Genomic DNA, 57,671 nt, shown 5'->3' with positions numbered 1-57,671 from the left:
AAGTTCACTAAGAACAAAACCGTAGCGTTCTTTGTTTTCAAATAAGTCTTTGCCCTTACGAACAAGATTATATTCACTAAAGCCTTCTCCTAATAATTCCGGATAAACTTCATGGCCAAGAATTAAATTTGGAATTGAAACAAAGCCCTTATACTTAACGATATTTTCTGCGATAAACATATTGAACAGGTTTAGATCATACGCAATCACACTAGGAACACTATATAAGGCCAATGAAAGGTTAACAGTTCCACTTGTTGCAAATGAAAAGTCTGCTTCCTTAAGGGCCGTATCTAATTCACGATCCTCATAAATCCTATCAAACTCACCTTCAAAGCGAGAAAATAGCTCCTCATCAACAGAGCTGGCCTTAACAATGGAAAGCTTGAAATTATAATTTTCTTTAAGCTTTCGGCAGGCCCTAATAAACTGAGGTAACATGAATTCAATCTCAAAGCGTCGACTTCCAGGCAGAAGAAGAATATTAAATTCTCCATTCTTAAAATCAACTTCATGTCTTTGAAATCCCTCAAGAAGAGGCTTCGTTTTTTTAAGTAGAGGGTGTTCAATCGTAATGGCCTTGCTTACACCACGATCCATGAACCACTTTTTTTCAAATGGAAGAATACAAAAGAGTGTATCAACAGAAGCCTGAAGGTATTTTGTACGCCACTCTTTCCAAACCCAAGCTTGTGGTGCCACATAGTAAAGAACCTTGACCCCAAGCTTTTCAAGCTTCATGGCCAATTTAAGATTAAATGTTTGGAAATCAATTAAGATAGCAACTTTCGTTCCACGCTTCTTTACTTCATCGATAATGCGATTATAAGCACCATAGTAAAAAGGAACTTTTTTAACTGCCTCAGTTATTCCCCAAGTAGAAAAATCTTTTAGATCATAAAGTAATTCAACTCCTTGCTCTTTCATAAGCTCTCCCCCTACTCCGTAGAATTGAGTATCAGGAGCTCCCTTTGTAAGAGTCTCAAGGAATGTCATTGCATGTTCTTCACCAGATTTTTCACCAGCAATTATTAAGCAGCTTTTCAATTAAGTTCTACCTCAATATTTTTTTCAAGCGATTCATTAACGGCCGCAATTAATTCCATTGCTGCAATTCCATCATCAATTGTTACAAACTCTTTTGTGTCATTTAAGATGGCATTATAGAAACGCTCTTGTTCGATTAGTAAGTGATCACGTTTTTCGTAATCAAATTCATTAATAACTTGCTCCTCACCAGCTTTAATATCTGTTGAGTAAGAAGCTTTATTATTTAATAGATCAACTCTAAGAATTCCCTTCGCCGAGTTAATTTGCACACTTCTTTCAGTTTTTACATCGTTTCTTGAGTTTTCAATTGTCACAAGACGATCGCCATAACTTAGTAACGCCTTCACATGATCAAATTTATCTGTAAGAACCTTCATCCCATAAGCTCTGATACTCTTAGGTTTTCCAAAAAGCATAAGGGCCAGATCCAGGTCATGAATCATAAGATCTTCCACAACACCAACATCAGCGGCCCTTCCCTTAAACGGTGAATTCCTAACAATTGTAGCAACACTAGAATTTACAGTAATGTCTTTAAACTCTTCCAGACGCTCCCAAACTTGGTGGCATCTCTCACTATGTCCAACTTGTAACTTAACACCCTTTTCAGTAGCAATTGACTTTAGATCCCTTGCTTCTTCTACTGTAACAGTAACTGGTTTTTCACAAAAAACATGCTTACCTTCTTCAAGTAAGAATTTGGCAATTTCGAAGTGAAAACTTGTTGGTGTTGCAATCACAGCGGCATCAATCTCTCCAATGACTTCTTTAATATCAGAGACAATCTTGATGTCAGGGTATTTTTCTTTTGCTTTTTCTTGGTTAGCGGCAAATGGTTCAACAATTGCAATTAATTCACAATTATCTAGGTTATATGCTTTTTGAGCATGCCATTGACCTAAGTGTCCATAACCAATTGAAGCAACTTTTACTTTAGACATAATTAATTCCTATTAGCTTAAAAACGGCGCAATTCCCATTTTAGTCGTTACAATATGCTCTTTAATGCGCGCGATAATTTCATTATTTGCATATGGCTTCATTAGCTCTTCAGTTTCAACGAATGTACGTGGCGAGTAAGTTGAAGCTTCCATATCACGGAAGAAATCAACAATTTCAGAAATAGCATTTCTTTCAACACCAGCACGACGTAGACCGATAATATTGATTCCACGAAGTTTTGCACGGTTACCATAAGCAGTACAATAAAGTGGAATATCCTTATCGATAGCTGAAGCACCACCGATATAAGCACCTTCTGCAACTTTTACAAATTGAGAAATATTAGTTCCACCACCGATGATAACTTTATTACCAACTTTTACGTGACCAGCAAGGTTTGTCGAGTTTGCCATGATAACACGATCACCAACAACAACATCATGTCCTAAGTGAACCTTTGCCATTAGAAGGCAGTTATTTCCAAGAGTCGTTTTTTGACGATCCTTCATTGTTCCTCTGTGAATTGATACATATTCACGAAGAACGTTGTTATCACCAATCTCAACTTCTGTTGGATCTTCACTATAAGTTAAGTCTTGTGGTTCTTCACCAATTGAGCAGAATTGATAGATTTTATTATTGTCACCAATTCTTGTAATACCATTAATGATTACGTGGTTACGAATGTCACAGTTTTTTCCAATTTTAACTTTTGGACCGATGATACAGTATGCACCAACAGTTGTTCCTTCTCCAATTTCAGCAGACTCGTGAATAATTGCAGTTGGGTGAAATCTCTCGCTCATGGAGGCTCCTTCTTAATTTTCTTTTACTTTAAAAGATGCAAGAACCTGACACTGGCTTACTAGGTCGCCTTCATGAAAGATTTTGCAATCGTTTTGTAAGAAACCAGTACGCATTTTTGTACATACAGTTTCAATATCTAATTTCATACCAGGGTGAACTGGTTTTCTAAACTTTGCGCCCTCAATTGATAATAGCGCAACTTCGAATTCACCTTCTTCTAAATTTTTGTAATAAAGCTTTAATTGAAATGAAGTGAATTGTGCCATCATTTCGACCTGTACAACGCCAGGAAGAATAGGATTTCCAGGAAAGTGTCCTGCGAAGATTGGGTGATCTTCACGAGTTGTATAATTTCCTTTCACAACTGCACCTACGAGATCTTTTAACTCGTTCACTTCACCTACAGCTTCTACACTTGTAATCTCATCCACGAATAAAAATGGTTCGCGATGAGGGAGAATTTGCATTACTTGTTCTTTGTTTAATTGCATACGTTACCTTCCGTGTTAAATATTCTTTCGTAAAAAAGCAATTCCTCGTAAAAATTCACGCATAGGTCTTGCCGGGTATCCACCAACGATTTCCTTCGGTTTCACGTTTCCAATAGCGACACTACCTCCAGCAAGTTGTGCGGCCATCCCGACTTCTAAATTGTCAGCGACAGCGGCCTTTCCTCCAAGAACAGCGTAATCTCCAATCTTTGTGCTTCCACCAAGTCCAGCTTGTCCACAGAGAATAACTCCATTACCAATTTGAACATTGTGTGCAACTTGCACTAGGTTATCAATTTTAGCGCCATTGCCAATACGTGTCGGTGAAAATGTTCCTTGGTCAATACTAGTATTTGAACCAATTTCAACATCATCACCAATAATAACTCCACCGAAGTGCCAAATCTTATGATGAACACCTTGATGAAAATTATAACCGAATCCATCACTACCTATAGTCGTACCTGAGTGGATTCGACAATTCTTTCCAATGACAGTTTGAGGATAAATTGTCACGTTAGGATAAATTGTACAATTTTCGGCAATTTTAACATTTGGTAAAATCACACAACCAGGCATGATTGTGCAATCAGCAGCAATTTCGACACCTTCTCCAATAAAAGCGTTCTCAGCTATTTTTACAGAAGGATGGATAGTGGCCATGCCACTTTTTCGGCCATCTAGATCATAGCTAAGTGAACCAAGTTTATTGTCGAAAAATATTTTAGATGCTTTTGTAATTGAGATAGGAATATTCGTTGAAGAAATTAATACCTTCGAGTTATCTTCAAGTTCTTTTTTTTGAGAATCCTCTAATGAGTCAAAGAGTTTTGCATCGACAATTAATGCAAGATTGTCGCTAGCTTTGGCTTCTTGATACTTGACCAAGAATTTCTTCGCACCAATAAAGAGTATTTTCCCTTCAATAATCTCTTCCATCGAAGAAATTCCCGTTACTTCGTAATCAGAATTTCCAGATAGAAAACTCATATCGCTATCGTTTTCGATAATATTTTTAATCAGAATGGACATTTTATCCCCTCCTTTAAAACGACAAAAGGGAATACCTACGTATTCCCTTCATGAGTCTTTTTTTATTAGCAAATTACTTATGTTTTTTATCGTAAGCTTTAATTACATCTTCAGTAATGTCAGTTACTTTTTTGATGTAAAGAATTGGAGTTGTTGAAGTTTCATAAGTCCAATCTAGACCTTTGCTTTTTGATACTTCTTCGACAACACCTTTAATTTTATTTAAAATTGGTCCCTTTGCAGTTTGTTCCATTTTTGCAAGCTCACCTTGGTACTGTTGCATCTTTTGTTGGAAACCGAAGAACTTCTTTTGTAGTTCTTGACCTTTTTGTTGCTTAGTTTTTTCATTCATAACAAGAGCTTGTTTTTCAAACTTCTCTTTTTCTTTTACTAGAGCTTCTTCTTCTTTCTTAAGCTCAGCCTGCTTCTTATCAATTTCTTTTTGCAGTTTATCTTTGATCTTTTTAGATTCTTTAACTGTTAAAAGAACTTTTTGAACATCAACACGACCAATATTCATTGCCGATGCAGTTAATGAAGAGAAAAGTAATCCAATCACTAATAAATTTTTCATATCGTCTCCTTACGAATTAGAATAATTGTCCAATATCAAAGTGGAATTTAGTCCCGCTATTCATGTCTGGGTCAGGGTTGATAGGAACCCCCCACTCAAATCTTAGAACACCAATTGGTGAGAACCAACGGAAACCAAAACCATAATCCATATATATCTTATCGATATCTTCTAGTCTCTTTGCTGTACCAGCATCGAAGAAAGTAACAAATTTAAGACCTGCTTCTTTTGCAAGAGGGTGCTCAAGCTCAAGAGTTGTAAAAGCAGTAAATGGAGCACCGATATTAAATGACTCTGTTTTATCTGGAGTTCCTGGATCATTATCGTGATCATATGTTACAGACTCTTTAGGCCCAATATCTTCAATATCGTAACCACGTAGGTTTCTAGCACCACCAAGAGAGAACTTCTCATTTCTAGGAACTGGAATCCCTTGCCTTTCTTCAATTTTACCTGTGTAGAAACGGCTTCTAAATACTAGCTCTTTCCATACTGGGTAGAAGTAGCGTAAATCAATTTCGTTCTTCCACCATTTCTTATCTCCACCTAAACCAGCATACTCAGTTGCAAGGTTCCAGTAGTATCCGTCTGTAGGCTCAAAGCGGTTATTTCTCTTATCTTTTACAACAGCAAGACGAACTGAAGATGTAACACCATCTTCATTCTCATCAACTGTTGGATCTTTAATATCTGTTAACTCAGTTTCTTCAAGTTTATAAGTTGTATAAAGTCTTGTGTAATCGAAGATTGGATAACCAATACGAGCAGCAAAACCATGCTTCTTATAATCATATGAGTCTAGCTGAGTATCAACAGTTCTAAACACCTCTCCACCAAGAGTCCATTTTGAATCCATAAAGTATGGTTCCGTAAATGAAAGAGAGAAGTTTTGTTGTTCTTTTGCGATATTAGTTGAGAACGATAATTGTTGTCCTAAACCTCTAAAGTTATTCTGAGAAATCGAAGCCTGAAAGAATCCACCTGTTGCCGTTGAATAACCAGCACCAAGAGAGATCTGTCCTGTACTCTTTTCTTTAACACTGATCTCCACATCGAGAACGTCATCTTGCCCAGGAGAAGAAACCGTATTGAAGATAACACTTCCTGGCTCAAAGAAACCTAGACGATTAACATTCTCTTTTGACTCACGAAGACCTGAACCAGAATATTTTCCACCTTCATGAATCTTAAGTTCACGGCGGATTACCTTATCACGAGTTTTTGTATTTCCAGTTACCGAGATACGTCCAAACTTAGCTAGCTTCCCTTTTTCAAATGAGTATTGGATATCAACTCTATTCTCACCAGGAACTAATTGGATATTTCTAATAACGTTGGCAAAGGCATAACCAAGGTCTTGGTATGACTCTGTAAGTGTTTGAATATCACGTCTTAAAAGCTCTTCTGAATAAACTTCACCGGCCTTAAGCTTAGTCTTCTCTCTTAGCTCATCTTCTGTAAAAAGAAGCTCACCTTGAAAGTACACATCACGTACATCAAATTTTGGACCTTCTTTAATTTTAACAGTAATGAAAACCCATTTCTTATCTTCAGAAACAGTAACTTCAGGAACGGCCACGTTAACTTGTAAGTAACCTTTCGTTGAATAGAAGTATTTAATTCTTTCGATATCTGTTTTGAAATTAAGTTCTTTGAAATTTCCTGAACCAGAAAGGAATGAGAATAGACTCTCCTCTCTAGTTTCCATAATTGATTTCACTTCTTCTTCAGCAAAAGCAGTTAATCCTAGGAATGTAACTTTTTTAACTCGAACCTTATCGTATTCACTAATATTATAAACAAGGTGAACATTCTCTTTATCAACTTGTCTAATTTCATATGAAACATTAGCTAGGTAGAAGCCCTTTTCTTCGTAAGTCTTCTCCATCTGGCGAACATCGGCCTGAATCGAGTTAATATCAAGAATAGAATATTCTCTCGTTTTAAGACCCTCGCTTAAATCGTCCTTATCAACCTCATCATTACCTCTAAAAACAATCTTAGCGATAATAGGTTTTTCCACGACTTTAAAGATTAGCTTATTTCCATCTTGATGTGCTTCTACAGATTCGAAGTACTTTAGATTATAGATCGTCTTGATATCATCAAAGAGTGTTTCATTCGTAAGAGTAAGGCCCGCACGAGAACGTAGCTTATCGAGTACAGCTTCCTTCTCTACTTTCTTTAAACCTTGAACTTCAACACTTGAAATCTTAAATAGACGTACACGTGGTCCAATTTCACTTGCTTGAATACTTAAAGTAATTGAAAAAACAATTATATATATAAAACTCTTCCAAGAGTTAATCATCTAGTCTCCATGATCCAGCGATCTTGTCATGTGTGTGTGCAGACAAAAAATACTTGAGTAAAAAAATATCAATAATCTTACAAAGTTACAAAAAGAAAAACGAACATCCTGCACAAAAAAGTGACGAATTAATGCAGAATCCCATCGATCATCGTATGAACACGACTAAACTTTCGAGACATTTCCTCATCATGAGTGACCACAAGAAGAGTTGTTCCAAGCTCTCTCGAGAGCTCAAAAATAAGGTCGGCCACAATTTTAGAATTCTTCGAGTCGAGATTCCCTGTAGGCTCATCGCACAATAAAAGCTTAGGACGCAATGATAGAGCGCGAATCAGATTGATACGCTGCTGTTGCCCGCCAGAGATTTCATATGGGTAACGCTTCAGGCACTCAGCGACCCCTAAGGTCTTGGCCAGTGAAAGAATATACTTCTTCACCTTTGACACGTCATGTCCCCCTAAGCGTGCCGGTAGAAGTATATTTTCTAAACAAGTAAGGGATGAAAGTAAAAAGTGAAATTGGAAAACAAATCCTATTTTGGAATTGCGATAATTTGCTAGCTTCGCATCATTCATTTGGCCAATATTTAAGTTATCGACAGTAATTTGACCGGAAGTAATATTCTCTAGGCCACCAATCAAATATAAAAGAGTCGACTTCCCACAACCAGATGAACCTTTGATAACACATTGTTCACCCTGAGATAGTTCGAGATCAACACCCTTTAGGATATGTGAGTTTCCAAAGTCTTTGTAAACATTCGATACATTTAAAACTGCCATTTACGAAAACTCCTCTCTTAGACCTTGGGCCATTGATTTTGAATCAAGTCTTTTAAGTACTATAAAAGTTAAAAATATAATAAAGATAAATGAAATAAATCCAACAATAAAAATATCTCTTAATGACAAGAATAGCTCAATGCGATTTAGGTGGTAGACATCTGTTGGCAGCGAGAAGATATCAAGCGTCCCTAAAAGATAGTCAAAGATTTCAACACAAATAAGCGAGCCCATAAAGGCAAGAAACCAGATCCCAATATTTTGAACTAACCATAGGGTTCTAAACTTCTTAGGAGAAAGTCCAATTGCGTAGAGTAAAAATATTTCTTGCGAGCGTCTTTCCTTAGAGAAAATAATAAAAGCGAGACAATTAAAGATGGCCAAAACAACCACAATTGAGAAGACAATTGAGATCATATACTTTTCAAATTCAACTGCTTTTAGGAATGTTGCAAAGTCACTCCAATACGGAGCGATGCTGTATTCATAATAGAAGACACTCTTCATATCAGCTACCACTTCATTAATCTTAGCAAGACTTCGGTACTCAGGCTTTAGCCTTAGACTCATTAAATTGATTCGATCCTTAACCCCAAGTAGAGTTTGAATCTTTTTTAAGTTCACGTAGACGAAACGACTTCGATATTCGTGAATTTTAAAAGTCTTAATATCTTTAATCTTTAAGACGGCATTTGTTGGTAAGTATCGCTCACCTAATTTCCCTGCAGAAAAACTAAACTTCAGAGTATCACCGACATTAACTTTTAAATCTTCTGCAAGAAGATCACCGATAATAACTTCATTCTCTTGTGGCTCAACAAGGCCATTATCTAATTGATTGATTTGTTCATTAACACCAACAACAAAGACGGCCTTTCCCTTTTCGTCTTTATTAACAAACGATTGAGTACGAAGCATTGGTATTTTTGTTTCGATTGGAAAATTATTAAGGTCTTTTTGTTCGTTTTCGTTTAACTCAAAAAAACCATTTGTGGCCGTAAGAATAATTTCGCCACTTCCTGCATTGAGAGACTTTTTAAGAGTAACTCCAAAGCCGTCCATGAGTGCCAAACTACAAAGGATAACAGCTAAAGAAAACATTAGGCCGAGTATTGTGGCCGTTATAAAGTAGCGTGAAGATCGATCACGAAAGAAAAGTAATTGAAAATCTTTAAACAGATAGAAAAAACTCAATTTACTCTTCCTTCATCCCATCAACTGACCATCTTAAGTAGGCATCCATAAAACCATCGATATCACCATCTAAAACTTTTTCAGCTTGTGATGATTCAAAATTAGTTCTGTGGTCCTTAACCATTTTATACGGGTGTAAAACATAAGAGCGAATCTGCGCTCCCCATCCAATTTCTTTCTTGTTAGCTTCTTCTTCGGCAGCTGCTGCTCTTTGCTTTTCTAGCTCTAACTCATATAAACGAGACTTAAGAACTTTCATTGCCTGAATTTTATTTTGCAGCTGTGATCTTTCATTCTGACAAGTAACAACTAAACCAGTTGGATAGTGTGTAATCCTAACAGCAGAGTCAGTTGTGTTAACCGACTGTCCCCCTGCTCCACCTGAGCGGTAAACATCGATTCGAATATCTTTATCAGCAACTTCAATTTCAATATCGTCATCCACTTCTGGAGAGACAAAGATTGAAGCAAATGAAGTATGGCGACGATTTGCTGAATCAAATGGAGAAATACGAACAAGACGATGAACACCTGTTTCCGATTTTAGATTTCCGTAGGCGTAATTACCTTCAATCAGCATCGTGGCAGATTTAATTCCTGCACTATCACCATCTTGTACATCAAGAACCTGAACTTTAAAATTCTTATGTTCGGCCCAGCGATTAACCATTCTAAAGAGCATACTTGCCCAGTCACATGATTCTGTCCCACCGGCACCAGCATTGATACTAACGATAGCATTATTTGAATCGGCATCGTCAGAAAGAAGTACCTTCAGTTCTGCCTTATTGAATTCATCGACAAATTCATCAGAAATTTCAATCGCACCAGTTGCAGAGTCTTCATCTCCCTCAGCTGCATACTCAATTAAAATTTCGAATTCATCATATAAGTCTTTTAATTTTGTATAAGTATTAACGACATCTTCTAAAAGGTTTTTTTCTTTTTGAACTTTGGCAGCGTTCTGATTGTCGTCCCAGAAGCCAGGCATGGCCTCCATATCTTGAATTTCACTTATGCGTGCTGACTTTTGGTCAACATCAAAGTGACCTCCTTAGACTAGCAAGCTTATCATCGTAACTTGCCATTAGTGATTTCTTCTCACCAAGGGCTATGCGAGTACTTTCTTCCATCTCTACTTTCCTATTTCTTCTGCCTAGATTTTTTAATTTTAGTTAGAATCTCTTTTTCAAGAGCTTCCATGATTTCTTCTTCCTCTTGCGAGATTTCGTGATCATATCCTAACAAATGAAGAAGTCCGTGACAAAATAAGTGAATAACCTCTTGCTCAAGTTCAAGGTCAAACTCTTTTGCTTGCTTTGCTGCTACATTGCGGCTGATGATAATATCACCAAGCATTACAGGTCCAGGAAGAACGAAATCCGTACTGTCTGGACGCAAGCTCTCATACATAGGAAAAGAAAGAACATCTGTCGTTTTATCCTTACCTCGATGATCGCGATTAATTTGCTTCATACGAGAGTCGCCGCAAAAGTGAAGATCCACTTCTATCTCTTCGTGAACTTTCTTGTCTAAACAAGTGTTCTTTGAGTAAAGAAAATTGCTTAAGACAACAAGTGAGTCTTTTAGCATATTTTCACAGGCCTTAAGTCCCCAATCACTTCTAGAATTGTCAGCTAAGTTAACAATAAGTCTTGATTTGTTCACTTGAATAGTTGCGCTATGGGCCATTATTTCCAATCTCTTTTTAAGGGTGTATTATTCTGTCTTAGGTTACATAGATTATATTACCAAGGCAAAGTTATGTCACTAAGCGAAATGGAAAGATTAAGAGAAGTTGTTGCAAAGTTAAGAGACCCTAAAGATGGTTGTCCATGGGATCTCGAACAAACTCACAAGTCCCTTTTAAAATATTTAATGGAAGAGTCTTATGAGTTCATGCATGCAGTTGAAGATGGTAACTACAAAAAAATGGAAGACGAATTAGGTGATGTTCTTCTCCAGGTAGTCCTTCACTCTCAATTAGCAAGCGAAGAGTCTAAGTTTGATCTTAACTCTGTTGCCAAGACAATCGCTGATAAAATGGTAAGACGCCATCCACATGTCTTTACAGACAATAAGGCCAAGGATGTTGCAGAAATTAAGCAACGCTGGGAAGAAATTAAGAAGGCCGAAAAAGCAAACGAAGAAAGCCTTAAGAAATATGAAATTTGTAATGAACTCCTCTCTTTTCCGGCCCTTACAAGTGCTGCAAAAATTGGAAAGAAAACGAATAAAATAAACTTTGACTGGGAAGATTACACGCAAGTAATGTATAAAGTCGAAGAGGAGTGGCAGGAGCTAAAAGAAGAACTCACTCCTGGGCGCGAGCTCAATAAAGAAAGAGTCCAAGAAGAAATGGGAGATCTTTTATTTTCAGTTGCACAACTTGCAAGACATCTCGATCTTGATCCAGAAATCACATTGCGAGAAGCAAACTTAAAATTTAAAAGACGCTTTAATCAGCTTGAAGACATTGCCAGAGAAGAAGGCATTGTTATTCGTGAAAGCTCTCAGGACGAACTTGAAACTCTCTGGTCTCGCGTTAAAGAAATCGAAAAAAGTAACTAGTTATGAAAGCATCACCTATTAAGCTAAAAAAAGAATTTATCACTCTAAAAAAAGATAAGCGTCTTTATCAAATGCCTTGTCCTGTTGTTGGACTAACTGGTGGCATTGCAACAGGAAAGTCGACGGTATCTAAGGTATTACGTGATAAAGGCTTCCCTATCATCGATGCAGATGCTCTTGTAAAAGAAGTATATAAAACACAAGAGTCTCTTGAGCACTTACAAAATTATTACCCAAGAGTTATCGAAGAAGATGGCACAATCAACTTTAAATTACTACGCGAATACTTTTTCCAAGACATTCAAATTCAAAATGATATTGAAAGCTTAATCTACCGTCAGCTACCGGAAGCTTTCTTAAAAGCTTTTAAAGACCTTGGTTCTCCAAAAGTTGTGATCTACGATGTTCCTCTTTTATTTGAAAAGAATCTCGACTCTTTTATCGATCACAAGGCCGTTGTTTACTGCCCACGTGCAAAGCAAGTTGAGCGCCTTATGGCCCGTGACGGAATTGAAAAAGACCTGGCCTGTAAAATTCTAGCAAAGCAAATTGATATCGAAGAAAAAGCAAAGCTTGCTGATACTGTTATCGATAATTCAGGTCAACCTGAAGATTTGAATTTAAATATGTTTCTTGATCATTTTGATTTATAGAAATAAAAAAGGCTCCTTACGGAGCCTTTTTTCATAGTATTGGATTACTGTCAGCGACAGTGTGTTCGATTTCACCATTTTGACTACGAAGGTTTTGGAAACTGCCATATAGTCCTCGAAGAGATGAGATAAGCTGCTCATCTTCTTCCTGAGCAAAACGTGATAGATGCTGAGTTTGTGTAGCAACATCATTAATCTCATTTCTAATTGCTTTGAAAGTATCTTTAATAGCACCAACATCAGGTACTTCTTTACTATCCATAATGATTTGAACTTTAGAAAGCCCAACATCTAGCTGTGTTGAAACTTTTGAAAAACTTCCCAGTGTCGAGTTAAATTCTTTAAGTTCACCAGCAAACTTCCCTACCGTTGCGTCACTTGCAACTCCACGTTGGATTTGATCGATGATTTGAGAACTTCTTGCTCTAAATAATTCAACCTGTGACTTTAGCGATTTAAATTGATCACGAGATCTTACAAGTCCTGCGTAAGCGGCCTTATTCTCATTAATAATTTCGACAATCTCACCTGAGCGAGTCGCTAATTCAATTTCTTCATCAAATAAACGATTTGTCATTTCGATCATATAACGATTCATTTCTTCAAACTTAGCTCTCATCTCGACAACTGATACAATTTTATCTTTTGCTACTTTGAATTTATTAATGGCATCTTTTTGTAAATCTTTTTGACCTTCAAAAATAATTCTAACGTCATCAATAATCTTGTATTGTTCAAATAAGTTATTTTCCAGAAGTTCAATTTCTTTTAAGAATGAAGCTTTCTGCATTAAGAAGTGATCATTAACCTTTGTGAATTTTTCATAGACATTATCAATTCCTGCTGCAGAAAAATCTTGTTGCAGCTTTTCTCTAAACTCACCATTGAATTTATCCTCAATTAGAGCATCTAGAGATTTACATACAGGAGAAACAACTGACTTCATTTGATTAGAAAGTGTCTCTTCTAAGCTTCTTAATGGATAGAAAATAACCATAATACGTTTTTGATCTGCGTACTCTACTGGAGAAACATACATTTCAAATGGTGCTGCCTCGCTAGAGTTTTCTGTTTTAACTTGAATCTGATAAATCCCTGCTACACCGTCTCTTACAGCACTTATTACTGGATCGTTTTCACCGAGGTTTGTAAAAGTACTTAAGTAATCCCAAGTAATACTCATATCTTTTTTAGCACTATCGATACTCCAGTGCTCATAGAATAAAGAGTTTGCCCAAACAGCATTAAGATTTGAATCAAGAAGTAGTGATGAGAAAGGCATTGCATCTTGAAAGATCGAACCAAAACTCATTCTCTTGTGAATATAGCCACGATATTTTTCAATCTCTTCTTTAAACGGATGTGACCAATCTCCTTTAAGAGATGCTTTTACTGGTATTACTCCATCCTTAATAAGATCAAGTGAAGTTGCTTCAAGCATTTTCTTTGCTCTTTTTTCAGAATAAGCAAACATAAAAAGTCCACCAGCAAAGATTGTTATTAAAATCCCAATAATTGCGATAAGTCCATAAAGAGTCGTTTGAGAAGTTTGGTTTAATTCAATTTTTTGATAAGTAAGCTTTGGCCCAAACTTCTCACTCCATGCAAGATAGCTCTTATTTGTCGTCTTCCAAATACTATCAAAGTCACGAAGTGTATTAAGAGACTTTTCTAAAAGATTTAATTCAGTTCTTAAAGTTCCAAGACGAACAACAATAAGATTCTTATCTTCATCAGAAAGAACTGATCGCATTGTTACTTTTTCCATATAGTCTACATCACCTGCTATCGATGCATGTAGGCGTTTTAAATTCCCGTAACTATAAAAATTAGAACTCTTAGTTGTACCAACTGAAATTTTAGTTTTAATTTTATTAGAAATTCTAGTTAGTGTTCTCCACTGATTATGAACAACAAAGTTTTGGAAACCAATCATCTTCGTTCTAAGAACATTAATAAGTGTTGATTTGTTTGCAGAAGTTGTAATGTCATCTAACTTCTTTCTAAGCTCAGAAAAGTTATTATCTAGAGCTTCATATTCTGTAATGCTTACGATTTCATTTAGTTCTTTGATTGAAGTTTCAAATCTTTCAAATTCAGATGTCGCCTCTTTTGTACGATCAACTCTTACCAACTCTTTAATATCTTCAAGAGTATTGGAATTCTTCACCTCTTCAAATTTAGAAGTTGATTCGTAGACCATTGTCATGCGATCAAAATTAGCAGGGCCATTCTTCCAAAAGGACCAAACACCGAAGGAAATAAGTGCTGTCGTTAGAATAAGAGAAACAGAGAAATAGATAAACAACGGCTTACTGAAACGAAGCTTCATTATAGGTCTCCTAAATGTCGGAATGGGAAAATCACTTCCATATGTTAACGGTCCTTCACATCCTGTGAACGTAAGAAATTTCTACATCTATTATGCAATTTTTTAATTGAATTTTAAAGGCTTAATTAATTTATTTTATAGGCAAACAAAGGCCCTTTATTTGAAAGGGCCTGAGTAAAAAAGTATGTTTTTAAATATTGAATTGTAATTAGCTAACTAGTTCTTCATAACCTTCGAACATAGTTTGTAACTTAGCTTTAAGCTTCATTACTGCTTGAGTGTGTAATTGAGAAACACGAGATTCAGTTACATCTAGTACCTGACCAATTTCCTTAAGGTTTAGATCTTCGTAGTAGTAAAGAGAAAGAACAAGTCTTTGCTTTTCTGGAAGTTGCTCAATTCCCTCTTTAATTTTGTCTCTGAAGTTTTTATTTGAAACAGCAGTGAATGGATTCATTGCTTTACTGTCTTCATTTAGTCCGGCCATTGCACGCTTATCATTGCGATTAAATGTCGCTGAGTCATCGATATTTAGAATAGAAACAGACTTCGCCTTATTTAGCATTGTGTGAAATTCTTCTTTAGAGCACTCTAGCTCTTTACACATTTCATCATCAGTTGCAGGACGGCCTAGTTCAGATTCTAGCTTAGAATATGCACGGTCAATTAACTTTGCCTTCTCTCTTACAGAACGAGGTACCCAGTCTTGTGAACGTAGTTCATCTAGGATAGCTCCTCTAATTCTAAATTCGGCATATGTTTTAAACTTATTATCACGTGAAGGATCAAATTTCTCGATTGCATCCATTAGCCCAATAACACCACATGAGATTAGATCATCTAATTCAATATTTGATGGTAGGCGTGAAGCAATTTTTTGCGCAATATACTTAATTAGTGGAGCGTATTCCACTACGATCTCATCTTTTACTTTTGGATCTACAGTTGATCTATAGTCTTTTAAATTCTTTAATTTTTTGGCCAACGATGACATCTCTCTCACTCCTTGATTAAGCTAGTTGCTGTGGGTTACTACCAGCATGACTGAATCCTCTCAGCAATGCAGGCGCGACTCGACTAGTACTGTCCTCGTCGGTAAATTTATTAATGATGTTAGTGTAATATTTCGAAAGGGAATTCTTTTCCGTTTTCAAAAGAGCGTGATCAAATTTGTCAGATGGAATCTCTAAATTCTTCACACCACCTAATACACTAAGATTAGCTTGCATAAAGCTAGCAACAGTATCCACTAGAGACTTAACAACTTTTCTATACTGTTGATTTGAATCAACTCTATTTACAATGAGGTGATTATTTTTAATTTGATATTTTTGATTTAGAATTTTAATTAAGGCATATGTATCTGTGATTGAAGAACGGTCAGGATTAACAACCATAAAACGATAATCAGCATAGGCCTGTAGATTTATCGTCTCTTTATTTACTCCTGCAGGGCAATCAAGAATAACATGATCATATTCACTTCTATGGGCCGCGATAATATCAATAATAAATTTATCGTGCTCAAAGCTAGTATCAAATAAATCACTATTACCATTACAACCACTTAGAAGGTGGATATTTCCAAGCTTGTATAGACATTCATCAAATGACTTTTCTAAAGATAGTAGTGAATAGAAGTTATCGTTTAGAGGTAGTCCTAATTTAACGGCCGTATTTGAAAGATTATAATCACAATCGATTAAAAGAACTTTCTTGCCTTTAGCACTTAGCTCGTTGGCAATCATTAAAGCAGTAGTAGTCTTCCCTACACCACCTTTACCTGATCCAACTGCAATAATTTCACATTCTTCATTGAGGTAATTAAGAGGGGTTTTAACATTCAATTCGCAGTCATCATCACTACGGTGTGACAACAACCATGTTGAAAGATCGTTTCTGGACATCCTGTCTCCTAAACAAAACTTAAAAATTTAATCTAATAACAAAAAAAGCTACAGCTTAAAAATACCGGCCAAAATCCTTTCGGCGGTTGCAGCTTCTAGGTCATCAGGAACAATCTCACCCGTTCCAAAAAATTTGTAAGGTAACGAATTAAAGTCAATTGCAAGATTAAAGAGTGACCCATAATTCAAGCACTGATCTAAGTGTGTTACCACTAAACCATTTGCAATATTTGCATAACGATTTAGTACTTTTCTATTATACAACTCTGTATTGATTCCCGATAGACAGATTAAAACTTCCACATTTTCAAAACTACGTCTTAATCCATCAACGAACTTCTTGATTTCATTGATTTCTTGATTTGTTGCCTTGTAGTCGATAAAAACATTTTTCTTTGTTTCTATTGATTTTCTTGTTTGTGCAACGATTTCAGAAATTGATTCACAGATATTTGATTCAACATTAAAGAACTTCTCAGAAAAAGAAGTATTATCTTTAAAGCCTGTGTTGGCCTTATTTCTGATAATTACAGAATCCTGCTTAAGAGCAGAAAGCTTAGTTAGCATTGAGCTCTGTCCACATGAAGCATCAGAAATAAGTACTGTAACAGTTTTAGACTCTTCATTATCAACAGAAGAGAAAATTGGCATTGCCGTTCTTACTTCCCCCATCATTTCTTTTAGAGCAAATTCAAAAACTGTATCTGGGTTTTCTTTTTCTTCATCAGATAATTCAAAATTTGCTTTGCGTACAACCTTTTGAATATATCTTTCTTCGATGTCTAAGCTTCTAAAGATTGTCACCATCTCTTTAACACCAAGGGCCTGAGGCTTAGTCATCCCCTGTACACTTTGTGTTAATTCAAAGATCTTCTTTTCAAGCTCGTCAATCTTATTTCTTTGAGTTTCCATTAACTCATTTACTTCTTCGTTATTTGCACGATTTTCGTGTAGAGGTTGAGATTGAACTGGTCTCGACTGTTGAACCTGTGGTCTTTCAACAATTACTTCTTCCTGAATTTCATCTTCAAGAGAGAAGTCTCCATTTAAAAAGTCATTAAAGTGTTCAGACTCAGCATTTGCAGCGGCTTTCTTTACTTCTTCACGATCAATTGAATTTAGGAAATCATCAAGTCCAGAGTTAGCTTGAGAAGAGCTTTCTTCAACGGCACTCACCTTTCGATTAAGGCCTAAACTTCCGTATCCATTTAGTGAGTTAGTTTGTGATTGTCCATTAGTGTTTTGATCGTGTGAATTTATCATATTTGCAATATAAGATGAGTTGTTTTTATAAAATGAATCTTTTTGTTCTGGATTTAGAACGTTATCTACCTTGGCCTTTTTAGTGTAGTTTTTTTCAGAAATAGCAGCAGTAATCTCAATTTTCTTCTTTTTGAAAGCGCCTTTAATTCCCTTATTAGTCTGTGTCTTAAGAATAATTGCGTCAGGTCCTAGTTCGGCCTTAATATTCGCTAATGCCTCATCTAAAGAATCTGCTTCAAATTTTCTCACGTACATCCTATAACCTCACCGTTCCAAGTGACCTAATATTCACATCCGGACTTAATTCATTATGACTTACTACAATCAAGTTTGGTATGAATTTTTCTGTCAATTTCTTAAAGTGACCGCGAATAACTGGTGAGCAAAGAACAATCATCTTTTCTCCCATGTTTGTGGCCTCCTCTATTTTCTCATTTAAACTGGCCAAAATCGATTGGGTAATTCTTGGGTCTAAAGAAACTTGTTGACCATTTTCTGTTTGTATGAGATTGCCAGCAACCTGTTCTTCTATTTTACGATCTAACGTAAATATCGGCAAATCACCATTGGCAGACTTTATAGACTCAGTGATAGTGCGGTATAGCGATTGTCTGACGTTTTCTGTCAGAAGATCTGTATCCTTGATTCTTGTTCCGTGTTCAGAAAGAGACTCTAAGATCGTACGAAGGTCTCTGATGGAAACATTTTCCCTTAAAAGATTCTGTAAGACCTTTAAAACTGCCCCAAGAGGAAGGATTTCAGGAACAAGATCCGCAACAATTTTTGGATAGTGTTCTTTGAAATTATCCATAACTCGAACAAGCTCTTGGCGGCCAAATAACTCATGTAAGTTAGTTCTTAGGATCTCAGTTAAGTGAGTGGCCAGAACAGTTGACAAGTCTACTACAGTATAACCATTAAATCCGGCATCATCTTTCTGATCTTCAGTGATCCAGACAGCAGGTAGACCAAATACTGGTTCAATTGTTTCAATACCATCAATTTGTTCAATAACACTTCCTGGATCCATTGCTAGGTAGTGATCTGGTACAAGTTCACCTTGAGCAACTTCCACACCTTTAATCTTTAGGGAGTAACCACCTGGAGCAAGCTCAAGATTGTCCTTAATTCGTACAGAAGGAATAATCACACCCCAATCTAGTGCAAATTGCTTTCTCATATAAGTGATACGCTCAAGAAGGTCACCATTTTGAGATGAGTCCACTAGATTAACTAGTCCGTAACCAACTTCAAGTTCAACAAGTTCAAGATTAAGAAGATCTTCAAGTGATTCAGGAGTCGACTTCTTCTCTTCTTCAACAACTGACTCTGCAGCAAGTTGTGTAGCTTCAATTTCATTTTCCATTTTATTTGAAACATAAAGTAGCGCTAGGCCAACAGTGATAAATGGTAGTTTTGGTAGTCCTGGAATCATTGCAAAGATTAGAAGTACACATCCTGCAATTAGAACAGCTTTAGGGTGAAGTTTAAATTGTTTACTCATTTGAGCGCCAAGATTATCTTCACTTGTATTTCTTGTTGCAATAACACCGGCAGCAGTTGAAATAATTAGAGCTGGAATTTGAGAAACAAGTCCATCCCCTACTGTTAGAAGTGTATATGTTTCAGCAGCACTTCCAAAGCTCATTTTATACTGACCAACACCTACGATAATTCCACCGATGATATTAATGGCCGTAATTAAGATACCTGCAATGGCATCCCCTCGAACGAATTTCGAAGCACCATCCATTGACCCGTAAAAGTCTGCTTCTTCAGCAACTTCAGCACGTCTTCTCTTGGCCTCTTCATCGTTAATAAGGCCAGCATTTAAGTCAGCATCAATGGCCATCTGTTTACCAGGCATTGCATCGAGTGTAAATCTTGCACCGACTTCAGCTACCCTTCCAGCACCTTTTGTGATTACCATAAAGTTGATAATAACAAGGATGATGAAAACGATGATACCAACAACAAAGTTCCCTTCAACAACGAATTCACCGAAACTTCTAATGATCTCACCGGCAGCACTCGTTCCTTCACTTCCTGAACGAAGTAGAATGTTACGAGTTGAAGCAACGTTAAGAGAAAGTCTAAATAATGTTGTCACAAGAAGAACTGCAGGAAATGTTGAAAAATCCAGTGGTTTTTTAGTATAAACAGAAACTAAAAGAATGATAATTGCGAATGATAGTGTAATTGCTAAAAGTAAATCGAGTACCACTGGAGGTACTGGAATAATCATAACAGCAAGAACTGCTAGAATACCGATCGCGACTGCGAGGTCTGAATTCTCTGTTAATACTTTTAATCTTTTAAAGATATCATCCATGATATTTTCCTAAACTCTAATTAGCTAATAGCTTTTTGCTTCTTCTTAAGCTTATAAACAAACGCTAGAACTTCAGCGACTGCTTTATATAAAGTACGTGGGACTCCCTCCCCTACTTTAACTGATTTATATAGTGCTCTTGCTAAAGGAACATTTTCAACAATTGGAATATTATGTTCTTTAGCAATTTCTCTAATTCTTAGTGCCAGGTGATCTGCACCCTTCCCAACGATACCAGGAGCAATCATCGTCTCTTGATCATATTTAATAACGATAGAAATGTGAGTTGGGTTTGTCACAATAACATCTGCTGTTTGGATATCAGCAAGCATTCTCTTTTGTGCTTGTTCACGTTGAATTTGGCGAATTCTTTGTTTTACTTCAGGAGAACCATCTTGTTCTTTTGACTCTCGCTTTGCTTCTTCTTTTGTCATCATAAGTTTTTTCTTATGAGCATACTTTTGATAAGCAAAGTCTCCAGCAGCAACAACGACAAGTCCTGCAAGAATTGAAAAACCAAGTTTTACAAGAATATCTTTACCAATAACAAAAGCCTGAAAGAAGTCAACGTGTAGGAAACCTACAAATTGCGTAATATCATCCTTCATATATAAATAAACGATTCCAAGAACAATAATAAATTTGAAAACACCTTTAATTGCTTCAACAACAGCTTTCATTGAAAACAAATTCTTAGTCCCTTTAATCGGGTCAATTCTTTCTGGTTTAAACTCCAGAACTTCCGGTGCGTAGATAAATCCAATCTGAGCAATATTTGCAATAATTCCGGCACATAATGAGACAAGACATACAGGAGCTGCACAGACGAGAGCTGTTGTAGCAGTTTTGTTTGCAATTGTTTTAAGAGATTTTTCAGTAAATGCCGTTGCTGGATCAAGGTGCATAATCCATCTAATAAACTCTTCCATCTCTTGATAAATGAAAAGAAGAGAAAGAGCTAGAGTCATGATACAGGCGGCCAGCACTAACACACTTGTTAGTTCTTTTGAGGATGCAACCTCACCCTTTCTTCTCGATTCGTCAATTCGATGCTGGGAAGGGTCTTCCGTTTTTTCTTGATCTGTATCTTCGGCCACGACTTACCCCTTAAATGATAAAGTTAAACCACTCGCCAAGTCTTTCCGTATACATTCTAAATGCTACTTGAAAGAACTCATCGCTTGTTGCCGTAAATACTAGTAGACCTAAGCCAATATTAACGACAAAGCTAACCATAATGATATTCATCTGTGGAACAGTACGAGCAATAATTCCTAAAACCGTACTGATGAGCATATTTGTAAAAATTAATGGTGTTGCTAGCATAATTGCAGCAATAAAAATTGATTTGAATGCTTCGATATAGAAGATGTGTGATTTTGCAAATACACCAAAATCATAAATATGAATTGAATAAAAAGATTGAAAAATCCCTTTAAACATTGGTAGTAAAGCACCTGATGAAACAACCATAACGAGAACAGTCCATTGTATTAGCCTTTCGAAAGGACCTACTTGCTGACCCGAAGAAGGATCGAAGTAGCGAATGGCCGCAAATCCAATTTGCTGGGTAATGATACTACCTGCTGACAGGAAGATACCCATAATTGATTTTACCAAATATCCGATTATCAATCCAATAAGTGTGTAAATAATAGTGAGGGCCCAGAACTGATCCTTCCCCACATACATAATATCTTTGATAACTTCACCCTGAATATATGGGTAGAAGCAAAAGCTCATCACTAGCGTCGATAAGATCTTAACAATCATAGGGATTGGTAAGTTATCGTAAATAGGCAGTTGAAAATTAATCGCCAGCAGTCTGGTAAAAATTAACCAGAATGCAATGATTGGGACAATGTCAGTAATTTGAATTGTCATCTAACTTGGCCTACCTTCCAGTAACAAGACTTGGAATTGAAATAATTAGATCTTTCGTAAAAGTTGTTAACTGATCCGTCATCCACGGGGCAGTCAGTACAAGAGCTCCAACAATGACTAGGATCTTTGGAATAAATGAAAGTGTCTGCTCATTGATTTGAGTAACTGCTTGGAAAATTGAAACCAAGATACCCATAATAAGTGCACCTGCTAACATTGGTGCAGATATCATTAGTCCTATTGTAATTGCTTGTCTTGCGATGTCAGAAAAAAAGTCCATGATTACTCCTAATTAAACGAACGTAAAAGTGATCCAGTAACAAGTTGCCAACCGTCCACAAGAACAAATAGTAAAAGTTTAAATGGTAGTGAAATAACAACCGGAGGAAGCATCATCATCCCCATGGCCATTAGAACAGATGCCACAACCATATCTAAAATAAGAAATGGAATATAAAGTAAGAAACCAATTTGAAATGCAGTTTTTAGTTCCGAAATAATAAAGGCCGGAATTAAAAAGTGAATAGGTACATCATCAATTGATTGTGGTGCTTGACGATTTGTTACATCATAGAAAAGTCCGATATCGGCCTTACGAACCTGCTTATTCATAAACTTTCTAAGAGAGCCTTCAATACGATCAACTGCTAAAGTCGTCGTAATTTTCTTATCCATATATGGCTTAACTGCATTTGCATAAATCTCTTCTCCTGTAGGCTGCATAACAAAAACAGAAAGGAAAAGTGCGAAACCAATTAGAAGTTGATTTGGTGGCATACTTTGTGTACCAATTGCTTGTCTCATGAATGACAGAACAACGATGATTCTTGTAAAGCAAGTACAAAGAATTAAAACCGCCGGTGCAAGAGTTAGTACTGTAAAGAGAATAGTTAATTCGATCGTATCAACAAGATCAACTCCCTGTCCAAAATTAACAGAAAGACCTGGAAGCCCCAGGTTAGTTGATTGTTGAGCAAAGATCGTACTTAGCCATCCCCCAATACTAAATATTAATAATGCTCTTAAAAAATTCTTCATCCAACTTCCTATTGAATTAATTTTAATAAAATTATTGTAAAGACTTCATGTCTTTAACTTTCTTCTTAATTTGTGCTGTTAAGCTAACTTTCTCTTCTTGAGTCGCTTGTCCAGCAAGACTATTCAAAATGTCTTGTTGTGATGAAGCTGTCGAGTTACTTGCTTCTTTCATATTTTGAGCAACTTCTTTCAGCTTAAATTCTTTTGAACCAGAGTTTGCCGTATCTAAGTTTGTATCAAAATTAGATCCCGTTAATGCCTTCTCACCTTCTTTAAAAAAGTCTGTTGTATCTTGAATTTCAGTTAAGAAGTCCATTCCCTTTTCAGATTGCGCCATTAGGAAAACTTGCTTTTGAACTCTAACAACTAGTAGGCTTCTCTTAGGAGCAAGATAAGTTGTTGATAGAACCTCAACCATTTTTGCGTTTGAGAAAAGACCTAGACCACCCTTTTTCAACATTCCCTTTCTAAAGAAGTTCATTAGAAAAAAGATACCTGCTGCAAATAGAGCAAAGAATCCAATAAATTTAAAAATATAAGTCGACATCTGGAATCCACCTTTTTCAACACCTGAAGAAAGATTGCTTACAGTGTCTTCAATCTGCTCATTCTTTTCTTTGGCAAGAGCTAGTAAAGACTCACTTGTCTTTTCTAACTTTACATTATTCTTATTTTTATTATTTGTTACTTCTTCTTTATCTTTTAGTAGTTTTGCAAGATAGCTTTCGTCATAAGCTTCAGCATTCTTTTGCTTAACAGGAGCTTTCTTAGCAGGAGCTGCTTTTGTTACTGCAACTTGTTTCTTATTTGCAGTGATTGGAAAATACATTTTAATTTCATTATCACTAACTTCTAAACTTACTTTATCTTCGTTACCCTTAATGTCGTACGGGAGAATTGCACGAACGCGAGCGACATCCTTTGTAAATTGATATGCTAGAAGTTTCGTATCAAACTTTTCATTAACAGATACTTGCTTTTCAATCTTTGGCCATACGATTGTATCTTTTAATGCTACTTGAATAATATCATCTTTAATTGTTAACTCAGGAGTTGTCTCAAACTTCCCCTTAAGCCCAACTGTAACAATACCTGTTGAACCATTTTTAGTTAACTTAACCTTCCCTACTTCAACTCTAGCAAATGCATTCGTTGTCATAAGTGAAAGTGCTAAAAATAATAATTTAAGTTGTCTGGCCATGATTAGTTCCTACGTTTATCTACTACTTTAGATTTTCAATTCTCTCGATTGGCGAAATAATATCAGTTAAACGAATACCAAATTTTTCGTTTACAACGACAACTTCACCTTTTGCTACTAACTTTCCATTCACTAGAATCTCTAGAGGCTCACCTGCTAGTTTATCAAGCTCTAGTACCGAACCTTGTCCTAGTTGTAGAAGATCTTTAATGATTACTTCTGTTCTACCTAGCTCTACTGTTACTTTCAGTGGAATATCTAAGATAAAGTCTAGGTTTTGAACCTTAAGCTTATTAATGGCATCATCACCTGCTCTGATTTCATCAGCAAGTTTTTCAACTTCCATTGTGTTGAAGTTCTCTAGCCCTTGTGTTTGGTTATTTAGTTCTGTTTGATCACTCATATATATCTCCCTTAATTATTCGACTTCAATATCCATAGAAACTTTAGGTGTCTTATCAACGTGAGTTACCTGCACCGCTCGGTTTCCTTTGTATGTTCCAATAAGACACTTCAACTTTTCTACACCTTGAATTGCTCCCTTAACCTCGCTTGATGCTTCTTGGTTAAGAGGAATAATATCTCCAGTTTGAAGAGTTAAAAGGTCTCCTACAGTCATTTCAGCTTCACCAAGCTTTACAACGATCTCGGCCTTCGTATCCTTGATGTGCTCATTCATAGCACTAGTCCAGATACTATCTGCCATATCATTATCTGTTTGGTAATTTGATGAAAGCTTTTGCTTAATCGGCTCAATCGTTGAGTAAGGAACAACGATCATAATCGTTCCAGAAGCTGATTCAAATTCAACTTCAAGAGTTGTTGCGATAATTACATCTGATGGAGGAACAACACCAACGAATTGTGGGTTAATTTCAGTTCTAACGTATTGAGCATCAATACGGTGAACCTGCGCCCATGCCTCTTCAAGGTCAGCAATGGCCATATCCATAACTTTTCTCATGAAAGAAAGTTCAATCGCTGTAAATTCTTTTCCTTCGATCTTTGTGAAAGGACGATCTGTACCACCAAAGTATGAATCGATAATTGCGTAAGCAAGCTTTGATTCAAATACTAATAGAGCAGGACCTCTTAGTTCATTAAACTTCATGATACACATACACGATGGAATCGGAAGTGTGTTTACAAACTCACCAAACTTTAAAAGGTCTGTCGAGATCATCGAGATCGTCGAGATCTTTCTTAGAGAGTTTGAAAGTGATACACGAAATGAACGAATGAATCTTTCGTAGATGATTTCAAGAATAGGCATTCGCCCACGAATGACTCGGTCTTGATTTGTTAAGTCATAGGGCTGAATATTCTCGTCTTCAGCTTCATCATCGAAATCCCCACCTTCACCTAGAAAATCATCTGCGTCACCATCGTTTACAGCGTTTAATAGAGCGTCGACTTCGTCTTGACTTAAAACCTGTGCCATCGTTCCCCTCCTAGGATTTGATGATCTTGGCATCCTGCCAAAAATTAAACTTAATACTTTATATTAACTAGTTGATCTGGAAACCAACGTAGTAAACATCTAAAACTTTTCCATCAACTAAGTATGAGTTGATAGCAGATTTGATCTCTTCTTTTAGGTATTCCTTACCTTGTACTTTAAGAAGATCATTTGGCCTCTTAGAGTTCAAGATACTAATGATTGAATCTCTAATCTGAGGCTTTCTTGCCTTATACTCTTCTTCCTTCGCATTTAGAGAAAGCTTAAGAACGGCATTTAATCTAATGTAGCGTTGAGGCCCATCACCTTGTGCTAGGTTGGCCGTGAAGCTATCAAGAGGAAATAGCTTTCCTTCTTCTTCCTGTGCTTCACCAGTTTGTACAACCTCTTTATCTTGAGATTGTTCGGCCATTTGTGCCTTAACAATATCTTCCACAGACGATTGCTGTGAGATCTTTAAATGTGTTTGGTACTGAAAGTAAGCGATTACACCCATTAATACGATATTCAGTAGTAGAGCTACTGTTAGTAGAGGGTTCTTTCCACTTCCTTGGTATGAATTGTCAGCACTTCCATCTGCCATAATCTATAAATCCTTTACTTCACACAGAAAAAAATTCCTTTAAAAACTGTGCCTCGTCAAAAATTATACATCTAGCGGCCATTTTCTACAAGATAGTAAAGTATGTTCCGGAAGATTCTGCCCATTAATTTTGAAATTTTAAGACTTTATGAGGAATGTAAAAAAGTGGTGGTGTCAAAATGTCGACGTTTTTTTGACGCTGAAGAGGATTGATAGGCAAAATATGCCTCTAAAAATAAGAAAGCCTCCGTAATGGAGGCTTCTTATTATGAAACTAATTTCAAACAAAAATTAGAACATTTCCTTCCAAGCTTTACCTGGCTTGAATTTTGGAAGTGTCTTAGCTTTGATTTTGATTTTTTCACCAGTTGCTGGGTTGATACCAGTTCTAGCTGCTCTTCTTACTTTTGTGAAAGTACCAAAACCGATTAGTGAAACATCGTCACCTTTCTTAACTGCTTTCTTGATTGTTTCAAGAGTAGTAGATACGAATGCATCTGCATCTTTCTTTGTTAGGTGGCTAAGTTCTTTGTTTTTTAAGATTGCTTCTACAAGTTCTTTTCTGTTCATTTTAACTCCAAATAGTTAGTTATTTAGTTGTTGTAGAAATAGGATGAAGTTTGAAACACGCTTTGACAAGGCTTTTTAGCGTTTTTTTTAACTTTTGAAGGTTTTTTTTATTTTCATGCTTATTTTAAGTTTTTTTCTTGCCAAACTACTATTTCTTCCTCTAGTGCGATTCTCACGGCTTTTAGCCACTCTCCTTCAAGTTCTTTATGATCTTCAAGGTCTTTAATTTCAACAAAAAGTTGAATAAAAACTGGACCTAGTTGATGATAGAAAGTTTCCATTGTTGGAATATTAATATCGACAGGAAGACGATGAGCAAGCTTATCCAAGCTTTTTTCAAGCTCTAAAATCTCTTGTGCTAAATCGAAAATAGAATTGATTTTTAACAAAGATGTTAAGTGATTAATGTAAGCAGTATTTAAAACATTTTGTTCTAATAAAGAATGTGGAATATCATCGTGAAGAAAATCTTCAATTGTATAATCAATTTGTCTTGCTGATTCACGAAAGAATTCTTTGTTAACTTTCACTTGATTCTGATCAAAGAAGTTCACCATTTTAACCTCCAATGATCATATTATAACACGGAAAAATAAAAAGGCCCACCAAGTGGCGGGCCTTCATATTTAAACTGAACTTGATCAGTGATTAGATATCAAGTTTACCTTTTTCTTTAAGAAGACCAAGGATCATCTCAAAGTGAGAAAGTGGGTAAGCACCTTTAACAGGTACACCATTGATTACGAAACCAGGAGTTCCTTGAATCTCAAACTTTCTTGCTTCAGCTTCGTCTTGTGCAATTCTTTTCTCAACTGCTTCAGACTTAACATCCTTAGCAAGTTTAGTCATATTAACACCTAGATCTTTTGCTGTTTTCTTTAGGTATTTTTCTTTTAAATTTCTTAGCTTTTGCTGACCTTCTTGTGTGAAAAGAATGTCGTGAAATTTAAATGCTTTCTCTTCAGATTGAAGTCTAACCGCTTCGTAATAAGCAGCTGCGATTCTAGCTTCTGAGTGGAAAGAAAGTGGTAGGTGTTTGTAAACAAATTGAACCTTACCTTTGTACTTTTCAAGCATTGGCTTAACAACATTATCAAACCCTCTTGTACAGTAAGGACACTGAAAGTCAGAGTATTCAACTAGAGTAATAATTGCACCTTTAGTACCTCTAACTGATTCATCTTCTCTGATTTGTGGTTTTAGAGGGTTTTCAATAAACTCGTGAAGTTTCTTGTTTTCCTCTTGTTCTCTTTTCTTCGCCATTGCTTCTTTTGCGTTTTGAGCTGCAACTTGAAGAGCTTCCATAACTTCAGCAGGGTTAGCTTTAATTGCTTCTGCTAAAATCGTTGGATCATCTTTTAATGCTTTTTTGATTTCATCTTTACCTACACAACTCGTAAGTAAAACTAATGACATTACAATGCCTAATGCTTTTTTCATTACTATCCCTTTTGTTATTATGAACAAATTTCACATCAAATTATTATTATGATTTTACTTGAACAAAGTTAAATACTCAATCATCTTTTACTGAGTACTCTTTTTCCATATAGTCCAAATACTTGTTGATGGCACGCGTCTGATGACGAACGTACTTGTAACCGATAAGGTGAACTCTTGATGTATATCGTCCACTAATAAAAGATCGCATCGTTGCAAAAATACCAAATGCTGGCGTCGCAACTTTGTTATAAAGATAGCCCATGAAGAAGCCATAAGAAATAATATTGATAATAATCGTAATCCCTACAATGTCATCCTGGATTAAGGCCATGTTACTAAAGTAATCTTTAGCAATTTTACCATTCGTAAAGACTTCGTTAACCACAGAGATTACAGCATCAAAAAGAGCGTAATTAATAATTAGAATGATCATTCCAGTTAGAATACAAGTGATGGCAACGTAGATACTTTTATGGACAAAAAACATCGTCTCGAATACCGGTTTATGTATCCTCTTGTATTTAGAAGGAACTTCAATTTGAGTTAATTTTCCACTCATGCGTAGAGTTGAAGTCGTTGTAAAGAACCAATCACTAAAACTAGATAATAATCTTAACTCAGATTTAAGTTCTCCATCGAAAGAATTTACTTTTTCTTCAGATCCTAAAAAGTCCAAACAGTACTGTGCAATCTCATCAAATGGCCTAAGCATTAATTGTGCAAGAACAATTCCCGCAACAAGTAAGAAAGCAATGGAAATAATCATCCAAGGTAGAACTTCTAATAAACCAATTTGGAGGTAGTCATAAATTAATGAATCAATAATATAATCAATATCCTTACGATAAGTCGTAATATAGATAATCGTTGATTTTAAAAGTATCCAGTTGAGGATGAATCCTACAACAATTGAGATAAAAGGAATGATCGCAAAGATGAGCCCCATCTTTAAACGAAACTTGGCCTGATCATCCTTTTTAAAATCTTTAAAGGAGCCAGTAATAATCTTAAACATTGATTCTTTTACTTGTTCATAAGCTGTCATAATTACTTACTATTTCGGTTAATTTGAAAAAATTCTTAATTAATTTTATCAATCTCTAAAGAAATCCTTAATTGTCACCGATACAGGAAATAGCGTGAAAACTAATATTTGAGGATATTATGAAAAAGTTTAAGTTATTAATGGTTGTGACAATTGCTTCAATGCTTGTAACAAGCTGTGGTCAAGATTCAAAAAGCAGCAGTGGTGGTTACTACTCTGGTTGGGGTAATGGCGGAAGTGGTTCCAATACAGGATCAACAGGAATGGACTCACAAGGGCAGGCCTTATTTGATAGTCTTGTCAATGCTCAAGCCTTTAGTTGTCAGTACGGCCGATATGACAGTAATAATTTAAATAACTATGGCCAGTCTTATCTTAGACTTGGACAAAGAAGAGGAACAATTGTTGCCAATATCCCAGCAGGCTACTCATATAATAATGATGTCGTTGCAGGTCCACTACAAGAAGGAATGCTACCTAATGAATCAAACCAACACCATGTTGGAGTAAATAGTTTTGGTGATATTCTTATCATTACTAAAGTGCTTAATGGTAGTAATCTAACTGGTTATAACGTTCGCCTTTCACTTTGCTCACGTTCATTTACAGATGGCCGTTATAGCTACCCAATTATTGGAGATGATCGTGGACTACAAGGTATTGCTCTACAACAATCTGGTGCAGTTCTAGGTTCGGGAACAAATTGTCCAGCAGCAACAGTTGATTCAGCTCACTTTCAAGTTGTTGCAGCTCCATACCAATATTCTCAACCGACTCAAGGAACACTTCAAGCAGTTGGTTTAAATATTAGTTTTTCAACACCTTGTCCTTAATGATTTAAGAACTAATAAAGTTTTAAGATATTTAATTTCGGAAAATAATGGGCCAGAATTTCACGATGGCCCCTTCCTTTTTGGGCAAGACCTAAAGAACCAACCTGGCATAGGCCAACTCCATGACCATTCCCCTTTCCAACAAAGTGAAGACCTGCTCCACCAACATCAACCATATAGAAATGGTTTGAAGGAAATTCGACACGGCCAAAGTAGCGACGAAATAAACTCTTTTTGATCTTGATTTTCTTTACACCATTTTGAACATAAAGATTTGTTTGATCTCTCTTATCTGGGTATAAGAATAACTTCTTTTTTAAACTTTGTTTCTCAATGAACTTCTTTCTCATTGCCCATTTAAGAAATTTTTTAAAACGAAGTTTTGTAATTTTTGAATCCCAGTTTTTCTTCTTCTGACAGTAGTCGCATTTCACAGTCGAGTAACCATGAACATCATTTTTCCAAACATCTGAAGGTACTAATGTCGTTCCTCCACAACTTGCATGAAAGAATGCTGGTACAAGATTTCCCTTTCCATTGGTAAGAACTAATCCTGCCGTATCTTTTGCGGCCTCAAGAGTGCTGGCCGTCACATCATTAAATGTTCCATTTACTTGATGTTTTTCAGAATTTTCTAAATCATAAAGTGTGTCATTCTTAAGCCCTGAAATCATCATGTGATGAAGAGCATAAGTACGAGCAGCTACGGCCTGTGCTTTAAGGGCCTCAATTGGCCAAGATGCATTCATCTCTTTTGCAAGTAAGGTTGCAATATAGTCATCAAGATCCATTTCGTTAACAACATCACAAGAGTTTCCATCAGCACTCGTCACAATATGCATTTGCCCCATAAATTGCTTACGGTCAAAACTAATAAGTCCAGTTTGCGATGTTAGGGATGCTAAGTATTGTGGTTTTACAGATTTTACTGATTGTAGATTTTGGCAATTAACTTTGATCTTCTTAAAGCCTTTAAAGCTCTTGCGACTTCTGGTCGCAACAACCTTACGAGTAAGATCAACGCCTTCAAGAAGAACGTTATCAAGATCTTTGGCAACCCTCACCTTTATCGTGTGTCCAGATCGTAAGTTTTGTAATGGGCTAATTCTCGCCAGAGAATTCCATGAAGAAAGTATAATGATAGAGATAAGTAAATTTCTCAACGAATATCGTCCTGATTTGTGCGGCATCCTTGCCCTGCAACTTCTCTAGTAAAATGATATATGATTTTACTAAGCTACTCAACTTGAGAGAAATTTTATCGCTTTTTGCATATCTGTCCATGCCGTTTTCTTCATGGACTCATTTACCTCTAGTAATTTAGGGTGAAATAGAGGCATGACATCGATTAACTGAGCATTCCCATCAACTTCTATTTGAATCGAGTGAAATTCTCCATGAACGTTTGCAAGACGAACACGTTTATCTAGACATAAATTTGTAGCAGCGGCACCAAGACTAATGAGAAGCCTAGGCTTAAAGTGGGCGCAACAAGTGAAAAGAAATTCACGAGCATCCTTTTTAATAAATGGAACACGAATAAAGCGGCCGCTTGAAATCTTCATGGCCTTAATCATACGCCCCATAATATCTTGATCAGATTCAATCATTGATAAAGGTAGGAAATCTGGAAGCTCCCCTTCTTCAATCTCATCGAGTCCAAAGAAGATAATATCCACTTCACCTTGGTAGTCTTTGTAACCAGGGATCGATTCAAGCTCCCAAGAACTACTATATTGTGAAAGGAATTTATTGATATCGTTATTAACTTTGATTGTACGAGAAGATTCAGCGCCACTAGAAGCTGCCGCAATATCAATCTTACGCTTTGGAGGTGCTATAGGAACCTCTATTTTAGGCGCTGAGACTGTTTGCTCGACACTTGCTACTTCTTTACTCGGTGCTTGTTCAATCGCCTTAGAAGTTTGTTGAGGAGCTTGTTGTGGAGCCTCTGTGACTTCTTGTGAAGCCTTACTAGAAGCAAGCTTGCGCTCTTTTAGCTTAGGATACCAAAGCGTATTTTCAAATAACTTGGCATAGTAATTCGGCTTCTCATCTCGTGAGAGTTTTAAAACGTTATTAAAATCTTTAGTTAATTTGGTTAAAAATTGCGCCATTACATTATTTCCTATGGGTAAAATATCCCTAAGTCATTAAAAAAAAAAGCATAAATTTCAGAACATTGTTAAGCCTCCGATAAATCAACTACATCCACTACTTGGGACACTCTGCACAATCTCAAATCCCCAGTGGTAATTAATATTTAAAGGAGTTGCTACAATGTCATTCGATCCAGATTTCCAATTTGAAAACTTTGAAGAGTTATTTGGTGATGCCGATCAAGTACATAAGGTTTTAAATGATTGTCCTGTATGTGGCTCTAAAATGGTTCACACACACCTATCGGATTATAAAAACTTGTACATACACGAGAATTCGAGATGTACTGATTGCGGGCACGGCAATCGTAAAAAAATCCACCACCTAAACTAGACAATTATTTCTGAGGGAATTCGGCCATAAGCTTGGTATGAATTCTCTCAGCAATGCCTTCCTTCACATCCAATTTATGACTAATTTCAATGACCGATAACTGCGAGAGCTCTTTTAGATTTAAGTCCATATTCTCGTGAATAGTTTTTAGAGTCTTCTCACCAATCCCTTCAATATCATCAAACCACGAAGTAAATATTCGATCCCTTTCTTTCTTGTGGTGAAGCTTTCTCGAAAACCTGTGTGCCTCATCCCTCATTTGCACAACAATTCTCATAAGAGATGGCGTCTTCTTTAAAATATAAGGATTAATGCGATTAGGAATGATAAGTCTTTCATCGGAGCTTGAGACCTCTTTATCTTTAAATGATTCCTGCTTGCTCGTTTTGATTTTTGCAATCCCCACAACTGGAATATCGAGTTCAAAATCCTCAAGAACTGCTAAGAAACTTGAGACTTGTCCCTTCCCACCATCAACGATAAAGACGTCAGGAAGTTTTCCCTTTTTAAGCCTGCGCGAAAGAACTTCTTTCATCATAGCAAAGTCATTATTTCCTTCAGGCCTTTCTTCTAAGTGATAATAGCGATACTGCGCCTTATCTGGCTTACCATCACGAAAAACAATCTGCGACGCCGTTGGAGACTTCCCCTGCCAAATGGCAACGTCAAAGCATTCGAGAATTTTTGGTGTCTCTTTTAAATTTAAAAGCTCTTTTAGTTTATTTAAACCAATCCAAGGGCCATCAAGATTCTTCACCCTAAAACGTTGATGCTCTCTAGCGTGATCAAGTGTTAACTCATAAAGAGTTTTCATCTTACCAATAGGCTTTTGCACTTCAACTTCTTGATCAAGAACTTCATTAAAGGCTTCACTAATCATTGAAAGATCCGCTTTCTTCTCATCTAGATAAATACGACTTGGAAGTTTCTCTTTTGTATTTGAATAGTATTGAAATAGGAATGTTTGAAAGAGTTCATGATTCTCACTCTCACTATCCCCTTTCCCAAAGTGATAATTCTTGTGACCCAGAAGGATCCCTGATCTCATCATATAGATTGAGATATCAACTTCCAACTCTCCAACATGATAAGCAACGATATCAAAATCTCTTTCTGTTGATAACTCGACATTTTGTTTTTCATAACTTTGAGAGAATGACTTTAACTCTTCAATGCTATCGCGAATTTCTGCAGCTCTTTCAAAGTACTCACTTTCAGCAGCAGCGAACATTTTCTCTTCTAATATTTTTAAAACATTTCTACTCTGACCTTCAAAGAAATTAATCACATAATTGAGATCCTTGAAATAATCTTTCTCAGAAATATAATCCACACAAGGGGCCGAACATTGCTTCATTTGATAAATAAGGCATGGGCGCTTTCTCTTTCGCATCTCCTCTACTGAACAGTCTCTTAAAGTAAATGACTTGGTTAAGATGCGAGAAATTTTTAAAATATTACTTCCCGTTGTAAAAGGCCCAAATAACTTAATTTTCTTTTTTCTCTTTGGCCTTCTTGTGTAAACAAGACGTGGGAATTTTTCATTCAAATCAATCTGAATATAGGGATAACTTTTATCGTCTTTTAGTTGAATATTATATTTGGGAATATGCTTTTTAATTAAGTTATTTTCTAAGATATATGCTTCGGCATCAGTCTTAGTCATAATAAAGTCAAAGTCTTGAATATGAGAGACAAGAATTTGAGTTTTAGGTGATTTCTCTGAACTATTGAAATAGCTGGAAACTCGACTACGAAGGTTTTTCGCCTTTCCAATATAAAGAATTTCTTCGATGCCGGCACGCTTACGCTTCATCAAATAGCATCCAGATTTTGTCGGTAAATGTTTCGCTTTTTCCAGCAGTGCTAAAGTATTTTTCTTCATTATAATTATCTACATATTACCTTTTATTCTCTTTACTTTAATCCTATTCGCCATTAAATTGACCTAATTAAGTAAAAGGAAGAGAGAATATGTCAAAACTAGGTGTTGGTAAGGAAATTGTAACATATTGTAGCAAATGTAAGTTAGATCTTGCTCATTTAATTGTAGCAATGAAGGATGCAGATACTCCATATAAAGTTCTGTGTAATACTTGTAAAGCAACTCATGCTTACAAGCCAAAGAAAGTAGTATCTCCAAGTGCTACTCGTCGAAAAGCTCCGGCAAAGAAGAGAGTTTCAACTGAAGAAAAAATCATTAATGTTTGGGAAAATGCACTTGAAAAATTAGAAGGTGAACCTATTACATATAGCATTCGCCACAAGTTTGAAGTTGGCGATATACTAGCTCACCCAACTTTTGGGCCAGGGCTTGTTGAGAAGAGTCTCGATGCTAATAAGATCGAAGTACTTTTCAGAGGCTCAATCAAAATTCTTATGCATAACAAATAATAAAAGAGGCTGATAGCCTCTTTTTTTATTTGTGCGCCCCTATTCGGTGCACATAATATTCGAGAGAGAAACCTTTAGGTTTCTCGGTTCGCCACTGGCGCTATTTTTTTTATAAAAAAAGCCTCCCATCCGGGAGGCTTTCTTATATCTCTCTTCTCTCAATTCAATCGATTAATTAGCACCCCAGTTAAACCCGGCACCACCATTTACACCAATACTAAATTGGCCATTAAGACCACCACCGGCCATTGATCCATAGTTAGTCCCTGAATTATAGTAACCGTTATAAGAGTTAGCATAAATATTTTGTTGAGCATTGTATAAGTTCTGATACAGTGCTTGGTTAGCATATGCTACGTTTCCTTGGTTCTGGTAATTACCTTGAGCAACAGCTTGTCCTTGAAGCCCATTGATGTAGCTTTGAAATTGTTGTGCTTGATAACCATTATTATAGTTTCCATTTGCACCCCAGTTTCCATTGGCACCCCAACCACCGTTAGCATTACCATTTAGGCCCCAACCGTTTCCACCGTTGACTCCCCAACCAGCGTTTCCGTTAACACCCCAACCATTATTAGCGCCAGATCCCCAACCTCCGTTGACTCCCCAACCGCCATTAATATTTCCGTTTCCACCAGGAAATGTATTTCCACAAGCACATGGTGCTGAGATACACATACAAGCAGGGTTTCCACCACCGTTGCCCCAGTTACCGTTTCCACCGCCGTTGATTCCCCAACCGCCAGAGATAATTCCACCGTTTCCAGGGCCTGGATATGTTGGATAAACTCCACCATTACCCCAGTTACCATTTCCACCGCCGTTAACTCCCCAACCGAGATTGAAACCTGCATTGATACCTGTTCCAGGATACATTCCCCAGCCAGATCCAGGGTACATTCCCCAACCTGCGCCAGTGTTCATCCCAGGGTATGCGCCAGTGTTACCAATATTAAGTCCAAAATTTAAACCAGTATTCATTCCGAAACCGTTCCCCATTCCGAAACCATTACCCATTCCGAAACCATTACCCATTCCCATGCCAAAGTTAGCACCAAAGCCTGTTCCAAAACCAGTTCCGTAAGGGTATCCACCCATTCCCATGCCCATTCCAAAGCCTGAGTTCATACCGAAACCTGGGTACATTCCACCGTAGATATTTCCAGGGTACATTCCAGGGTGTCCGCCCATTCCCATGCCACCATTGATATTTACACCAAAGCCAGCATTACCACCTGTTAAAAGTCCAGCAAGTGCCGAACCAGCAAGAGAACCTAGTGGGTTCATATAAACATTAGCTTGGTAATTTCCACCAAAGCCATTGCCCATGCCCATGCCCATTCCGTTACCCATGCCATTACCCATTCCCATGCCCCATCCGGCATTCCCATAGATATTGCCACCAAAGTTTGGTCCACCCATTCCACCAAGGAATCCGCCAGTGTAACCTTGACCTAGCCAACCGTTACCTACACCACCGAAAGTTCCACCAGTAAGACCAAGTCCTCCAGCGTACATACCGTAGCCATAACCGTTACAAGAATTAAGCATTGATGTTTGTTCTTTTGGAAGAACAGGGTTTGCACCTCTTTCAAGGTTATAATCTAAATAGCCATCGATTTGGCCATGACATGATTTAATTCCATTTTCATAAGCATTTGCCCATGACTCTTGAGAATCAGCTTGGTGTTTAGTGGCGAAAAAAACACTCCCCATTGCTGCAAGTGAAGGAATTGCAACTTTTGCAACTTCGGCCCACTCATTTCTTTCAGGAAGTTTAGGTAAACAATCGACACAGAAGTCATTACTTCCAGAGCTTCCACGAGATGCTCTTGTTACACATGCTTGAGCGTCATCTTCATAGCCATTGTCTCTTAAGTAGATACAATCACTGATGTCGATCTCAGCATATGTATTCAGCATCATCATCGCCAATAAGATGCTTTTTGTGCCAATAAGTCTTAACTTCATAGTTTTCTCCATAAAAACTTTAACAATCCTCAACTACTTAACGACACTTTATGAATGAAACTTGAGTAAACTATCGACTTTTTCTATAAAGTACTGATTTAACTGATTAATATTACGTTTACGAAGCCTAAATTTAGCGATAAATTGCGAATTATGAGTAATATTTTTTGGTGGATTCTCCTCATTTGCGTATTAATTTTTGCTACTTATGCGGCATTTGTTATTAAAGGTGAAAAAAAAGTCGCCTTAAAGAATGCTGTAAGCTTCCCCTTCCATGGACTTGAAATTCCAATCCCACCTTGGTGGACCCTCACAAGCGACAGTAGTGAATTAAAAGTATTTGAAAGAACTGACACACGTTATGAATGGCAGTCTCGCTTTAGCTTTACTGATAAAAACTATGTTGATTTGCAAGCGGCCTTTGAAGAGCTGGCAATAAATAATGAACTTGTCTTTGATAAAGATACGTCAATTATTCATGGGCCAAAATCTTTTGAAAAATTATATGAACAAGGTATCGAAACTCTTCGCGTGGAAGGAACGGCCACAAAAAGTCATGAGATTCGTGTCTACTACGATGCTGCCCTATTAAAAACTGAAGATGGAATTGTCATTTTAGAAAGTGAAAGTTCTGTCTTAAATGGTTTGCTTGAAGGACCGTTCTTTGAACAATCTCTACACAACATTAAAAAACTTTAAAAGTATCGACGTACCAAATAGAAGAAATAAAAAAAGCTCCTTTCGGAGCTTTTTTATTAACGTGTCTTAAATGTTCTAATATTTTGTACTAGGAAGTTGTGAATTTCTTCGTCAGTTCCGAAGACATCATCGATGAATTCACAATCAATTAAGAATGCAGTCATGCGGTTTGCAATATTGTGTAGTGATTCTACTAAGTATAGACCACCAATATTTTCACCACTGAATGACTTAATAATTTCTTTACGAGCATGGTTGAACATTTCAGACTCAGTTACGTCCTCAGGCATATTATCTACACCCATTTTCTCTTCAACTTCTTCGATTGCTTGATCGCGAATATCTTCATCAGTTGCAAGTGATACACCAAATTCAGTCGCCATTGATTCGATAAGTTTTTCACGATTTGCAATATCGAATTCAATAACACCCTTTTCCTTAAGTGTATTAATTGTATGACTCGCTAAATTTTCGAGTGTTTCAAAATTTGTTCTCATTTACTGCTCCAAATGTGTAATCTCTTTAAGTTTAACGACTTGCCACTCATGAAGCAAGAAAATTTATGATTACTTCCATTCTAATTTCGACGGATTATCTTATTTAAGAAGCGCTGAATTAAAACATAATCACCCAAGACACTTAGCGCAATAACATAGGCAAAAGCGCCTGCGCACGCTGCAACAACGAAGGCCGCAAGATTATCAAGAGTTGAAAAGATATTGTTTGGGAAGTATCCACGTACATACTGTGTAGCATAAAAAGCTAATAGTGAGCTCAAACCAATTTTAAAAAATCTTAGAGGAAAGAAGAATTTCAGTTTCAAGTCCAACAATTTGAATAATAGAATCGACTGAACAAGGATGATAAAAATCATCGAAATCGAAGTTCCCATCGCAAGAATTTTAAATCCATAAGTATCAACAAGTGAGAAACAGAAGATAATATTAATCCCAACAGCGATCGAAGAAATGATCACAGGAATTTTTGGCTTATCTAATGTGTAAAAGCTTGGAGAAAAGACTTTATAAAGTCCATAGAATGGTAGCCCAAATAAGTAAGCATAGAGTGCTTCCGTTACCATCTTCGTATCATCAAGGCCAAATGCTCCTCGTTGAAAAGAAATAGCGACACAGTCTTGAGCTAGAGCAAACATTAATGCCATTGCAGGCATGAGAACAAAAAGACTCGTTATATAACTTGTTTGAAGTGCACCCTTCGCTTCTTCTTCTTTACCTCCCCTCCAAAGTTCAGAGAAGTAAACAAGGTTTGAGTTTCCAATTGAAACGCCAAGAATGCCGACAGGAAATTGAAAGAGCCTAAATGCATATTGAAGCCAAGAAACGGCACCGACAACTGTTCCCGTTGCTAAGAAAGTTGAGACTAAGAGATTAATTTGTGTGGCCGCAACACCAATTGTACCAATACTCATGCGTTTTAAAATTTCTTTTACATCACTTGAGAAAAGCTCAATCCCATCTAGCTTTACAAGGCCCTTTGAAAAGAGCATTGGCACTTGAATAAGCATTTGCAAGAGACCACCAATGAGAACACCTACACCAAGAGATACAATTGGGTGAAGGTTTCGTGCCTCTAAGAACTTAGGCAGCGTTATCATTGAGACGATCATGATAATATTGAATACCGCCGGGGCCATCGCTGGCGCAAAGAACATCTTATAAGTGTTAAGAACCCCCATAAATAATGCGGCCACTGAAACAAATGCTAAAAATGGCGACATCATTCTTGTCAAAAGCACAGACATTTCCAAGCGATTTACATCTGAAGTAAAAAGCTCATTTGTTAAAATCTGAATAATTTGTGGGGCGAAGATAAAAATCAATAAACAAACAATTGAAGTGATAGCAAGTAAGACAATGGCCATGGACCAAAGAAGCTTACGAGCATGTTCATCACCATCCTTCTTGGCCGAAGTAAAAATTGGAACGAATGCAGATGAGAATGATCCCTCTGCAAATAAGTCACGCAACATATTTGGTATACGAAATGCAATTTGATAGGCATCAGTAAGTCCTGAGGCACCAAAAAGTTTGGCCATTAAAATTTCTCTAGCAAAACCCAGAACACGACTTGATAGTGTCGCGATGGCCATCTTAATAGAGGATAGTAAAAAATTCTTCCTGTGTTCTCTTGTCATTCCAATATTTTGCACCACCCTATCTGACTTAACAAGCTTCCAGTAGTTGCCAAGTGAAGGATTATTAACTAATCTTGCTGCCATGAGAACAGAGCTTGAAAAGTCGATTAATCACATTCAAACAAAGAGTGCCGTAAACTGGGATGAGTACTTTATGCTTCAGGCCATTATGGCCAGCTTCAAAAGTAAGGACCCGGCCACAAAGGTAGGATGTGTATTTGTCGATGAGAACAACCACCAAATAACTTTTGGTTACAATGGCTTTGTTGCGGGAATTGATGAAACTAAACTTCCTTGGGGAAAAGAGAGGACTCTCCCTCTTGAGCAGCAGAAATATGGATACGTTGTTCACGCCGAGGCCAATGCAATTCTTCACTCTAATCACAAGCTCTCTGGAGCAACATGCTATGTGACTCTCTTTCCTTGTCACGAGTGTGCCAAGCTTCTAGCTTCTTCAAAGATCAAAGAAATCGTATACTTACAAGACAAGCACGCGGGTACTGAGTCAAATCGCATCTCTCGTCGTATCTTTGACTTAACAGGGGTTAAGTATCGTCAGCTTTCACTTGGTGAGCACGTACTTGATTCTCTCATTGCACACTTTACGGACGCCTTCTATCGCGAGTAACCCACCGTGTAAACATGGTTCATATCAGTAAAGAGTTCCTAGACAAGTTTGACTAATAAAACTATAGTAAGCCCATTGAGACGTATGGAGTAAAATATGGTTTTATCGAAGGTTAAAAAAGGCGTAAATGTTAAGATCCTCTCATTTGATAAGGGGCTTAAGCATAAGACAATCATGACAGGACTTGGGATTCTTCCAGGTGATGCAATTCAAGTTATCGCTCCTTCATTCCTAGGCTCCCCTCTTACTCTTAGATTAACAGATGGTGAAACAGTTGCCCTTCGTCTAAGCGAAGCAAGTCTCATCAATGTTGAGGAATTACATTAATGAGAAAAATTTTACTTATTGGCCCTGCAAACTCAGGGAAGTCGGCGATCTTCAATCTTCTATCAGGAGCAAATCGCAAGGTTGCAAATTACAACGGTATTACTGTTGATACGGCCACAGCAGGTCTTATTTCAAATGCCCGTCATGAAGAAAAATTAGCAGTTGTGGACCTTCCGGGAATCTACTCACTAGTTCCTTCTTCTATTGATGAAGCTGTAACAGTTTCCACTTTAATTGGAAGAAATAATCAAGTAACAGAATTCCACGAAATCGTTTGTGTTGTTGACTGTGCTCGTCTGGACTCTTCTCTTTCACTTGCTCTTGCTGTAAAGAAGCTCTTTGGTGGAAAGATTAAAATCATCTTCAACAAGTACGACCTTGATGTAACAAAGAATTATGACTTTGATAAAATTGGTGAACATATTGGTGTTCCTTATATCAAATTCTCGACAATGAGAGACAGTGGAGCAACTCTTGAGAACTTCTTAAGAGAGAATGCTTCAGACGAAATTCTTTTACCATCAGGAAAGATTAAACTTTCAAATGAATCAACGGAATACAATCCATTTAATGTAAGCTTTGAGGAAGATCAATTTGTTGAACTTCAAAATGAAGTTTCTGCGCTTTCTCAAATTGAAAAATACCAAAGAGAAGCAAGAGATCTAAAAGCATCATATGCTATTGGTAAAAATAAGAGTTTAATTCAACTCTCAAATAAAATTGACCAATTCGTTCTTCATCCATTCTTAGGTGGAGTTATCTTTCTGGCAATTTTCTACTTAATCTTCCACTCAATTTATACATGGGCAGGTCCTGCCATGGATCTAATTGATGGCGGAGTTGGTGCATTCGGAGAATACGTTGCAACACTACTTCCAGAAGGTATGTTAAATAGCTTTATCGTTGATGGAATTATTGCAGGTGTTGGTGGAGTTGTTATCTTCCTTCCACAAATTATGATTCTCTTCTTCTTACTTAGTCTTCTTGAACAAAGTGGATATATCTCACGTGCCTCAATTATCACAGACCGCGCGATGTCTTACTTTGGACTTAATGGAAAGGCCTTCCTTCCATACCTTTCAGGCTTTGCTTGTTCTGTTCCAGCAATTATGGCAACGAGAACTATTTCAGATAAGAAAGAAAGACTTGCAACATTAATGACGATTCCACTCATCACTTGTTCTGCAAGACTACCAGTCTACATTCTTCTAATTGGGACATTTGTTCCAGAAAAGACTGTTTTTGGAATCTTTAACTCTCAAGCACTTGCCTTTTTCTTCCTTTATTTCCTAGGAAGTATTGTGGCCCTAATTATTGCAAAGATCTTTAGATTAACTCTTTATAAAGGTAGTACGACTTCATTCATTATTGAGTTACCTCTTTATCAAATGCCAACTTTAAAACCTGCTTTTAAGTCAATGTTTTTCAAAGGAAGAGTATTTCTTAAAAAGGCCGGGACGATCATCCTAGGTCTTTCAATGGTAATCTGGTTTCTTTCAACTTTTCCAAAACCAGCACAAGAGATGCTTGTTGGAAAAACAGAAGCTGAAGCTGCTTCGATCTCTCTTGAGCATTCAACAATTGGCCAATTTGGAAAGCTAATTGAGCCAGTTATCAAGCCACTTGGATACAATTGGAAAATGGGAGTTGGGATCACTGTTGCAATGGGTGCCCGTGAACTCTTCGTTTCAACTCTAGGAACTATCTATGCCCTTGGTGATGTGGATGAGGAGTCAACAACTCTAAGAGAAAGACTAAGAGCTGAAATTGATCCAGAAACAAATGAGCCAGTATTTAATACGGCCGTTGCTTGGTCACTTCTAATCTTCTTTGCCTTTGCTATGCAATGTATCTCAACACTTGGGATTGTTCGCAGAGAAACAGATGGATGGGGACATGTCTTCCTAATGTTTGGATATATGACAATTCTCGCCTATGGTGGAGCATTTGTTACTTACCACCTACTCATTTAATTACAATTTTTATCTTTAGATACTATCGATAACCTCACGGCATCACTTAGAAGTAAGCCGATGTCGCGAGGGTCTCTTTCAAAAATCACTGTCACAACTTCATTTTCTTTAAACTCATGTTTTCCTAAACCTACCCAACCACTCTTGGCCTCGGGCATATTATAACTAACAAAAGTCGTAAAGATTTCCACATCTTCTTGAAAGATACTCACTTTAACATTTGATAGAGCACCAACAACAGTTGGACGATATATTTGTAAGCAGTAATCGGACCTCTTTGGCATGAAGTTATAAGTTGAATAGGCATATTCATCTTCACTCATGCGCACACTATTGCCTTGTGCTCCTTTAAGTTTACTATCCACCCAGTCACCATATTCGCGATAACCATCTGTTCCTTTAAAAGTTTTCTGATTAATGGCCTTCGCCACAATCGTTGCACTCTCATCAAGCTCCTTATAAATCATTCCTTGGCAATCCTCGTAATCACCTAGCTTCTTAAAGATGACCTCATCAGCTCTTAAAAGCAGCGGGTCTTCTGCGCCCTTTGAAATAATCACACGACTCTCCTGTCCTGAGGTAAAAGAGAATTCCCCTAAAGGATAGAGACCTTTTTCATTACTTGGAAGTCTTAGACTGAAGTTGGCCAGACCAATTTCTTCAACACCATCAAAAATATCAACGATTGCATTGTCCGTTGCATTCATTGATGGCACTCGGTAGTACCAAATACAATAAGTCGAATCACCCAAAAGATCAGTCGTGTAGATGGCCCTTGCACTTGAATCATTGGTGTAGCGGCTGATGCTTCCCTGATAACCTTTCAAGTTATCCTGAAACCAATTACCTTCTTGTATAAAACCAACGCTATCATCGAGGGAGTTTGGCCTAGAGATATCAAAGAAGTTCCCAATAACGACTTCTTCTTCGCCTTCAATAAAGGTGCTGGCCGGAACCCTTGAGTTGACGCTTAGTGATTGATCTACAATCATCTCACTTCTTATTTTTCTAAGATTGTGCCCCCTTCCAAGACAGGCCACGAGAATAATGATGGCCAATAAGGGGAATAAAATAGTGAACACTCTTCGTTTCTTCATGACTGTGCCTCTGATATGTATCTTATCAGTCGTTCACAGAAATTCTAAAATGAAGAAGGGTAAATTAACTCAAGTATTATTAAGAGATCACTCTTTTATAGAGGCTACAGAATTGTTTTGTAGATCTCATAGCTTTCATCATCAAAGCAACAGAAGATCACATCATCAAATTCTTCAATAGCATCAAAGCTCTTTACTGCTGAAGTTGCAGTAATGGCCGCTTCAATTTTTGGATAGCCAAAAATTCCAGTTGAGATACATGGGAATGCAATTGACTTACATTCATTCTCAAGGGCCAGAGAGAGTGCGTAGATATAGCATTTTTCAAGTAAGTCCGCTTCACCATTTGCTCCACCTTCCCACTTTGGTCCAACAGCATGAATGATAAATTCCGCAGGAATATTAAAGGCACGAGTCAATCTTGCTTCCCCAACTGGACAACCACCTGCTTCAGCAAGTTCCTTGGCTAGTTCTTCACCACAGGCAGCATGGATGGCACCATCAACACCCCCTCCAGCTTTAAGTTCACTATTAGCTGCATTCACAATGGCATCAACATCAAGAGTTGTAATATCGGCTTTAATTACTTGAATATTTTTCATAAGGAATTTCTAGCACGAATCAGTTTAGATTTCATCGTAAAACTTTAAGATTGTGCGTGCATACCAATATTTTCTCTCTCCAGGCTCACCATTGTAGTCAACGAGTGCCTCATAATAGTTGGCCATGAGATCATCTTGGTAGTTCTTTGCCAGATAGACCTTTAAGAGGATAGCACCATACACAAGGGACAGGTCGAGATCATCTAAGAACAGCAACTTTTGCTGCGCCCAGCTCCTCTCTCGCAGCCACAAATGACTCCACTCAGGCATGCCATCTAGTAAAATATTATTTAGATAGAGTGTATTTTGTAAACTTGCATAACTTGGGCCACGTTGACCTAATTGATCAGATACTTCCTGGGCACCAATTGATGTGAATTGAGTTAAGCCTACTGCACCAGTTGGAGAGACCGCCTCACGCATGAAATTTGACTCCATTCGAATCAAGGCAAGAAATAGCTTCGCATCAACCCTAAATTGATCAGCAACTTCAATAACTCGCTCAGTAATCAGTGTGGCCTCGGCCGCTGTAACGGCCGGATTCTGCTCTAAAATATAAGATAGGAAATCCCTTTTCGAGTACTCTTGAGTAATTTGATAATCCCTAATCATATCATCATGACTGACAAAGTATCCCTCAGGAATATAGGAAGCAAGAGAAGCTGATAGAAACAGTTGGCCGAATATAAGTACACCTAATAACTTCTTTAAAATTCTCATATTTTTCATACTTTTACTTTTTTGCATCATGATAATTATGGTTAACGAAAAACTAAATAGCAACTTACAAAAAGTTTCTAATATTAGGGTTACATGTAGCAAGTTGCGTTCTATAATCGCAATACAAGAAAAACTTAAAAAATCCATGGAGGCCTGAGTGAAACCATTTATCGTCGTTTGTGATGGAATGGATGCAGAAGTTTTTGCATCTCTACAAGCTATCAACGAATTAGAAGTTCACCCAAAAGCAAAATTAACTCAAGACGAGATTAAAGAATTACTACCAAAAGCAAATGCTCTTGTTATTAGATCATCAACGACAATTGGGGAAGAGTATCTTGAACTTGCTCCAAATCTTAAATATGTAATCCGCGCAGGTGCCGGAACAGATAATATTGACAAAGTTAAATGTGGCGAGCGTGGAGTAAAGGTTTCAAATACTCCAGGTGCCAATAATAACTCAGCAGCAGAACACGCTATCGCTCTTATGATGACAGTTCTAAGACATACTGCTGCTGCCGACGCAACAATGAAAAATGGCGGATGGGATAAATCAAAGTACACAGGAAATGAACTAGCTAATAAAAAAGTTGGTATCGTTGGTTTTGGTCAAATTGGAAAGATCGTTGCAAAACGTCTTCAAGGATTTGATCCACAAGTTAAATTCTTTGATCCATTTTGTGAATCAAGTGAACTTGATTATGTTTCTAAAGCAAATACTGTCGAAGAAATTTTTGAAACTTGTGACATCATCACACTTCATACTCCACTAATGGATGCAACGAAAGGAATGGTGAACAAGGACCTATTTAATAAAATGCAACCTCATGCAATTCTTGTAAACGCTTCTCGCGGTGGAATTGTTAACGAGGAAGACTTAGCTGTTGCTCTTATGGAAAGAAAATTTAAAGCAGCAGGCTTTGATGTTTTCGCAACTGAGCCATTAGAAGAAGACTCACCTCTTCGCAAGATTTCTAATCTTGTTCTTACACCACACCTAGGAGCTTCTACAGATGAAGCTCAACTAAGAGTTGGAGAGATGGCCGTAAATCAACTGAAAGAATTCTTTTTAAACGATAATTTACTACATGAGGTTAAAGCTTAATTATGAAATCACTTGCGATTATTGGCTCTCAATGGGGAGATGAAGGTAAAGGAAAAATTACAGACCTACTTGGTTTAAAATGCGATGTTGTTGTTCGCTACCAAGGAGGAAACAACGCTGGTCACACGATTATCGTTGGAACAAAGAAAGTTGTTCTCCACTTAATTCCTTCAGGTATTTTACATGATCACTGTGTCTCAGTTATTGGTCACGGTGTTGTTCTTGATCCAGAAGCATTCTCTAAAGAATTAGAAAATGTAAAAAACTCTGGGTTATCAGTTTCCCCTGAAAAGCTAAGAATATCTTCAAACACTTCTGTTATCACTTACTATAACCGTCTACTAGATGGTCAACGTGAAGCGAAGGGACCTGTTAAGATTGGGACAACAGGAAAAGGAATTGGCCCAGCTTATGAAGATAAGATTTCTCGCAAGGGAATTAAAGTAAAAGATCTATTTAACAAAGAGATCCTAACTGAAAAATTAAAAGCAAATCTTTTAGAGAAAGAAACTCTTTTTAAAAATCTCTATGAGTGCGAATACCCAAGTGTTGAAGAAGAAGTTGAAAGACTGATGACACTTGCAAAAGAAATTGAACCATTTGTTTGCGATACATTTAGTTTCCTCGATGAAGCCAAACGCGCAGGAAAGAAGATCCTTTTTGAAGGAGCTCAAGGTGTGCTTCTTGATATCGACTTTGGTTCATACCCATTCGTAACATCTTCATCAACTGCATATGCAGGTATCTACTCGGGAGCAGGTCTTCCAGGTGGAACAGTTGAAGAAGTCTTAGGAATCACAAAAGCCTACACAACAAGAGTTGGAGAAGGGCCATTCCCTACTGAACTTTTTGATCAAATGGGTGAAGATATTCAAACAAAGGGTGGTGAGTTCGGTGCAACGACAGGACGTAAGAGAAGATGTGGATGGCTAGACCTTCCTCTTCTAAAATACTCTGTTAAGTGCTCAAACCTTACTTCTATCGCTTTAACTAAACTTGATGTTTTATCTGAGATGGGGCCTCTTAAAGTTTGTACAGGATATGAGTACGAAGGTCGTACGATTGATTGTGCTTATCCAGGAATTGATTTGGCCAAAGTTAAACCAATTCTAAAAGAAGTAGCAGGCTTTAACGATGACTTCAAAGGTGAACTATCACAAGAAGTTAAAGACTATATCGCTCTTATCGAAGAAGCGATTCAAATCCCAGTTGGGATCATTGCTTTCGGACCTGAAAGATCTGAAATTAAATTCCTTAAAGAATATTTCTAAGTATAAAGAACTTCGGCCCTGAGTTACCTCAGGGCCTATATCCATCTTGTGTCGGTTTTTTTTGAGATGGCCGTCGCAGAAAACCATCATTGAGGCGAGTGCCTAATTCAAAGCTACTCATAGATTGTGTGTGGTATATGCTCTATCGCATCTTTATAAGCGCGATGGATTTTTAATTTATAAAGCCCTTGTGCCACCGCGGGAGAGAGAGAGATGTACGCAGTAGCACAAAGATTTTTTATCAGTAAGACACTTCTTCAGATTCAGAGAGGGACTTGAGAAATTAAAATCGGCAAGTGGAGTTTTTAAAAGCAGAACAAAAAATTCTAAGGCTTGCCAACCTTGTTTCCTACTGACAAGACTAGAATATAAAACTTGGCCTACCTGAGTGTTCAAGTTGTGTTAGGAAAACGTTTTTAATTGTTAATTAATTGTCAAAAAGACCGTGAGCGCCGCAGCAACTAGCATAGCTCAGCAAAAACCTTGTTGTCTTTAAACTCAATTAAGCGAACCTGATGGATTTGATTCTTTAAATCACCATCATGTGCAACTTTAACGCGAATAAAGTTCGAAGTGTAACCTTCCCATAGGCCTTGCTTGTCTTTCCTTTCAAAAAGGACCTGAGAAGTTTCTCCAACGTAATCTTCAGAGAACATATTAAGCTTAGCATCTCCAAGCATCATCAGAGTTTTCACACGACTCTTCTTAACTGGGTGCTGAATATGATCTTCCATGCGTGCTGCAACCGTATTTTTTCTTTTAGAATATGGAAACACGTGAAAGTGAGTGATTGGTAATTCTTTTAATAGATTAAAAGTGTCTTGGAATTGTTCATCGGTTTCTCCAGGGAAACCACAAATAACATCCGCACCAATTCCCGCATTTGGAAAGCGCGTGATAATTTTATTAATGATTGTCTTGTATTCTTCAACAGTATACTTACGTTTCATACCCGCAAGAATTTCATCGTTTCCACTTTGCATTGGTACGTGGAAGTGATCAAGAAACTTAGGATTAGCTTGCATATAATCAAGAAGCTCATCTGTAATTGTATTAGGCTCAACACTACCTAGACGAATTCTCTCTAGGCCCTCAAGAGCATTTAGCTCTTTTAAAAGATCTAAAAGTTTTTCACCTGAAGTCGTTTCGTACTCACCAATATTTACACCAGTAAGAACAATTTCTTTAAAACCTTGAGCAACAACTACCCTTGCCTCTTCTATTGCTTGAGCAATTGAAACTGCTTTAGAGCGTCCACGTGCAAAAGGAATAATACAAAAAGAACAAACGTAATTACATCCGTCTTGAATCTTTAAGAAAGCTCTTGTGTGCCCCTCTTCCTTAGAAGTAGCAGCACCAAAGAAGTCCTTCGACTTATCAATATGGATTGTATCTGTTTCATCTTCATTTAAGTAATCAAAGACTTTATATTTTTCACTTGTTCCTAAAACAAGATCAACACCTGTCATCTTAGCAATCTTTGGTGCATCCATTTGAGCATAACAACCAGCTACAACAATCTTTCCATCTGGAGAAGAACGGTGTGCCTTACGAATAAGATTACGACAAGTCGAATCTGCACTATCCGTTACAGTACAAGTGTTAATAAAAGTAACATCAGCTTGCTCACCAAATTCAACAACCTTATACCCACGCTCAACAAAGCCTTGAGATATTGTTCCCGTCTCAGAAAAATTTAAACGACACCCCAAAGTATGAAATGCTACTTTTTTTCCGTCCAAGTCTTCTACATTATTTTTTATTGAATCCACTTCTGTTGTCACTGAAGCCTACCTCTTAAAACACTAGTAATAATGGGCTAAATTAGCTCACAAGGCCTTTAATGACAAGGTGGGCGATAAAAAATACTAAGGGTAAATAAAATTAACTTCTTAAAAAAATTACACTTTTTTTTTATTTTTTTTAAATTCCCTGTTGACTTCTGAACCAAGATTACTTATATTCAATCTCACCAAAACACAGATGGTCTCTTAGCTCAGTTGGTTAGAGCATCTCCCTTTTAAGGAGAGGGTCCTGCGTTCGAGTCGCAGAGAGATCACCATTTTAATGTTTTTTGGTTTCCAAATCCGGGAAATAAGTTAGCGCTCCCATCGTCTAGCCCGGTCTAGGACACCGCCTTTTCACGGCGGTAACAGGGGTTCGAATCCCCTTGGGAGTACCAGTTTTATAAAGAAGCCAGACCTAGTCTGGCTTTTTTATTTTCTAGACCTTAGTTTTCGTTAAATTAAAAATTTCATAGCTCATTAACGAGAATGGAATATCTACAGACTCTAAAATAAATATTTTCTAATTAGCTCAAAAAATTATAGTTAACTATCGTATTGAAATTTCACTTTAAGTAAAAAAGGAATAGTTTATGAAATATTTTATTGCTGGCGCCTCCCTATTATTCACATCAATGCTTTTTGCAGAAGAGAAGAGCTTTGAAATCTCAAAAGGTTTACTTGCTCTTGAAAACTCTAGTGGGAATGTTTCAATTACAGGTACAGAAAGTAGCTTAATGAAGATCTCTTACACAAAAAAGAGCTGGGACGAAGGCTGCAACTTAAATATTGAACAAAGTGATAATGTTGTAAGTGTAAAGGTTCAAAAGACTAAGAAAAAAAGCTCTGGCTGGTTTTCTGTTGGGCCACAGTGTGAAGTAAACTTTAATATTACAATGCCAAAACAAGTGAGGCTATTATCGAAACTAGGCTCTGGAGATACGTCAGTTACAGGCCTTAATGCCAACAGTGATCTTAGCTCAGGTAGCGGACAAATTAACATTACAAACTCAGCAATGGACTCATTAAAAGCATTCCTTGGAAGTGGAGATATAAATGCTAAAGGTCAATTTAAAGAGGTAGGCCTTGAATCAGGAAGTGGTAATATTAAGCTTATCAATCCACAGATCAAAACACTGAAGGCCAATATTAGTTCAGGTAGTGGTGACATTACAGTGATTGTCCCAAAAGGCATGAAAGTGAATTCAAAGCTAGAATCGGCCAGCGGAAAACTTACAAATAAGGCCGGAAGTAGTGACGACTCAAAAATTTCCATTAAAGCAAGTACTGGAAGTGGTGACGTTACTATCGAAAACATATAAGAAACTCAGTTTAGAAAGCGCCATGATAAAAAGTGGCGTTTTTTTATTTTTTATTTTTAAATTTGAAGATAATAAATGAAATATAGGCGCTTAATCTGCTGTAATCACGAAGCATATCTCATACTAGTACCCCACACCGGAAGATTCTAACCCCTTAAAATTACTGGACTCTTAAGACGTCGCAAATATAATTTAGGTTAATTAAGAACATAATGAGGGAGGATGAATGAAATTTATCTTAATCGCACTTCTATTCACTAGTTGTGCAACGATTTTAAATGATCAAACACAAAAGGTTAATGTTACGACATCACACAACAAGAAAGAAAAAATCAATATTCAAGGACGTACTTATATTGTTCCTGGAATCGTTGAATTAAAGAGACAAAAGGATGATGTAATTATCCAATCTGAAAATGAGAAATGTACACAGTACCTAGCAAAGAGTACTGTTGACCCAAAATTCTTTATTAATATTCTAACTGGTGGAACATTTGGTTCTTCAACAGATTACGGTTCAGAAAAGATGTGGCAATTTGATGAGCCAATTCAAATTAACTGCATGTAGTATTCAGCAATCTATTTCTAAGTTAATAAAGGCCCCTTTGCTAGGGGCCCTCTTTTTCATTATTCAAAATGTAAATGCACAAAGTATTGCACAAGATCCACACTGGGTTAACCTACTCTACTTAACAAACGGCAAGCAGGTTATCGAAGATAAAAATTTTTATCTATCTTCACATAGTCCTACTCCAGAAAGCGAGCTTCATTTATTACAAAAAGAATTGGACTCCAATTTAGAAGTCATTAAGTGTCGCTTTCCAGCAAGGGCCTACTGGTTGAGTAAAAAGCTTAATCGTGAAGCTCTTAGCTTCTCTTCTTGTAAAGGTCTCAATGAGTTTTTAACAAAAGCACCACTAGAAGAGATAAGCTTGGTATTTGCCTCTGAAAATGTATCGAATCCATCAAGCATGATGGGTCATACTTATCTCGAGTTTGGTGGGAATGGTAAAAGGCACGCACTCACTTTCTATACAGAACTCGAAGGAATTAACCTTCCTAAAGTTATGTTTGAAAGCATTGTGACAGGTAAAGAGGGCTTCTACGCTCTCTCTCCAGCAAGTCATCTAGAGAAAGGTTACCTTAAAGAAGAAGGTCGAAATATATGGAAATATCACCTCGATCTTACTAATGAGCAAAAAAAGTTACTCCACCTACACCTATATGAATTAAGAAGAATTAAACTAGATTATTACTTTCATACATTTAACTGTGCCACACTAATGAACTATATTATTGCAACAGTTTGGCCAAGTATAAATGATCATAAAGCTAATTGGATGACTCCATTAGACTTAGTTCGTGCAACTCATAAAAGTGGATTAATAAACGACACAAAAGCGATTCTGGCAGATAAGTGGCTAGTCAAGGCCATTTATGAAAACCTTGAAATTGATCCACTAAGCATTAATGAAATAAAGCAGAAAGGAATTGCTTCTATTGAGGAGCTCCCGCAGCTGGAGCTGGCCCAAGCATATAATCGATATCAATACTTTGAAGAAAGTAAAAACTATAAAGAGTTCTCTCTCTTAAGCGATAAAATTGATAGAACTCTTGAGCAAAGTTTTCCAAATGGTACCCTTGATTTTAGTCAGTATAAGAATCCTGCGAATGCTCCGTCGAATTCACAAGTCTACTTATCACAGCAATATTTTAGAAATGATAAAGAGGAACAAAGAAGTATCCTAGGCCTTCTGCCAGCTTCTCACCTTCTTAGCGATGACAATAGAATGTATATAAACGAAAGTGAATTAAGAGTTGCAAATGTTGAGCTATCATACTCTAAGTCAAAACTAAGACTTAATAAGCTACTTCTAATTGGTGCAAAGATTTTTCAAATATCAGACCCATTAACGGGTGGTATTTCGGGGGGCTTTCAAATTGGTTATACGGACTATATCAATCGCCATCTAAAGTTTGAAAATGACTTTAAAATCGGTGCCGATATTGGAAAAACATTTCGCCTACACCGCGATATTGATTTTTACTTAATTCAGCAAAACTCATTATATACATCAACAGACTTCTATATAGCAGGGCTCTCTACAGGTATAATTCTTCGTTCATATGAGAGTTTAAAATTTCACCTTAGGTATTCCTTAAGCTTTTATGTACCTAATCAGTATGAGTACCTCGAAGAAGCAGTCCTTGATACCTCATATCGTATTAACAAGAACTTAGGCTTTATCTTTAGTCTAAACGCATCTGAAAATTCTACGAGAAGTATTCAATCAATCAAGCTAGACTTGAATTACTACCTTTAATACGTGATATGCACCTTCATTTTTACACACTTCGTTTACAACTATTGTAAACAAAATATATTCTTGCAAAAAAATATAAGGGATATTTATGCGAGAAATAAAAGCTCTGCTTTTAATAACTGTTATCAGTTTTTTTGTAGCTAGTTGCTCTAATTCAGAAGATAAGCCAAAAGAGAACACCAATCAGTCCTTAGTTAAAGCTCAGGAAGAAACTGAACTTATCGAATCATGGCGTAGAGTTTTAATCGACTTGAGTGATTCATATTATGAATACTATAAGCTCATTAGTACTCCTATTGACGATAGTATTATTAATATTGATTCTGATGATTTTGATGCTGTTGAATCATTAGTTATTTTAAATGATCTAAGTGGAGATATTATCTACGCAGAGAGCGAGCTTACTTTTTATATTCTTCGTAGCTATGAATTACTCGTTATAAATATCGAAAACAGTGATTCAGAAGGGTCAAAAGTAGCTGCACAACTTCTTGAAGACTTTAATTCTGAAAGTGGTTTTCCTGATAATATTGAAGATATTAAAGAGATGGTCAAACAAAGACATCATGAAATAGAAAAACAAAGAACGAGAGCTATTGAAAAGAATATCTCTAAATAGTTACTGAGGAATTATGAAAAAACTTATTTTAATTTTACCAGTTATCTTAATTGCGATTTATTACTTAGTCATAAATCCTAAACAAGCACAAGATGACACTTTAGCGACAACAACAAATGAAGTATCAAAAGAAGTACAACAGGCATCGACAGAATCATCTTCGACTCCCCTAGTGGAAAATAATATATTAAAGAAAACAGTTGATACACCGGAAGTACTAAGTGAAAAGAAAGTGCTTATAAAAAAACTTTTGAAAGAAATATCAAAAGCTAAACTTAATCAAACATTTGAAAATGCATTTAAGAATAAAAAGTTTAATGAGCAGGCTCCTGAGAAAAAAGAGAAGCTACTAGAACTTGTGAGAAATTTTCCATTTCAAGAAAAACTTGAGAAGTCATACGAGAACTTAAGTCTTGATGAGCTTCAAGCAATCGCAGAAATTCAAGATAGTGAGACTTCTAAAAAGCTGCAAGAAAATGCACAGCAAACTCAGGATAAAATAGTCGACCACATTACCAATGGGAAAGATTACGAGCTTACAGAAGACAAAAAAGAGTTAGTGAATGGCATTATTGATGAAGCCTCTCTTCTAGAGCAATCAACTGCCTCATCTAAGAGTTTAATCCAGGCCATGATGATTCATACTGAGCAGGAAAAGAATCCTACGATGAATATAAATGAGGTCGTTGCCAATGCTCAAAAGCAAACAGATGCGATCTTGGCCGCACAGGGAAAGAATATAAAGATGGCACTCGATATGTCATACGAAAGCCTTTCAAAAGAAGAGCTTGAAGCTCACCTTCATATGCTCCAAAAAGTCGATGCAAAGAAAGCCTACCAAGCGGCCCTTAAGGCCAGCAACTCCGTTTACAAGGAGTTTATGATTGAATTCTTAAAAGTTATGAAATAAACCAAGGCCGCTTCTTTAAGCGGCTTTTTTCTTCCCTTCAAAGTCACTAAATTCACGTAAATTCTATAACTTACTAAAATTACGTTAACTAATACTGGACTAAATATGTACTTTTTTCAAATATAATGTATTGTATAATGATTATACTTTTAAGAGGTTATAACTACTAGTCAGTTAATTATGTTTGGACAGGACAAGATTTTGGTTAATGATTATTACCATTTAGATCAGAAATATAAAGAATTCTTCGAGATGCACTTTCTCGCAGTTCTCCTAATGTCTGTTCTGTATGTCGTCTTCTATTTTTACAATATTGAACCACACCTATTAACGACGTTCAATTATATGATCGCCTTCGATTCCATTATGGCAGTCGTCTTTTACAAGAAGCTTTTTAAGAATAACCTTACGTTTGTCATCTTTTTCTCAGTTGTTGTCGAAAGTCTAATTTGGTCGATCTACCCACGCCTAGCAGACTATACTGCTACAAGCTCCCTATGCTACATTGGTGGAATCATTGTCCTCGCTTTCCATCTTCAGCATACAAATATCAAGTACTGTCTCCTACATTTTATAATTATAGCTACAAATAACTACTTTCTTGCGGATCAAAATCTCGTTCTCGTAACGTTTCTTCATATTTTCATTACGACAGTTAGCTCAATTCAGTCGATTACCTTTAAGGAGAATGCTAATCAAATTTGGCATAAGAAGGAACTTCATAAAAATATTTTAAACTTAAAGAGTTATTTTACTCACAATTTATTAAACCCTATCAACAATATGCTTGCGATGATCTCTTCTGGTCTAGATGATAAAGAAAGAATCAAAAACAGCTTAAGGTCCAACAGTAGTCGTATGGAGGACTTTTTAAAGAAAGAGTTTGATGATGTTGATCACTTACTCGACCATCAAGTTGATATCTTTAATGTACCAATTTTTAATAATTTCAAAAGGTCTTCAATCATCGTCATCCTATCGATGAGCGTCTTCTATACTTTCTTTGCAATTGATTTATTTAGGCCAATTTCAAATATTTCTTATACTGGCCTGGCAATTGTTTTGAATTTCTTACTCTTTGCTTTTCATTTGTATAGAACGACAAATCACTTTTCGATTCAAAAGATCAGCTATATTTACCTTTTTAATGCTCAACTACTATTTACTCTAAAATTCTACTTGAGCTCAAACTCACCGATTGCGCTTCCGCTACTTTTAAGTAGTTACTTATTTACGATTGTCTTGGCCGCCAACACCAGAGTTAAATATATCTATAGTCTCACACTGACAGCATGCCTACTGTCGCTAGTCGTTAATGATGTTGTCGATAGTATTATGTTTATCGCTTTTATTGTTTATTTCTCAAAAGTTGTAATCGGCTTCTTCCATAAACAAGAGTCAATTTATAAAAGTATTAAGGAACTTGTTAAGCAAGAAACTTCAATGATGTTCTCTCAAGAGATTGAACTAAGACTCCTTCCTCTTTTTCAAAAGCTTCAAGATAGTATCGACCACTATTTGTATAATGAAGAGCTTGAAAGCGATACTGAAGAAGTCATCGAAAGTGCCCATAACTTCACAGAAGTTGTCCACTTATTAAATAATGATGATCATCTTAAAAGAACACAGGAAAGCCTGTAATCAATGTGGAATTAGCTTCTTTGAGAAAGGGAGATTGCTTCTTGTATTTCACTTCCCTTAAATCCACGACGTTCTATGTAGCGCCTAAAGAAGCCACTGGCCTTCGCAACTAGAGTCTTGCGTTTTGGAATGACGACAAGTTCCGCTCTCTCTTCAATACCACTTATGATATCAGAGACAACCTCCTCAATAGTAATCATCTTCCAAGGTCCTTCTTTATTACCGCCCCATAGTTTGTTTCCTACTGGATCACTTGTCACTCCATCCATTAATGGCGATGGAAAAAAAGTTGGGTGATAACTTCCAACATCAATTCCCAGATGCTTCACTTCCATTCTAACGCTGTTACAAACGGCATGAAGCCCTGCTTTACTAGCGGCGTATGATGCCTGAAGTGGACAATGGACAAATGAGGCCATGGAACATATTGCGGCCATATAGCCAGAACTTTCAGAAATATAAGGAAGGGCAGCTTTAAAAGTTCGCCAAGGCCCATTGAGATTGATATCGATTACCTGTAAAAAATCTTTTTCACTTGAAGAAATCATTGGGGCCATTTTTGTAATACCCGCATTTGCAATGATGATATCGATTTTTCCAAAATGATCATTGGCCTTTGCCATAGCGGCCTCAATTGAATCCAGGCTTGTCACATCAACTTCAAGCGCTAGGCCACTTAACTCTCTTGCCTGTAGCTTTAGCTTTTCAGAATCGATATCCATTAGGGCCAACAAAGCACCCTTCTTTGCTAACTCTAAACTTAGAGCTTGGCCAAGGCCTCCTGTGGAGCCCGTAATGGCAATAACTTTATTCTTTAGGCAAATTCTATTCATAGTGGACTGCTTATAACACCGAAGTGGCGAGCAATGAGATTTATTGTAAACAATACAAGACATTCTTAAATTAGTCCCTATAACATACTAAAATTACAGAGCTTCATTTTTCTAAACAAGCAAAGTTGGCCATCTATAAGATGTGAGATATTGAAAGTGATACAATTGTTTAATGAAGTTGCTCTTCATCTTATCCCTATTCACCTTGGCCATCTCTACTTTCGCGCAAAGTAAGCCCAATAATGAGTTTTCAATCAAGATTGATAACGATGCTGCTTTTGAGACGGATAAATACTACTCAAATGGCCTAGAACTCATGTATCAAAGGAGATTATACTCCCAAGGATCTTTAACGAAACTGCGTCTAGGTGTTGCCCATAAGATCTACACCCCAGAGGCAACTTTGAGTACGACAGTCGTTGATGGAGACCATCCATATACAGGACTACTCTACGGAATATTAGGGTTCTCCCACGTTAACAGTAACTATTACTTCCGTGCTG

At 36.9% G+C, this 57,671-nt stretch carries 57 protein-coding genes and 2 tRNA genes (2 of these 59 running past the window's edge); 20 read left to right on the top strand and 39 right to left on the bottom strand.

Features of this window, described 5'->3' with window-relative positions; translation table 11 throughout:
• From lpxB to ybeY, 11 genes are all read right to left on the bottom strand, one after another.
• Nucleotides 1-1,047, bottom strand: the 5' portion of a protein-coding gene (lpxB, locus tag ABMA78_RS07135) for a lipid-A-disaccharide synthase (protein WP_392858441.1). Its footprint begins 84 nt before the window's first position; 1,047 of the gene's 1,131 nt are visible here — the first part of the coding sequence; its start codon is at nt 1,045-1,047; its stop codon lies off the left edge, out of view.
• Nucleotides 1,044-1,991, bottom strand: a complete 948-nt coding sequence (locus tag ABMA78_RS07130) for a Gfo/Idh/MocA family protein (RefSeq protein ID WP_392858440.1) — start codon at nt 1,989-1,991, stop codon at nt 1,044-1,046. Before ABMA78_RS07130 ends, lpxB begins: the two co-directional genes overlap by 4 nt.
• Nucleotides 1,992-2,003: 12 nt before the next feature.
• Entirely contained in the window at nt 2,004-2,798 is a 795-nt protein-coding gene (gene lpxA, locus ABMA78_RS07125; protein WP_021268332.1) for an acyl-ACP--UDP-N-acetylglucosamine O-acyltransferase, read from the bottom strand.
• A 12-nt stretch (nt 2,799-2,810) separates the two neighbouring features.
• Nucleotides 2,811-3,290, bottom strand: a complete 480-nt coding sequence (locus ABMA78_RS07120; protein ID WP_021268699.1) for a 3-hydroxyacyl-ACP dehydratase FabZ family protein — start codon at nt 3,288-3,290, stop codon at nt 2,811-2,813.
• A 15-nt stretch (nt 3,291-3,305) separates the two neighbouring features.
• The gene (gene lpxD / locus ABMA78_RS07115) at nt 3,306-4,322 is read right to left on the bottom strand and encodes a UDP-3-O-(3-hydroxymyristoyl)glucosamine N-acyltransferase (protein WP_392858435.1); all 1,017 of its coding nucleotides are present in this window, start codon (nt 4,320-4,322) and stop codon (nt 3,306-3,308) included.
• Nucleotides 4,323-4,395: 73 nt separating this feature from the next.
• On the bottom strand, nt 4,396-4,896 hold the full coding sequence (locus ABMA78_RS07110) for an OmpH family outer membrane protein (RefSeq protein ID WP_392858433.1): 501 nt from the start codon (nt 4,894-4,896) through the stop codon (nt 4,396-4,398).
• A gap of 16 nt (nt 4,897-4,912) precedes the next feature.
• Nucleotides 4,913-7,207 carry an outer membrane protein assembly factor BamA gene (gene bamA, locus ABMA78_RS07105; RefSeq protein WP_392858430.1) on the bottom strand — a complete coding sequence of 765 codons (2,295 nt, stop codon included), beginning with the start codon at nt 7,205-7,207 and terminating at the stop codon, nt 4,913-4,915.
• A 128-nt stretch (nt 7,208-7,335) separates the two neighbouring features.
• Entirely contained in the window at nt 7,336-7,992 is a 657-nt protein-coding gene (locus tag ABMA78_RS07100; protein ID WP_392858428.1) for an ABC transporter ATP-binding protein, read from the bottom strand.
• Nucleotides 7,993-9,186 carry an ABC transporter permease gene (locus ABMA78_RS07095; protein WP_392858426.1) on the bottom strand — a complete coding sequence of 398 codons (1,194 nt, stop codon included), beginning with the start codon at nt 9,184-9,186 and terminating at the stop codon, nt 7,993-7,995. It abuts the gene before it with no gap.
• Nucleotide 9,187: 1 nt separating this feature from the next.
• Nucleotides 9,188-10,301 (bottom strand): peptide chain release factor 2 gene (gene prfB / locus ABMA78_RS07090; RefSeq protein ID WP_392860227.1). Its coding sequence is split into 2 segments (ribosomal slippage): nt 9,188-10,228 and nt 10,230-10,301, totalling 1,113 coding nucleotides; the frame shifts between segments, so codons are not numbered across the junction.
• A 28-nt stretch (nt 10,302-10,329) separates the two neighbouring features.
• Nucleotides 10,330-10,878: an rRNA maturation RNase YbeY gene (gene ybeY / locus ABMA78_RS07085; RefSeq protein ID WP_392858423.1), complete on the bottom strand. Its 549-nt coding sequence runs from the start codon at nt 10,876-10,878 to the stop codon at nt 10,330-10,332.
• 72 nt (nt 10,879-10,950) lie between these two features.
• On the opposite strand from ybeY, the gene mazG reads away from it, so the two are divergent.
• Together mazG and coaE are read left to right on the top strand one after the other, a co-directional pair.
• Nucleotides 10,951-11,757: a nucleoside triphosphate pyrophosphohydrolase gene (gene mazG, locus ABMA78_RS07080; protein WP_392858422.1), complete on the top strand. Its 807-nt coding sequence runs from the start codon at nt 10,951-10,953 to the stop codon at nt 11,755-11,757.
• Nucleotides 11,758-11,759: 2 nt separating this feature from the next.
• Nucleotides 11,760-12,410: a dephospho-CoA kinase gene (gene coaE / locus ABMA78_RS07075; protein WP_392858420.1), complete on the top strand. Its 651-nt coding sequence runs from the start codon at nt 11,760-11,762 to the stop codon at nt 12,408-12,410.
• 31 nt (nt 12,411-12,441) lie between these two features.
• On the opposite strand, the gene ABMA78_RS07070 is transcribed toward coaE, so the two are convergent.
• The 17 genes from ABMA78_RS07070 to ABMA78_RS06990 all read right to left on the bottom strand — a co-directional run bounded on the left by ABMA78_RS07070 (nt 12,442) and on the right by ABMA78_RS06990 (nt 29,467).
• Nucleotides 12,442-14,742: a hypothetical protein gene (locus ABMA78_RS07070; RefSeq protein ID WP_392858417.1), complete on the bottom strand. Its 2,301-nt coding sequence runs from the start codon at nt 14,740-14,742 to the stop codon at nt 12,442-12,444.
• 208 nt (nt 14,743-14,950) lie between these two features.
• Nucleotides 14,951-15,736: a FliA/WhiG family RNA polymerase sigma factor gene (locus ABMA78_RS07065; protein ID WP_392858414.1), complete on the bottom strand. Its 786-nt coding sequence runs from the start codon at nt 15,734-15,736 to the stop codon at nt 14,951-14,953.
• 16 nt (nt 15,737-15,752) lie between these two features.
• On the bottom strand, nt 15,753-16,649 hold the full coding sequence (locus tag ABMA78_RS07060; RefSeq protein WP_392858412.1) for a MinD/ParA family protein: 897 nt from the start codon (nt 16,647-16,649) through the stop codon (nt 15,753-15,755).
• Nucleotides 16,650-16,697: 48 nt separating this feature from the next.
• Nucleotides 16,698-18,161, bottom strand: a complete 1,464-nt coding sequence (locus tag ABMA78_RS07055; RefSeq protein ID WP_392858410.1) for a hypothetical protein — start codon at nt 18,159-18,161, stop codon at nt 16,698-16,700.
• A 7-nt stretch (nt 18,162-18,168) separates the two neighbouring features.
• Nucleotides 18,169-20,244 (bottom strand): flagellar biosynthesis protein FlhA, encoded by a 2,076-nt coding sequence (gene flhA, locus ABMA78_RS07050; protein WP_392858408.1) that lies wholly within the window; start codon nt 20,242-20,244, stop codon nt 18,169-18,171.
• Nucleotides 20,245-20,264: 20 nt separating this feature from the next.
• Nucleotides 20,265-21,341, bottom strand: coding sequence for a flagellar biosynthesis protein FlhB (flhB, locus tag ABMA78_RS07045; RefSeq protein WP_392858406.1), 1,077 nt, complete (start codon nt 21,339-21,341; stop codon nt 20,265-20,267).
• A 10-nt stretch (nt 21,342-21,351) separates the two neighbouring features.
• Nucleotides 21,352-22,128 (bottom strand): flagellar biosynthetic protein FliR, encoded by a 777-nt coding sequence (locus ABMA78_RS07040; protein WP_392858404.1) that lies wholly within the window; start codon nt 22,126-22,128, stop codon nt 21,352-21,354.
• 10 nt (nt 22,129-22,138) lie between these two features.
• Nucleotides 22,139-22,408: a flagellar biosynthesis protein FliQ gene (fliQ, locus tag ABMA78_RS07035; RefSeq protein ID WP_021267947.1), complete on the bottom strand. Its 270-nt coding sequence runs from the start codon at nt 22,406-22,408 to the stop codon at nt 22,139-22,141.
• 8 nt (nt 22,409-22,416) lie between these two features.
• Nucleotides 22,417-23,166 carry a flagellar type III secretion system pore protein FliP gene (gene fliP / locus ABMA78_RS07030; protein ID WP_392858401.1) on the bottom strand — a complete coding sequence of 250 codons (750 nt, stop codon included), beginning with the start codon at nt 23,164-23,166 and terminating at the stop codon, nt 22,417-22,419.
• A gap of 31 nt (nt 23,167-23,197) precedes the next feature.
• Nucleotides 23,198-24,367 (bottom strand): flagellar biosynthetic protein FliO, encoded by a 1,170-nt coding sequence (locus ABMA78_RS07025; RefSeq protein ID WP_392858398.1) that lies wholly within the window; start codon nt 24,365-24,367, stop codon nt 23,198-23,200.
• A 22-nt stretch (nt 24,368-24,389) separates the two neighbouring features.
• Nucleotides 24,390-24,770 (bottom strand): flagellar motor switch protein FliN, encoded by a 381-nt coding sequence (fliN, locus tag ABMA78_RS07020; protein ID WP_021268549.1) that lies wholly within the window; start codon nt 24,768-24,770, stop codon nt 24,390-24,392.
• 15 nt (nt 24,771-24,785) lie between these two features.
• Nucleotides 24,786-25,808, bottom strand: coding sequence for a flagellar motor switch protein FliM (fliM, locus tag ABMA78_RS07015; protein WP_021267929.1), 1,023 nt, complete (start codon nt 25,806-25,808; stop codon nt 24,786-24,788).
• 67 nt (nt 25,809-25,875) lie between these two features.
• Entirely contained in the window at nt 25,876-26,409 is a 534-nt protein-coding gene (fliL, locus tag ABMA78_RS07010; RefSeq protein WP_392858394.1) for a flagellar basal body-associated protein FliL, read from the bottom strand.
• A 291-nt stretch (nt 26,410-26,700) separates the two neighbouring features.
• Complete coding sequence (locus tag ABMA78_RS07005) at nt 26,701-26,979, bottom strand: HU family DNA-binding protein (protein ID WP_021268333.1); 279 nt, start codon at nt 26,977-26,979, stop codon at nt 26,701-26,703.
• 119 nt (nt 26,980-27,098) lie between these two features.
• Nucleotides 27,099-27,536, bottom strand: coding sequence for a hypothetical protein (locus ABMA78_RS07000; protein WP_392858390.1), 438 nt, complete (start codon nt 27,534-27,536; stop codon nt 27,099-27,101).
• A 91-nt stretch (nt 27,537-27,627) separates the two neighbouring features.
• Entirely contained in the window at nt 27,628-28,419 is a 792-nt protein-coding gene (locus ABMA78_RS06995; protein WP_392858389.1) for a DsbA family protein, read from the bottom strand.
• A gap of 76 nt (nt 28,420-28,495) precedes the next feature.
• Nucleotides 28,496-29,467 (bottom strand): hypothetical protein, encoded by a 972-nt coding sequence (locus ABMA78_RS06990; protein WP_392858387.1) that lies wholly within the window; start codon nt 29,465-29,467, stop codon nt 28,496-28,498.
• 119 nt (nt 29,468-29,586) lie between these two features.
• On the opposite strand from ABMA78_RS06990, the gene ABMA78_RS06985 reads away from it, so the two are divergent.
• The gene (locus ABMA78_RS06985) at nt 29,587-30,300 is read left to right on the top strand and encodes a hypothetical protein (RefSeq protein ID WP_392858386.1); all 714 of its coding nucleotides are present in this window, start codon (nt 29,587-29,589) and stop codon (nt 30,298-30,300) included.
• A gap of 11 nt (nt 30,301-30,311) precedes the next feature.
• Here the strand turns inward: ABMA78_RS06985 and ABMA78_RS06980 are convergent, their stop codons facing one another.
• Both ABMA78_RS06980 and ABMA78_RS06975 read right to left on the bottom strand, forming a co-directional pair.
• Nucleotides 30,312-31,463 (bottom strand): SpoIID/LytB domain-containing protein, encoded by a 1,152-nt coding sequence (locus ABMA78_RS06980; protein WP_392858384.1) that lies wholly within the window; start codon nt 31,461-31,463, stop codon nt 30,312-30,314.
• 78 nt (nt 31,464-31,541) lie between these two features.
• Entirely contained in the window at nt 31,542-32,417 is an 876-nt protein-coding gene (locus ABMA78_RS06975; protein WP_392858382.1) for a hypothetical protein, read from the bottom strand.
• Between the two features lie 163 nt (nt 32,418-32,580).
• On the opposite strand from ABMA78_RS06975, the gene ABMA78_RS06970 reads away from it, so the two are divergent.
• Nucleotides 32,581-32,793: a hypothetical protein gene (locus ABMA78_RS06970; RefSeq protein WP_021267851.1), complete on the top strand. Its 213-nt coding sequence runs from the start codon at nt 32,581-32,583 to the stop codon at nt 32,791-32,793.
• Nucleotides 32,794-32,797: 4 nt separating this feature from the next.
• On the opposite strand, the gene uvrC is transcribed toward ABMA78_RS06970, so the two are convergent.
• Entirely contained in the window at nt 32,798-34,678 is a 1,881-nt protein-coding gene (uvrC, locus tag ABMA78_RS06965; protein WP_392858379.1) for an excinuclease ABC subunit UvrC, read from the bottom strand.
• Nucleotides 34,679-34,767: 89 nt separating this feature from the next.
• On the opposite strand from uvrC, the gene ABMA78_RS06960 reads away from it, so the two are divergent.
• Nucleotides 34,768-35,187: a hypothetical protein gene (locus ABMA78_RS06960; RefSeq protein WP_392858377.1), complete on the top strand. Its 420-nt coding sequence runs from the start codon at nt 34,768-34,770 to the stop codon at nt 35,185-35,187.
• Between the two features lie 171 nt (nt 35,188-35,358).
• Here the strand turns inward: ABMA78_RS06960 and ABMA78_RS06955 are convergent, their stop codons facing one another.
• A complete protein-coding gene (locus ABMA78_RS06955; protein WP_392858376.1) occupies nt 35,359-37,158 on the bottom strand; it encodes a hypothetical protein in 1,800 nt (599 codons plus the stop codon).
• Nucleotides 37,159-37,311: 153 nt separating this feature from the next.
• Between ABMA78_RS06955 and ABMA78_RS06950 the strand changes: the two genes are divergently transcribed.
• On the top strand, nt 37,312-37,857 hold the full coding sequence (locus ABMA78_RS06950) for a hypothetical protein (RefSeq protein WP_392858374.1): 546 nt from the start codon (nt 37,312-37,314) through the stop codon (nt 37,855-37,857).
• A 56-nt stretch (nt 37,858-37,913) separates the two neighbouring features.
• Here the strand turns inward: ABMA78_RS06950 and ABMA78_RS06945 are convergent, their stop codons facing one another.
• Nucleotides 37,914-38,354 (bottom strand): DUF507 family protein, encoded by a 441-nt coding sequence (locus ABMA78_RS06945; RefSeq protein ID WP_021268496.1) that lies wholly within the window; start codon nt 38,352-38,354, stop codon nt 37,914-37,916.
• An 80-nt stretch (nt 38,355-38,434) separates the two neighbouring features.
• A complete protein-coding gene (gene murJ, locus ABMA78_RS06940; RefSeq protein WP_392858371.1) occupies nt 38,435-40,096 on the bottom strand; it encodes a murein biosynthesis integral membrane protein MurJ in 1,662 nt (553 codons plus the stop codon).
• On the opposite strand from murJ, the gene ABMA78_RS06935 reads away from it, so the two are divergent.
• The 3 genes from ABMA78_RS06935 (at nt 40,095) to feoB (ending at nt 42,940) form a co-directional block, all read left to right on the top strand.
• A complete protein-coding gene (locus ABMA78_RS06935) occupies nt 40,095-40,640 on the top strand; it encodes a dCMP deaminase family protein (protein ID WP_052607433.1) in 546 nt (181 codons plus the stop codon). The genes murJ and ABMA78_RS06935 overlap by 2 nt on opposite strands.
• Nucleotides 40,641-40,736: 96 nt before the next feature.
• Entirely contained in the window at nt 40,737-40,967 is a 231-nt protein-coding gene (locus ABMA78_RS06930; protein WP_392858368.1) for a ferrous iron transport protein A, read from the top strand.
• Nucleotides 40,967-42,940, top strand: a complete 1,974-nt coding sequence (feoB, locus tag ABMA78_RS06925; protein WP_392858365.1) for a ferrous iron transport protein B — start codon at nt 40,967-40,969, stop codon at nt 42,938-42,940. Before ABMA78_RS06930 ends, feoB begins: the two co-directional genes overlap by 1 nt.
• Here the strand turns inward: feoB and ABMA78_RS06920 are convergent.
• From ABMA78_RS06920 to ABMA78_RS06910, 3 genes are all read right to left on the bottom strand, one after another.
• Nucleotides 42,937-44,037: a hypothetical protein gene (locus tag ABMA78_RS06920; RefSeq protein ID WP_392858364.1), complete on the bottom strand. Its 1,101-nt coding sequence runs from the start codon at nt 44,035-44,037 to the stop codon at nt 42,937-42,939. The genes feoB and ABMA78_RS06920 overlap by 4 nt on opposite strands.
• Before the next feature lie 104 nt (nt 44,038-44,141).
• Nucleotides 44,142-44,639: a macro domain-containing protein gene (locus ABMA78_RS06915; RefSeq protein ID WP_392858362.1), complete on the bottom strand. Its 498-nt coding sequence runs from the start codon at nt 44,637-44,639 to the stop codon at nt 44,142-44,144.
• Nucleotides 44,640-44,663: 24 nt separating this feature from the next.
• Complete coding sequence (locus tag ABMA78_RS06910; RefSeq protein WP_392858360.1) at nt 44,664-45,386, bottom strand: transglycosylase SLT domain-containing protein; 723 nt, start codon at nt 45,384-45,386, stop codon at nt 44,664-44,666.
• A 130-nt stretch (nt 45,387-45,516) separates the two neighbouring features.
• Between ABMA78_RS06910 and ABMA78_RS06905 the strand changes: the two genes are divergently transcribed.
• Together ABMA78_RS06905 and ABMA78_RS06900 are read left to right on the top strand one after the other, a co-directional pair.
• Complete coding sequence (locus tag ABMA78_RS06905) at nt 45,517-46,464, top strand: hydroxyacid dehydrogenase (protein WP_392858358.1); 948 nt, start codon at nt 45,517-45,519, stop codon at nt 46,462-46,464.
• A 2-nt stretch (nt 46,465-46,466) separates the two neighbouring features.
• Complete coding sequence (locus ABMA78_RS06900) at nt 46,467-47,735, top strand: adenylosuccinate synthase (RefSeq protein ID WP_392858355.1); 1,269 nt, start codon at nt 46,467-46,469, stop codon at nt 47,733-47,735.
• Between the two features lie 461 nt (nt 47,736-48,196).
• Here the strand turns inward: ABMA78_RS06900 and mtaB are convergent, their stop codons facing one another.
• Nucleotides 48,197-49,519: a tRNA (N(6)-L-threonylcarbamoyladenosine(37)-C(2))-methylthiotransferase MtaB gene (gene mtaB, locus ABMA78_RS06895; RefSeq protein ID WP_392858352.1), complete on the bottom strand. Its 1,323-nt coding sequence runs from the start codon at nt 49,517-49,519 to the stop codon at nt 48,197-48,199.
• Nucleotides 49,520-49,720: 201 nt separating this feature from the next.
• Between mtaB and ABMA78_RS06890 the strand changes: the two genes are divergently transcribed.
• The 8 genes from ABMA78_RS06890 to ABMA78_RS06855 all read left to right on the top strand — a co-directional run bounded on the left by ABMA78_RS06890 (nt 49,721) and on the right by ABMA78_RS06855 (nt 56,335).
• Nucleotides 49,721-49,797, top strand: a tRNA-Lys gene (locus ABMA78_RS06890).
• Between the two features lie 42 nt (nt 49,798-49,839).
• Nucleotides 49,840-49,917 (top strand) — tRNA-Glu (locus ABMA78_RS06885).
• A gap of 195 nt (nt 49,918-50,112) precedes the next feature.
• Nucleotides 50,113-50,841 (top strand): DUF4097 domain-containing protein, encoded by a 729-nt coding sequence (locus ABMA78_RS06880; RefSeq protein WP_392858349.1) that lies wholly within the window; start codon nt 50,113-50,115, stop codon nt 50,839-50,841.
• A 226-nt stretch (nt 50,842-51,067) separates the two neighbouring features.
• Nucleotides 51,068-51,409 (top strand): adenosine deaminase, encoded by a 342-nt coding sequence (locus tag ABMA78_RS06875; protein ID WP_392858347.1) that lies wholly within the window; start codon nt 51,068-51,070, stop codon nt 51,407-51,409.
• Nucleotides 51,381-53,165: a DUF4105 domain-containing protein gene (locus ABMA78_RS06870; RefSeq protein ID WP_392858345.1), complete on the top strand. Its 1,785-nt coding sequence runs from the start codon at nt 51,381-51,383 to the stop codon at nt 53,163-53,165. The genes ABMA78_RS06875 and ABMA78_RS06870 overlap by 29 nt, the downstream gene beginning before the upstream one ends.
• An 88-nt stretch (nt 53,166-53,253) precedes the next feature.
• The gene (locus ABMA78_RS06865) at nt 53,254-53,784 is read left to right on the top strand and encodes a hypothetical protein (RefSeq protein ID WP_392858342.1); all 531 of its coding nucleotides are present in this window, start codon (nt 53,254-53,256) and stop codon (nt 53,782-53,784) included.
• A 13-nt stretch (nt 53,785-53,797) separates the two neighbouring features.
• A complete protein-coding gene (locus tag ABMA78_RS06860) occupies nt 53,798-54,694 on the top strand; it encodes a hypothetical protein (protein ID WP_392858340.1) in 897 nt (298 codons plus the stop codon).
• 201 nt (nt 54,695-54,895) lie between these two features.
• A complete protein-coding gene (locus tag ABMA78_RS06855; RefSeq protein ID WP_392858337.1) occupies nt 54,896-56,335 on the top strand; it encodes a hypothetical protein in 1,440 nt (479 codons plus the stop codon).
• 11 nt (nt 56,336-56,346) lie between these two features.
• Here the strand turns inward: ABMA78_RS06855 and ABMA78_RS06850 are convergent, their stop codons facing one another.
• Nucleotides 56,347-57,168, bottom strand: a complete 822-nt coding sequence (locus tag ABMA78_RS06850; protein ID WP_392858335.1) for an SDR family NAD(P)-dependent oxidoreductase — start codon at nt 57,166-57,168, stop codon at nt 56,347-56,349.
• Between the two features lie 172 nt (nt 57,169-57,340).
• On the opposite strand from ABMA78_RS06850, the gene ABMA78_RS06845 reads away from it, so the two are divergent.
• On the top strand, nt 57,341-57,671 hold the 5' end (the start) of the coding sequence (locus tag ABMA78_RS06845; protein ID WP_392858332.1) for a lipid A-modifier LpxR family protein. It continues 509 nt past the right edge of the window; 331 of the gene's 840 nt are visible here — the first part of the coding sequence; the start codon lies at nt 57,341-57,343; its stop codon lies off the right edge, out of view.

The sequence above is a fragment of the Halobacteriovorax sp. RZ-2 genome, from assembly GCF_043196685.1.
In the GTDB taxonomy this organism is placed as follows: domain Bacteria; phylum Bdellovibrionota; class Bacteriovoracia; order Bacteriovoracales; family Bacteriovoracaceae; genus Halobacteriovorax_A.
Note: the sequence above shows the minus strand (reverse complement) of the source record. Positions and strands in the feature narration are given on the sequence as shown.

Coding starts and splice junctions, on each gene's coding strand:
- ABMA78_RS07005 (WP_021268333.1), bottom strand. CDS start 26,979: ATGAACAGAAAAGAACTTGTAGAAGCAATCTTAAAAAACAAAGAACTT.
- ABMA78_RS06865 (WP_392858342.1), top strand. CDS start 53,254: ATGCGAGAAATAAAAGCTCTGCTTTTAATAACTGTTATCAGTTTTTTT.
- ABMA78_RS06875 (WP_392858347.1), top strand. CDS start 51,068: ATGAAATTTATCTTAATCGCACTTCTATTCACTAGTTGTGCAACGATT.
- ABMA78_RS07060 (WP_392858412.1), bottom strand. CDS start 16,649: ATGTCCAGAAACGATCTTTCAACATGGTTGTTGTCACACCGTAGTGAT.
- coaE (WP_392858420.1), top strand. CDS start 11,760: ATGAAAGCATCACCTATTAAGCTAAAAAAAGAATTTATCACTCTAAAA.
- ABMA78_RS07120 (WP_021268699.1), bottom strand. CDS start 3,290: ATGCAATTAAACAAAGAACAAGTAATGCAAATTCTCCCTCATCGCGAA.
- ABMA78_RS06915 (WP_392858362.1), bottom strand. CDS start 44,639: ATGAAAAATATTCAAGTAATTAAAGCCGATATTACAACTCTTGATGTT.
- ABMA78_RS07100 (WP_392858428.1), bottom strand. CDS start 7,992: ATGGCAGTTTTAAATGTATCGAATGTTTACAAAGACTTTGGAAACTCA.
- ABMA78_RS06995 (WP_392858389.1), bottom strand. CDS start 28,419: ATGAAAAAAGCATTAGGCATTGTAATGTCATTAGTTTTACTTACGAGT.
- ybeY (WP_392858423.1), bottom strand. CDS start 10,878: ATGGCCCATAGCGCAACTATTCAAGTGAACAAATCAAGACTTATTGTT.
- ABMA78_RS06935 (WP_052607433.1), top strand. CDS start 40,095: ATGAGAACAGAGCTTGAAAAGTCGATTAATCACATTCAAACAAAGAGT.
- ABMA78_RS07000 (WP_392858390.1), bottom strand. CDS start 27,536: ATGGTGAACTTCTTTGATCAGAATCAAGTGAAAGTTAACAAAGAATTC.
- ABMA78_RS07065 (WP_392858414.1), bottom strand. CDS start 15,736: ATGTCATCGTTGGCCAAAAAATTAAAGAATTTAAAAGACTATAGATCA.
- ABMA78_RS06880 (WP_392858349.1), top strand. CDS start 50,113: ATGAAATATTTTATTGCTGGCGCCTCCCTATTATTCACATCAATGCTT.
- feoB (WP_392858365.1), top strand. CDS start 40,967: ATGAGAAAAATTTTACTTATTGGCCCTGCAAACTCAGGGAAGTCGGCG.
- ABMA78_RS07040 (WP_392858404.1), bottom strand. CDS start 22,128: ATGACAATTCAAATTACTGACATTGTCCCAATCATTGCATTCTGGTTA.
- murJ (WP_392858371.1), bottom strand. CDS start 40,096: ATGGCAGCAAGATTAGTTAATAATCCTTCACTTGGCAACTACTGGAAG.
- ABMA78_RS06930 (WP_392858368.1), top strand. CDS start 40,737: ATGGTTTTATCGAAGGTTAAAAAAGGCGTAAATGTTAAGATCCTCTCA.
- ABMA78_RS06900 (WP_392858355.1), top strand. CDS start 46,467: ATGAAATCACTTGCGATTATTGGCTCTCAATGGGGAGATGAAGGTAAA.
- ABMA78_RS07070 (WP_392858417.1), bottom strand. CDS start 14,742: ATGAAGCTTCGTTTCAGTAAGCCGTTGTTTATCTATTTCTCTGTTTCT.
- ABMA78_RS06985 (WP_392858386.1), top strand. CDS start 29,587: ATGAAAAAGTTTAAGTTATTAATGGTTGTGACAATTGCTTCAATGCTT.
- ABMA78_RS06960 (WP_392858377.1), top strand. CDS start 34,768: ATGTCAAAACTAGGTGTTGGTAAGGAAATTGTAACATATTGTAGCAAA.
- ABMA78_RS06850 (WP_392858335.1), bottom strand. CDS start 57,168: ATGAATAGAATTTGCCTAAAGAATAAAGTTATTGCCATTACGGGCTCC.
- ABMA78_RS07025 (WP_392858398.1), bottom strand. CDS start 24,367: ATGGCCAGACAACTTAAATTATTATTTTTAGCACTTTCACTTATGACA.
- ABMA78_RS06955 (WP_392858376.1), bottom strand. CDS start 37,158: ATGAAGTTAAGACTTATTGGCACAAAAAGCATCTTATTGGCGATGATG.
- ABMA78_RS06975 (WP_392858382.1), bottom strand. CDS start 32,417: ATGGCGCAATTTTTAACCAAATTAACTAAAGATTTTAATAACGTTTTA.
- ABMA78_RS07130 (WP_392858440.1), bottom strand. CDS start 1,991: ATGTCTAAAGTAAAAGTTGCTTCAATTGGTTATGGACACTTAGGTCAA.
- ABMA78_RS06910 (WP_392858360.1), bottom strand. CDS start 45,386: ATGCAAAAAAGTAAAAGTATGAAAAATATGAGAATTTTAAAGAAGTTA.
- ABMA78_RS06970 (WP_021267851.1), top strand. CDS start 32,581: ATGTCATTCGATCCAGATTTCCAATTTGAAAACTTTGAAGAGTTATTT.
- mazG (WP_392858422.1), top strand. CDS start 10,951: ATGTCACTAAGCGAAATGGAAAGATTAAGAGAAGTTGTTGCAAAGTTA.
- fliL (WP_392858394.1), bottom strand. CDS start 26,409: ATGGCAGATGGAAGTGCTGACAATTCATACCAAGGAAGTGGAAAGAAC.
- ABMA78_RS06950 (WP_392858374.1), top strand. CDS start 37,312: ATGAGTAATATTTTTTGGTGGATTCTCCTCATTTGCGTATTAATTTTT.
- ABMA78_RS06990 (WP_392858387.1), bottom strand. CDS start 29,467: ATGACAGCTTATGAACAAGTAAAAGAATCAATGTTTAAGATTATTACT.
- ABMA78_RS06870 (WP_392858345.1), top strand. CDS start 51,381: ATGAGCCAATTCAAATTAACTGCATGTAGTATTCAGCAATCTATTTCT.
- fliP (WP_392858401.1), bottom strand. CDS start 23,166: ATGAAGAATTTTTTAAGAGCATTATTAATATTTAGTATTGGGGGATGG.
- ABMA78_RS06945 (WP_021268496.1), bottom strand. CDS start 38,354: ATGAGAACAAATTTTGAAACACTCGAAAATTTAGCGAGTCATACAATT.
- flhA (WP_392858408.1), bottom strand. CDS start 20,244: ATGGATGATATCTTTAAAAGATTAAAAGTATTAACAGAGAATTCAGAC.
- lpxD (WP_392858435.1), bottom strand. CDS start 4,322: ATGTCCATTCTGATTAAAAATATTATCGAAAACGATAGCGATATGAGT.
- bamA (WP_392858430.1), bottom strand. CDS start 7,207: ATGATTAACTCTTGGAAGAGTTTTATATATATAATTGTTTTTTCAATT.
- ABMA78_RS06860 (WP_392858340.1), top strand. CDS start 53,798: ATGAAAAAACTTATTTTAATTTTACCAGTTATCTTAATTGCGATTTAT.
- ABMA78_RS07110 (WP_392858433.1), bottom strand. CDS start 4,896: ATGAAAAATTTATTAGTGATTGGATTACTTTTCTCTTCATTAACTGCA.
- lpxA (WP_021268332.1), bottom strand. CDS start 2,798: ATGAGCGAGAGATTTCACCCAACTGCAATTATTCACGAGTCTGCTGAA.
- fliM (WP_021267929.1), bottom strand. CDS start 25,808: ATGGCACAGGTTTTAAGTCAAGACGAAGTCGACGCTCTATTAAACGCT.
- ABMA78_RS06920 (WP_392858364.1), bottom strand. CDS start 44,037: ATGAAGAAACGAAGAGTGTTCACTATTTTATTCCCCTTATTGGCCATC.
- uvrC (WP_392858379.1), bottom strand. CDS start 34,678: ATGAAGAAAAATACTTTAGCACTGCTGGAAAAAGCGAAACATTTACCG.
- fliQ (WP_021267947.1), bottom strand. CDS start 22,408: ATGGACTTTTTTTCTGACATCGCAAGACAAGCAATTACAATAGGACTA.
- fliN (WP_021268549.1), bottom strand. CDS start 24,770: ATGAGTGATCAAACAGAACTAAATAACCAAACACAAGGGCTAGAGAAC.